The organism is Micromonospora sp. NPDC047620 (assembly GCF_043205005.1).
Classification (GTDB): domain Bacteria; phylum Actinomycetota; class Actinomycetes; order Mycobacteriales; family Micromonosporaceae; genus Micromonospora.
Window position 1 is genome coordinate 1 of sequence record NZ_JBIDDG010000033.1, and the last position, 57,671, is coordinate 57,671.

Annotated in this window: 41 protein-coding genes and 7 pseudogenes; 24 read left to right on the forward strand and 24 right to left on the reverse strand. The window is 70.9% G+C overall.

What is annotated here, in order from left to right; all coding sequences use genetic code 11:
* Positions 1-588: 588 nt before the first annotated feature.
* Positions 589-2,547, reverse strand: a complete 1,959-nt coding sequence (lanKC, locus tag ACGF5C_RS28885; RefSeq protein WP_393306645.1) for a class III lanthionine synthetase LanKC — start codon at positions 2,545-2,547, stop codon at positions 589-591.
* Positions 2,548-2,783: 236 nt separating this feature from the next.
* On the opposite strand from lanKC, the gene ACGF5C_RS28890 reads away from it, so the two are divergent.
* Entirely contained in the window at positions 2,784-3,716 is a 933-nt protein-coding gene (locus ACGF5C_RS28890; protein WP_393306727.1) for a diacylglycerol kinase family protein, read from the forward strand.
* A 43-nt stretch (positions 3,717-3,759) separates the two neighbouring features.
* On the opposite strand, the gene ACGF5C_RS28895 is transcribed toward ACGF5C_RS28890, so the two are convergent.
* Positions 3,760-4,476 (reverse strand): TetR/AcrR family transcriptional regulator, encoded by a 717-nt coding sequence (locus ACGF5C_RS28895; RefSeq protein WP_393306647.1) that lies wholly within the window; start codon positions 4,474-4,476, stop codon positions 3,760-3,762.
* Positions 4,477-4,536: 60 nt separating this feature from the next.
* Complete coding sequence (locus ACGF5C_RS28900) at positions 4,537-5,310, reverse strand: HAD family hydrolase (RefSeq protein WP_393306649.1); 774 nt, start codon at positions 5,308-5,310, stop codon at positions 4,537-4,539.
* A gap of 86 nt (positions 5,311-5,396) precedes the next feature.
* Between ACGF5C_RS28900 and ACGF5C_RS28905 the strand changes: the two genes are divergently transcribed.
* The gene (locus ACGF5C_RS28905; protein ID WP_393306651.1) at positions 5,397-8,246 is read left to right on the forward strand and encodes a DEAD/DEAH box helicase; all 2,850 of its coding nucleotides are present in this window, start codon (positions 5,397-5,399) and stop codon (positions 8,244-8,246) included.
* 230 nt (positions 8,247-8,476) lie between these two features.
* On the opposite strand, the gene ACGF5C_RS28910 is transcribed toward ACGF5C_RS28905, so the two are convergent.
* Both ACGF5C_RS28910 and ACGF5C_RS28915 read right to left on the reverse strand, forming a co-directional pair.
* Positions 8,477-8,677, reverse strand: coding sequence for an HAD hydrolase-like protein (locus ACGF5C_RS28910; RefSeq protein WP_393306653.1), 201 nt, complete (start codon positions 8,675-8,677; stop codon positions 8,477-8,479).
* Positions 8,678-8,698: 21 nt separating this feature from the next.
* On the reverse strand, positions 8,699-9,646 hold the full coding sequence (locus ACGF5C_RS28915; protein WP_393306655.1) for a DUF6528 family protein: 948 nt from the start codon (positions 9,644-9,646) through the stop codon (positions 8,699-8,701).
* 432 nt (positions 9,647-10,078) lie between these two features.
* Between ACGF5C_RS28915 and ACGF5C_RS28920 the strand changes: the two are divergent.
* Together ACGF5C_RS28920 and ACGF5C_RS28925 are read left to right on the forward strand one after the other, a co-directional pair.
* A pseudogene (locus ACGF5C_RS28920) lies at positions 10,079-10,642 on the forward strand (class I SAM-dependent methyltransferase); the annotation flags it as partial.
* A gap of 531 nt (positions 10,643-11,173) precedes the next feature.
* Positions 11,174-11,620 (forward strand): hypothetical protein, encoded by a 447-nt coding sequence (locus tag ACGF5C_RS28925; RefSeq protein ID WP_393306657.1) that lies wholly within the window; start codon positions 11,174-11,176, stop codon positions 11,618-11,620.
* A gap of 122 nt (positions 11,621-11,742) precedes the next feature.
* Here ACGF5C_RS28925 and ACGF5C_RS28930 read toward each other — a convergent pair whose 3' ends face one another.
* A complete protein-coding gene (locus ACGF5C_RS28930) occupies positions 11,743-12,345 on the reverse strand; it encodes a hypothetical protein (protein ID WP_393306659.1) in 603 nt (200 codons plus the stop codon).
* 68 nt (positions 12,346-12,413) lie between these two features.
* On the opposite strand from ACGF5C_RS28930, the gene ACGF5C_RS28935 reads away from it, so the two are divergent.
* A complete protein-coding gene (locus ACGF5C_RS28935) occupies positions 12,414-12,653 on the forward strand; it encodes a UPF0158 family protein (RefSeq protein WP_393306661.1) in 240 nt (79 codons plus the stop codon).
* Between the two features lie 335 nt (positions 12,654-12,988).
* Here the strand turns inward: ACGF5C_RS28935 and ACGF5C_RS28940 are convergent.
* Positions 12,989-13,228, reverse strand: a pseudogene (locus ACGF5C_RS28940) (hypothetical protein); the annotation flags it as partial.
* Between ACGF5C_RS28940 and ACGF5C_RS28945 the strand changes: the two are divergent.
* The 3 genes and pseudogenes from ACGF5C_RS28945 (at position 13,202) to ACGF5C_RS28955 (ending at position 15,614) form a co-directional block, all read left to right on the forward strand.
* On the forward strand, positions 13,202-13,267 hold the full coding sequence (locus ACGF5C_RS28945; RefSeq protein ID WP_393306729.1) for a multicopper oxidase domain-containing protein: 66 nt from the start codon (positions 13,202-13,204) through the stop codon (positions 13,265-13,267). The pseudogene ACGF5C_RS28940 and the gene ACGF5C_RS28945 sit on opposite strands and share 27 nt — an antisense overlap.
* A 415-nt stretch (positions 13,268-13,682) precedes the next feature.
* Positions 13,683-14,786, forward strand: a pseudogene (locus ACGF5C_RS28950) (MMPL family transporter).
* Positions 14,787-14,873: 87 nt separating this feature from the next.
* Entirely contained in the window at positions 14,874-15,614 is a 741-nt protein-coding gene (locus ACGF5C_RS28955) for a hypothetical protein (protein ID WP_393306663.1), read from the forward strand.
* Between the two features lie 191 nt (positions 15,615-15,805).
* Here ACGF5C_RS28955 and ACGF5C_RS28960 read toward each other — a convergent pair whose 3' ends face one another.
* The 5 genes and pseudogenes from ACGF5C_RS28960 to ACGF5C_RS28980 all read right to left on the reverse strand — a co-directional run bounded on the left by ACGF5C_RS28960 (position 15,806) and on the right by ACGF5C_RS28980 (position 20,729).
* Entirely contained in the window at positions 15,806-16,180 is a 375-nt protein-coding gene (locus ACGF5C_RS28960; protein WP_393306664.1) for a hypothetical protein, read from the reverse strand.
* Between the two features lie 94 nt (positions 16,181-16,274).
* The gene (locus tag ACGF5C_RS28965; RefSeq protein WP_393306666.1) at positions 16,275-17,615 is read right to left on the reverse strand and encodes a nicotinate phosphoribosyltransferase; all 1,341 of its coding nucleotides are present in this window, start codon (positions 17,613-17,615) and stop codon (positions 16,275-16,277) included.
* 63 nt (positions 17,616-17,678) lie between these two features.
* Positions 17,679-18,155 carry a DUF2231 domain-containing protein gene (locus ACGF5C_RS28970; protein ID WP_393306731.1) on the reverse strand — a complete coding sequence of 159 codons (477 nt, stop codon included), beginning with the start codon at positions 18,153-18,155 and terminating at the stop codon, positions 17,679-17,681.
* Between the two features lie 250 nt (positions 18,156-18,405).
* A pseudogene (locus ACGF5C_RS28975) lies at positions 18,406-19,680 on the reverse strand (sensor histidine kinase); the annotation flags it as partial.
* Between the two features lie 314 nt (positions 19,681-19,994).
* A complete protein-coding gene (locus ACGF5C_RS28980) occupies positions 19,995-20,729 on the reverse strand; it encodes a response regulator transcription factor (RefSeq protein ID WP_393306668.1) in 735 nt (244 codons plus the stop codon).
* Positions 20,730-21,111: 382 nt separating this feature from the next.
* Here ACGF5C_RS28980 and alr point away from each other — a divergent pair, with 382 nt between their 5' ends.
* The 3 genes and pseudogenes from alr to ACGF5C_RS28995 form a co-directional block, all read left to right on the forward strand.
* Positions 21,112-22,278 carry an alanine racemase gene (gene alr, locus ACGF5C_RS28985; RefSeq protein WP_393306670.1) on the forward strand — a complete coding sequence of 389 codons (1,167 nt, stop codon included), beginning with the start codon at positions 21,112-21,114 and terminating at the stop codon, positions 22,276-22,278.
* The gene (locus ACGF5C_RS28990) at positions 22,275-23,303 is read left to right on the forward strand and encodes a D-alanine--D-alanine ligase family protein (RefSeq protein ID WP_393306672.1); all 1,029 of its coding nucleotides are present in this window, start codon (positions 22,275-22,277) and stop codon (positions 23,301-23,303) included. The genes alr and ACGF5C_RS28990 overlap by 4 nt, the downstream gene beginning before the upstream one ends.
* Positions 23,303-23,623, forward strand: a pseudogene (locus ACGF5C_RS28995) (glycosyltransferase); the annotation flags it as partial. The gene ACGF5C_RS28990 and the pseudogene ACGF5C_RS28995, both read left to right, overlap by 1 nt.
* Positions 23,624-23,757: 134 nt before the next feature.
* Here the strand turns inward: ACGF5C_RS28995 and ACGF5C_RS29000 are convergent.
* The 3 genes from ACGF5C_RS29000 to ACGF5C_RS29010 are packed head-to-tail and all read right to left on the reverse strand — an operon-like array spanning position 23,758 to position 25,771.
* On the reverse strand, positions 23,758-25,002 hold the full coding sequence (locus ACGF5C_RS29000) for an RNA polymerase sigma factor (protein WP_393306673.1): 1,245 nt from the start codon (positions 25,000-25,002) through the stop codon (positions 23,758-23,760).
* The gene (locus ACGF5C_RS29005; RefSeq protein WP_393306675.1) at positions 24,999-25,385 is read right to left on the reverse strand and encodes a YciI family protein; all 387 of its coding nucleotides are present in this window, start codon (positions 25,383-25,385) and stop codon (positions 24,999-25,001) included. Before ACGF5C_RS29005 ends, ACGF5C_RS29000 begins: the two co-directional genes overlap by 4 nt.
* 5 nt (positions 25,386-25,390) lie before the next feature.
* Positions 25,391-25,771 carry a YciI family protein gene (locus ACGF5C_RS29010; RefSeq protein WP_393306677.1) on the reverse strand — a complete coding sequence of 127 codons (381 nt, stop codon included), beginning with the start codon at positions 25,769-25,771 and terminating at the stop codon, positions 25,391-25,393.
* Between the two features lie 331 nt (positions 25,772-26,102).
* Here ACGF5C_RS29010 and ACGF5C_RS29015 point away from each other — a divergent pair, with 331 nt between their 5' ends.
* Positions 26,103-26,531, forward strand: a complete 429-nt coding sequence (locus ACGF5C_RS29015) for an aminoglycoside adenylyltransferase domain-containing protein (protein ID WP_393306679.1) — start codon at positions 26,103-26,105, stop codon at positions 26,529-26,531.
* A 232-nt stretch (positions 26,532-26,763) separates the two neighbouring features.
* On the opposite strand, the gene ACGF5C_RS29020 is transcribed toward ACGF5C_RS29015, so the two are convergent.
* Positions 26,764-27,357 carry a hypothetical protein gene (locus ACGF5C_RS29020; protein WP_393306681.1) on the reverse strand — a complete coding sequence of 198 codons (594 nt, stop codon included), beginning with the start codon at positions 27,355-27,357 and terminating at the stop codon, positions 26,764-26,766.
* Between the two features lie 84 nt (positions 27,358-27,441).
* Between ACGF5C_RS29020 and ACGF5C_RS29025 the strand changes: the two genes are divergently transcribed.
* Positions 27,442-28,053 (forward strand): CGNR zinc finger domain-containing protein, encoded by a 612-nt coding sequence (locus ACGF5C_RS29025; RefSeq protein ID WP_393306682.1) that lies wholly within the window; start codon positions 27,442-27,444, stop codon positions 28,051-28,053.
* Between the two features lie 16 nt (positions 28,054-28,069).
* Here ACGF5C_RS29025 and ACGF5C_RS29030 read toward each other — a convergent pair.
* From ACGF5C_RS29030 to ACGF5C_RS29045, 4 genes and pseudogenes are all read right to left on the reverse strand, one after another.
* Positions 28,070-28,435 (reverse strand): annotated as a pseudogene (locus ACGF5C_RS29030) (transposase); the annotation flags it as partial.
* A 468-nt stretch (positions 28,436-28,903) separates the two neighbouring features.
* Entirely contained in the window at positions 28,904-31,366 is a 2,463-nt protein-coding gene (locus ACGF5C_RS29035) for a DUF4127 family protein (protein WP_393306684.1), read from the reverse strand.
* 52 nt (positions 31,367-31,418) lie between these two features.
* The gene (locus ACGF5C_RS29040) at positions 31,419-32,366 is read right to left on the reverse strand and encodes a hypothetical protein (protein WP_393306685.1); all 948 of its coding nucleotides are present in this window, start codon (positions 32,364-32,366) and stop codon (positions 31,419-31,421) included.
* Complete coding sequence (locus tag ACGF5C_RS29045) at positions 32,363-34,066, reverse strand: DUF4127 family protein (RefSeq protein ID WP_393306687.1); 1,704 nt, start codon at positions 34,064-34,066, stop codon at positions 32,363-32,365. Before ACGF5C_RS29045 ends, ACGF5C_RS29040 begins: the two co-directional genes overlap by 4 nt.
* A 188-nt stretch (positions 34,067-34,254) precedes the next feature.
* Between ACGF5C_RS29045 and ACGF5C_RS29050 the strand changes: the two genes are divergently transcribed.
* On the forward strand, positions 34,255-35,298 hold the full coding sequence (locus ACGF5C_RS29050; RefSeq protein ID WP_393306689.1) for a LacI family DNA-binding transcriptional regulator: 1,044 nt from the start codon (positions 34,255-34,257) through the stop codon (positions 35,296-35,298).
* A 389-nt stretch (positions 35,299-35,687) separates the two neighbouring features.
* Here ACGF5C_RS29050 and ACGF5C_RS29055 read toward each other — a convergent pair whose 3' ends face one another.
* The 3 genes from ACGF5C_RS29055 to ACGF5C_RS29065 form a co-directional block, all read right to left on the reverse strand.
* Positions 35,688-38,123 carry a hypothetical protein gene (locus ACGF5C_RS29055; protein ID WP_393306691.1) on the reverse strand — a complete coding sequence of 812 codons (2,436 nt, stop codon included), beginning with the start codon at positions 38,121-38,123 and terminating at the stop codon, positions 35,688-35,690.
* Between the two features lie 43 nt (positions 38,124-38,166).
* Positions 38,167-41,358: a S8 family serine peptidase gene (locus ACGF5C_RS29060; protein ID WP_393306693.1), complete on the reverse strand. Its 3,192-nt coding sequence runs from the start codon at positions 41,356-41,358 to the stop codon at positions 38,167-38,169.
* A 415-nt stretch (positions 41,359-41,773) separates the two neighbouring features.
* Positions 41,774-44,650 (reverse strand): ATP-binding protein, encoded by a 2,877-nt coding sequence (locus ACGF5C_RS29065; RefSeq protein WP_393306695.1) that lies wholly within the window; start codon positions 44,648-44,650, stop codon positions 41,774-41,776.
* A 632-nt stretch (positions 44,651-45,282) separates the two neighbouring features.
* On the opposite strand from ACGF5C_RS29065, the gene ACGF5C_RS29070 reads away from it, so the two are divergent.
* From ACGF5C_RS29070 to ACGF5C_RS29115, 10 genes and pseudogenes are all read left to right on the forward strand, one after another.
* On the forward strand, positions 45,283-47,172 hold the full coding sequence (locus ACGF5C_RS29070) for a glycerophosphodiester phosphodiesterase family protein (protein ID WP_393306697.1): 1,890 nt from the start codon (positions 45,283-45,285) through the stop codon (positions 47,170-47,172).
* Positions 47,173-47,456: 284 nt separating this feature from the next.
* Positions 47,457-48,995 carry a phenylacetate--CoA ligase family protein gene (locus ACGF5C_RS29075; RefSeq protein WP_393306733.1) on the forward strand — a complete coding sequence of 513 codons (1,539 nt, stop codon included), beginning with the start codon at positions 47,457-47,459 and terminating at the stop codon, positions 48,993-48,995.
* A complete protein-coding gene (locus ACGF5C_RS29080; protein ID WP_393306699.1) occupies positions 48,992-49,438 on the forward strand; it encodes a DUF4188 domain-containing protein in 447 nt (148 codons plus the stop codon). The genes ACGF5C_RS29075 and ACGF5C_RS29080 overlap by 4 nt, the downstream gene beginning before the upstream one ends.
* Entirely contained in the window at positions 49,435-50,553 is a 1,119-nt protein-coding gene (locus ACGF5C_RS29085; RefSeq protein ID WP_393306701.1) for a hypothetical protein, read from the forward strand. Before ACGF5C_RS29080 ends, ACGF5C_RS29085 begins: the two co-directional genes overlap by 4 nt.
* Positions 50,550-51,443: a hypothetical protein gene (locus tag ACGF5C_RS29090; protein WP_393306703.1), complete on the forward strand. Its 894-nt coding sequence runs from the start codon at positions 50,550-50,552 to the stop codon at positions 51,441-51,443. The genes ACGF5C_RS29085 and ACGF5C_RS29090 overlap by 4 nt, the downstream gene beginning before the upstream one ends.
* A gap of 5 nt (positions 51,444-51,448) precedes the next feature.
* Positions 51,449-51,529, forward strand: a pseudogene (locus ACGF5C_RS29095) (IS5/IS1182 family transposase); the annotation flags it as partial.
* 81 nt (positions 51,530-51,610) lie between these two features.
* The gene (locus ACGF5C_RS29100) at positions 51,611-52,612 is read left to right on the forward strand and encodes an RNA polymerase subunit sigma-70 (RefSeq protein ID WP_393306735.1); all 1,002 of its coding nucleotides are present in this window, start codon (positions 51,611-51,613) and stop codon (positions 52,610-52,612) included.
* A gap of 5 nt (positions 52,613-52,617) precedes the next feature.
* Positions 52,618-52,899, forward strand: a complete 282-nt coding sequence (locus ACGF5C_RS29105) for a hypothetical protein (RefSeq protein ID WP_393306705.1) — start codon at positions 52,618-52,620, stop codon at positions 52,897-52,899.
* A gap of 12 nt (positions 52,900-52,911) precedes the next feature.
* Positions 52,912-53,367 (forward strand): DUF6069 family protein, encoded by a 456-nt coding sequence (locus ACGF5C_RS29110; protein WP_393306707.1) that lies wholly within the window; start codon positions 52,912-52,914, stop codon positions 53,365-53,367.
* Positions 53,368-54,134: 767 nt separating this feature from the next.
* The gene (locus ACGF5C_RS29115; protein WP_393306709.1) at positions 54,135-55,703 is read left to right on the forward strand and encodes an ISL3 family transposase; all 1,569 of its coding nucleotides are present in this window, start codon (positions 54,135-54,137) and stop codon (positions 55,701-55,703) included.
* 277 nt (positions 55,704-55,980) lie between these two features.
* Here ACGF5C_RS29115 and ACGF5C_RS29120 read toward each other — a convergent pair whose 3' ends face one another.
* Positions 55,981-57,267, reverse strand: a complete 1,287-nt coding sequence (locus ACGF5C_RS29120; protein ID WP_393306711.1) for a low temperature requirement protein A — start codon at positions 57,265-57,267, stop codon at positions 55,981-55,983.
* Positions 57,268-57,671: the final 404 nt, after the last annotated feature.

The window sequence follows — 57,671 nt, forward strand, 5'->3', positions numbered from 1 at the left end:
TCGCTAACCGATCTACCGGAGACCTCCTCTCTTATCGATCACCGCCACGCCGGGCCTACCTCACCGCTCGGCAAGCCCTTACGAAACACGCGCTAGCGCACGCCACCCCCGTTGTGAGCGATCCAGTCGGCAATCCGTCACCAGGCGTTCACAAGCTGCGGTCGGGTGATCGCGTCTTTACGATGTGTCGACGTTCCCGACACGGGGAGGTCGCTGCCCAGTGCGTCGCCCGACTTTCCGTCCTCCGCCCGTCGCCGTGCCGGAGGCCGCCCCCTCGCCGGGGCGGCGCAGGCTGCCCGTCGCCCGCCCGACCGCCCTGGTGGGGGCCGCCGGGCGGGGCGCGCCGCCGTTCGCCCGTGCTGCTGTCGGCCCGGCGTGGCCGTCCCCGCAGAGCCAGCGGTGGCATCCGGCGACCGGCTCCACGCTATGAGCGCACGCCCCGGCTGAGTTCAGGTGGACCCGCCCGCGCGGTCGTCCGGCCCGTCCGGTCGTCCGGTGCGTGGTCAACGGTGCCCGTGAGCGTCGCCACGTCCGACGTCGCGGGCGGGACCCTCAGTCCGTCCACGCGGCCGGCCCGCACAGTCCCGTTCAGGGGACTCGGTGGCCACCGCGTACCCGAGATCGGAGCCACGGGTTGATCCGCGTCGTCGTTGCCGAGGAGATGGGGCTGCTGCGCACCGCGCTGTGCGCCGCGCTGTCGAGCCAGGAGGACATCGAGGTCACTGCCGAGGTGGCCGGGGTGGCGGAGTTGTCCGCCGTGGTGCGCCGGCACCGGCCCGACGTGGTGGTGGTGGACCTGGCGTCGGACGCGCGGCAGCCGGTCGAGGTGGTGGAGGTGCTGCGGGTGGCCGCCGAGGGCCTGCCGAGCCACTGCTCGTGGTCGGGCCAGCGCCCGGCGCCGCTGGCGTGCAGGGCGTACAGGACTCCGGCGGCGCCGTGGGCGAGGTTGAGCCCGCCGCTGCGGAACTGCTCGATGTCGCCGGGGAAGAGCCGGTCGTCCCGGTCGGGTGTCGCGCTGGCGAGGATCGCCCGGGCGAGCCGGTCGCGGCGGGCCGGCCCGACACCGACGGCGAAGTCGGCCGCCGCTCCGTCGGCCCGCTCGTCGGTCGTCGTGCCGGTCGTGTCGACCGTTGCGGCGGTGGGAGCGCCGGTGATCTCCTCGACGGCGGCGTCGAGGAGCCTCCTCGGCACCAGGAAGTGGGCGGCGACCATGTCGGCGAGGTGCGCGGCCTTGGCCGGCGCCAGCCGGACCAGCTGGGTCAGCGGCAGGAACAGCGCCAGCCGCAGGCAGGCCAGGGCGTACCGGTCGACGGCGGGACCGGTGCGGTCCCGGGGCGCGGCGAAGCCCTGGTTGCGCAGACCCGGCCGGCGGTGCCCGTCGATCGGGGCGGCGACCTCGAAGTCCACCAGCGCGATCCGGTCGTCGGGGCGGACCATGACGTTGAACAGGTGCAGGTCGCCGTAGACGAGGCCGCGCTCGTGGGTGGCCAGCACGACCTCCTCGACCTGCCGGTGGACGTCCAACGCCCACCGGGTGTAGTCGGTGCGGTCGGCGTCCGTGGCGTCGGCGTCGATCAGCGGGTACCGGTCGACCAGGACCTTGTTCAACGCGCGGCCCTCGACGAACTCCAGCGCGAGGAAGCGGTGCTCGCCGAGGGTGAACTCGTCGTGCACCCGGGGCACCTGCGGCAGGTCGGCGAGGCGGCGCAGAGCTTCGGCCTCCCGGCCCAGCCGGGCGACGGCGTCGGTGCCGTCAGCGTCCAGCCCGGCGTGCGGGCGGGCCTCCTTCAGCACCACCTGGGTGTCGCTGCGCAGGTCCCGGCCGACGTAGAGGCCGCCGCCGTTGGAGAAGTGGATGACCTTCTCGATCCGGTACGGCACCTCGTCGGTGCTGGTGGCGTTGCGGGCGGCCAGGTGCGGGCCGAGGAAGTCGGGCAGCGTCACCCAGGACGGCACGTGGAAGACGGGGTCGCGGCGGTCCGGCACGAGGGTGCCGGTGTCGTCCTCGATCGCCGGGACGACCTGGCCGTCGGGGGAGTGGCAGTAGCCGGCCGCGAAGCCGCCGTAGCGCACGTACACCGGCCCGGCGCCGTGGCGCAGGTCGCTGAGGATGTACGGGCCGGGTTCGCCGGCGAGCAGTTCGTCCAGCTCCTTGCAGACCAGCTCCAGCTCCGCGTCGTCACGGGGATAGACGGTGACGAACTTGCCGCTGGCCGCGCGGGAGGCGTATTTGGAGTTGCGCAGCAGCAGGGTGCGCGGGCCGCGGAGGAACTTGAACGACAGCCCCCGCGGGACGCAGTAGTCCCAGACGGTGTCCAGGACCCGCTCGGCGTTGCCCAGGGTCGCCGACACGTGGATCTTCCAGCCCTGCTGGGGGAGCGTGCCGCCCTCCGGGGCGTAGATGAGCCAGTCGTCGAGCGGCTCCGAGCGCCAGCCGTCGGGCACGGGCCGCCGGGCCGCCGCGAAGGTGGGCTGTTCGACCGCGCTGCCGGGCGAGTCGTAGAACAGCCGGTCGGCGGCGCAGTAACTGTCGTAGCGATCGTCCACCGTGACCACTCCCTCCGCTGTTCGGTCCATTCCGGGGTCCTGCTGGGAACTGAGTCTGTCCGTTCGGGCCATGGCGGATCCAGTGTGATCAGTCATGACGGTGAATGCGTGCCGCACGGCCGGCCGTGACAAATGTCAGGTGCGCCCGGGGTGCTCGTCGGTCGCGGCGGCGGGTGGCGGGCGGTGTCGCCGTCGCCGGGGCGGGCGGTGCGCCCGCCCCGGCGGGCGGCGGTACGGTGCTCGCCGTGACCGCAGACGATCACCCTTCCACCGCCGGCGGACCCGTCGCCGTGCTGGCCAACCCGACCGCCGGCCGTGGTCGGCACCGGGGGCTGCTGCCGCAGGTCCTGCACCGGCTCGCGGCCGCCGGCCGGCCGGTGCGCCTGCTGCACGCGCACACCGCCGACGAGGCCGAGGCGGCCTGCCACGCGGCGGTCGGCGACGGCGCGTCCGCCCTGGTCGCGGTGGGCGGCGACGGCACGGTGCACCGCGCGTTGCAGGCGGTCGCCGGCACGGCGGTGCCGTTCGGTCCGGTGCCGGCCGGCACCGGCAACGACTTCGCGGTCGACACCGGCTTCCCGGCCGACCCGCTCGCCGCCGTCGACGTGATCGCGGCGGCGCTGCGCGACGGCCGCACCCACCCGGTGGACCTGGCGCGGCTGACGGGAGCCGACGGCGTGCGCCGCTGGTACGGCGCGGTGCTCGCGGCCGGCTTCGACGCGATCGTCAACGAGCGCGCCAACCGGATGCGCCGGCCACGCGGGCCGCGCCGCTACGACCTGGCGATCCTGGTGGAGTTGGCCCGACTGCGCCCGCGCCGCTACACGCTGCGGCTCGACGGGGTGGCGCACGAGGCGGACGCCGTGCTGGTGGCGGTGGGCAACTGCGCCAGCTACGGCGGCGGCATGCGGATCTGCCCCGACGCGGATCCCGCCGACGGGCTGCTCGACGTGGTGGTGGGCGGCCGGTTCGACCGGCGCACCCTGATGCGGGTCAAGCCGCGCATCTACCGGGGCACCCACGTGGCGCACCCGCTGGTGCGCAGCTACCGCGCCCGCACGGTCGAGTTGAGCGCCGAGGGCATCACCACGTACGCCGACGGCGAGCGGGCACTGGACCTCCCGGTGACCGTGACCGCCGTCCCGGCCGCCGTCCACCTGCTCCGCTGACCCACCCCGCCACTCCGCCCGTTCCCGCCCCGCTCCCGCACTGTCAGGGGGTGGGCATGGTGCGGACGATGCGGTCCAGCCACTCCGCAAGCAGGGCCCGCTCGGCCGGGGAAAGGTCGGTGGTCAGCCCGTCGAGGGCGGCGCGCAGTGCCACCGCGTGCCGGACCGGGTTGCCGGCCCGGGAGGTCGCCCGGGCGGCGGGGGAGTCGGTGACCAGCGCGGCGAGCATCGCCTCCCGGGTCCGGGTCGACAGGTCGGGGTCGCGCCGCGGCGGCGGGGTGCGGATCAGGGCGAGGGTCACCCCGCAGGCGGCGGCGTGCAGCATCTCGGTGGCCTCGTCGACGCCCGCGCGCAGCCGGCCCGCCTCGGCCACCCGGTGCACGAGCTGGCGCAGGATGTCGGCCGCGACCCGGGCCGCGGTCGGGGTCTCGCCGGGGCGCGGGTCGCCGTACATCAGGGCGTGGCAGGCCGGGTTGGCCAGGCCGAAGCCGACGTGCAGCTCCCAGCCCCGGCGCAGGTCGTCGACCGGGTCGCCGGCGAGGTCCCGGGACGCCTCGGCGTGCAGGTACGCGGCGAACCCGTAGCTGGCAGCCGCGTCCAGCAGGCCGCGCATGTCGCCGAACTGCCGGTAGATGGTCGGCGCCTGCACGCCGGCCGCCCGGCTCACCGCGCGGGTCGAGACCGCCTCCCGGCCGCCGTCGGCGAGCAGGGCGGCTGCGGCCCGGACGATCCGGTCCCGGGGCGACGTATCAGTGATCATGGCAACGACGATAACGCCCTCGCGTTAGCGGCGATGGTTAACGCTGCTGTCGGCTCGTCGTTAGCGGTGCCGGTCGACGCCGGCCACGTCCAGCACGGTGCCCAGGCCGTTGGCGCGCCCCGCCTCGGCGGCCGGCAGGACCAGCACCCCGCAGCCGGCCGCGACGGCTCCCGCATCGGCCGGCGTGTCGCCCACCATCAGCGCGCGCTCCGGGTCGACGCCGAGCATCCCGCAGGCGCGCAGGAAGATCCCCGGGTCCGGCTTGCAGCGCCCGACCTCGTACGACAGGGCGAAGGCGTCGACCAGGTCGGCCAGCCCCCACGCCGCGAACATCGGCCGGATGTCGAAGCCGATGTTGCTGACCACGGCCACCGGGACGCCGGCGGCGCGCAGGGCGGCCAGGGTCGGCGCGGTGTCCGGATACGGCACCCAGCCGTCGGGGACCAGCACCCGCTCGTAGAGCGCCTCGGCGAAGCCCTCGATGCCCGCGTCGACCGTATCGGCGAGCCCCGTGTAGGCGCCGCGGTGGGCGTGCGGGTAGAGATCCCGGTCGGCCCACAGCTCGGCCAGCCGGGGCGGCACCCGGGCCGGCAGGGGGCCGCCCGCCCGGCCCGCCGTCAACAGCCGGTCGGCCAGCGCGGTGGCCCGCATCCGCTCCAGCGTCACGCCACAGGAGGCCGCGGCCGCGAGCACCCACTCGCGGGGCTCCTCCACCTGGGCCAGCGTGCCGTGGAAGTCGAACAGGACCGCCTCCACGGGGCGGCGGGACGGGCCCGGGACGACGGCGTCGTCGGCCCCGGGTGAGGCATGGGGCGGTTCGGCATGGTCCGGCACGCCGTGCACCCTACCGACCGCCCCCGACCACGCTGTCGGTTGGCCTTGTCACGTGGCCGCCGCCGGCACGCATTAATCTTGAGGACATGTCGAGCCCCGCCGAGCGGTACGCCGCGGCGCGCCGCCGGGCCGCGCAGGCCTCCCAGTTCCCGGCGCTGGACGAGTTCGCCCTCGATCTGGGGTTCGATCTCGACGACTTCCAGCGAGAGGCGTGCCAGGCGCTGGAGCGGGGCAGCGGCGTGCTCGTCTGCGCCCCCACCGGCGCCGGCAAGACGGTGGTCGGCGAGTTCGCCGTACACCTGGCGCTGCGCGGCGCGCCGGGACGCGAGGCCGGCGGTCCCGGCGGCGCGGGCGACGAGGTGGTGCCCGCGGCCGGCGGCGAGGCCGCTCCGGCCCCGGCCGCGCCCCGGCGACGCAAGTGCTTCTACACCACCCCGATCAAGGCGCTGTCGAACCAGAAGTACCACGACCTGGTCGACCGCTACGGCGCCGAGCAGGTCGGGCTGCTCACCGGCGACAACGCCATCAACGGCGACGCCTCGGTGGTGGTGATGACCACCGAGGTGCTGCGCAACATGCTCTACGCCGGCTCGGCCACCCTCGAGGGCCTGGCGTACGTGGTGATGGACGAGGTGCACTACCTCGCCGACCGGTTCCGCGGCGGGGTCTGGGAAGAGGTGATCATCCACCTGCCCGCCTCCGTCACCCTGGTCTCCCTCTCGGCCACCGTGTCCAACGCCGAGGAGTTCGCCGACTGGCTGGTCACCGTGCGCGGCGAGACCGCCGTGGTGGTCAGCGAGCACCGCCCGGTGCCGCTGTGGCAGCACATGCTGGTCGGCAAGCGGATGTTCGACCTGTTCCACGACGCCGACGCCGCCCGCAAGCACGACGTGCACCCGGAGCTGCTGCGCTACACCCGCGACACCATGCGCCGGCTGGAGCTGGGCGAGGGGCGCAGCGCCGGCCCGGGCGGCGGGCGGCGCGGGCCCCGCTGGCGCGGCCCGATGCGCCCCGACATCGTCGACCGGCTGGACCGGGAGGGGCTGCTGCCGGCGATCCTGTTCATCTTCAGCCGCGCCGGCTGCGCCGCCGCCGTGCAGCAGTGCCTCGCCGCCGGGCTGCGGCTCACCTCGCCCGAGGAGCGGGCGGAGATCCGCCGGGTCGTCGAGTCCCGGGTCACCGCGATCCCGGGCGAGGACCTGTCGGTGCTCGGCTACTGGGAGTGGCTCGACGGCCTCGAACGCGGTCTGGCCGCCCACCACGCCGGCATGCTGCCGGTGTTCAAGGAGGTCGTCGAGGAGCTGTTCGTACGAGGCCTGGTGAAGGCGGTCTTCGCCACCGAGACGCTCGCCCTGGGCATCAACATGCCGGCCCGCTGCGTGGTGCTGGAGCGCCTGGTCAAGTACAACGGCGAGGCGCACGTCGACCTGACGCCGGGGGAGTACACCCAGCTCACCGGCCGCGCCGGCCGGCGCGGCATCGACGTCGAGGGGCACGCCGTCGTCGTCTGGTCCCCGGAGACCGACCCCCGGCACGTCGCCGGCCTCGCCTCCACCCGCACCTACCCGCTGCGGTCCAGCTTCCGGCCGTCGTACAACATGGCGGTCAACCTGGTCGGCACGGTGGGCGCCGAGCCGGCCCGGGCGCTGCTGGAGTCCTCCTTCGCGCAGTTCCAGGCGGACCGCTCGGTGGTCGGCCTGGCCCGCCAGGTGCAGCGCAACACCGAGACCATCGAGGCGTACGGCGTGGAGGCGGCCTGCCATCACGGCGACTTCGACGAGTACTTCGCGCTGCGGGTCGCCATCGCCGACCGGGAACGGGCCATCGCCCGGCAGGGGCAGAGCCAGCGCAAGGCCGCCGCGGTGGCCTCGCTGGAGCGGCTGCGCGTCGGCGACGTGATCCGGGTGCCGTCGGGCCGGCGGGCCGGCCTGGCGGTCGTGCTCGACCCGGCCACCGGCGGCTTCGGTGAGCCCCGGCCGCTGGTGCTCACCCAGGACCGCTGGGCCGGCCGCGTCAGTCCCGGCGACTTCACCACCCCCGCGGAGGTGCTGGCGCGGATCCGGGTGCCGAAGCACTTCAACCACCGGTCGCCGGCCGCCCGGCGCGACCTGGCCGCCGAGGTCAGCGGCACCGGGCTGGACCGGCACGGCGGGCGCCGGGGCGGTCGTTCCCGCCAGGCCGTCGGCGAGGACCACCGGCTCAGCCAGCTCCGCGGCGAGCTGCGTCGCCACCCCTGTCACGCCTGCCCCGACCGGGAGGAGCACGCCCGCTGGGCGGAGCGGCGCCGCCGCCTGGAGAAGGACACGGAGGAACTGCGGCAGCGGGTGGCCGGCCGGACCGGTTCGCTGGCCCGTACGTTCGACCGGATCGTCGCGCTGCTCACCGCTCGCGGCTACCTCGCGCCCGACGGCACGGTGACCGACGCCGGCCGGATGCTCGGCCGGATCTGGACGGAGGCGGATCTGCTGGTCGCCGAGTGCCTGCGCCGGGGGGTCTGGGACGGGCTCTCCCCGGCCGAACTCGCCGCCGCCGTGTCGGTGGTGGTCTTCGAGGCCCGCCGCGACGTCGACGAGCGGGCGTCGCTGCCGCGCGGACCCGTAGCCGAGGCGGTCGACGAGACGCTCAAGCTGTGGAGCGAGATCGAGGCGGACGAGGCGGCCCGTGGCCTGGCGGTCACCCGCGAGCCGGATCTGGGCTTCGCCTGGCCGGTCTACCGCTGGGCGCGGGGCGAGGCCCTGGCGAAGGTGCTCGCGAGCGGCCACGAGATCGACGGCGAGATGCCGGCCGGCGACTTCGTCCGGTGGGCCCGGCAGGTGGTCGACCTGCTCGGTCAGCTCGCCGACTCCGGCGGCGCCTCGTCGGAGCTGAGGTCCACCGCCCGGCAGGCGATTGCCGCGGTCAACCGGGGCGTGCTGGCCTACCACGCCCCGGCCTGACCGTCACTCTCCGTGGCGACACCTCGGAATCCCGCGCGTCGAACTCGGGCGAGCCACTACTCTGGCCCCTGCTCGCGACCGGGGCGATAAGGAATCCCCACCCGCACCCGCCACCGGATGCCGTCGATGAGCTGCCGCTTGCTCCACTTCGGACCGCCCGACTGGCAGGGTGCGGTAATCGGACCGTCGCGTATTCGGCCGAGTTCGGTCTTGATCGTCACGCCCGGTGATCACCGGTGTGTGCCTGCGGTGTCAGGTGTGAGGCCATCGTGCGTCAGGAGTATCTGGACGGCGTCGGTCACGGTGGCCGTGGTGAAGTCTGGCGGTGGGCCCACGAACTCGTGGGGCGCATGGGTGGGGTGCAGCCAGATCGTGTGTAGGCCAGCGCCGTGACCGCCGGCGATGTCGAGTGTCAGGTCGTCGCCGATCATCCACCCGGCTCCGGGGCGTGGCTACCGGTAGCTCCAGACCACTGGCCGGGCCTTGTAGATCGCCGCCCCGGAGAGGTAGCGGTTGCCGACGTAGGAACCGTTCAGCCGGTACAGCCAGACGTTGCCGTTGCCGTAGGTGCCGTCGCCGTTCGCACCGCCGACCTTGGTGGTGAAGACCAGCCCGCCGGAGTGGTTACCGACACTCTTGATCTTGCTTGTGTCGATGTACCCGGGTGCCCGCTGGAATCGGTTGCGGTTGATGTCGTACCGGTAAACGTGGCTGGTGTTGCTCATCCACAGGTTGGCGGAGGTGCCGTAGACCGGTGACAGGTCGTGCACGTTTCCGGTGACCGTCCGGCAGGCGGCGTTGGTGAGTTTAGGAGCGATGGCCGTGCCGCTCACCTTGTAGCTGCACAGCCGGGTGCCGCCGGCGGCCCAGAGGCGCTTGATGGCGCTGTCCCAGTAGACGGCGTGCGCCTTGGCGAACGCCTTCGTGGCGGCCGGGCTGGTCCGGCCCTTGCCGTAGAGGGTGAGCTTGCCGGGATCGGAGGAGGCGACCACGACAGCGCCGTTGGGCAGCAGTTCGATGGCGTGCGGGTTGCCGCCTGGCGTGACCTGGTACCGCACCTTGCGGGTGGCGTAGTCGACGATCCCGGCCCGGCCGCCGGACGCGGCCACCAGGACCACGTACCGCGAACCCTGCTTGCGGAACTTGACGTCGGAGAGGTTCTTCCAGCCGCTGCCGGCGGGTCGCTTCCACGACCACTGGGCCGAACCAGCCGTCCACCGGCTGGCGCCGGCGCTGAAGATCCTGACCCCGTACCGCTGGTCGACCACCGCGACCCGGTCGCTGGCCGCCTGCGCGCCGGTCGGCGCGACCAGCACTCCCACCATGCCCACCGTCGCCGCGCCGAGGGTTGCGCCGATCGCGCGCCACCGCCGTCGCGCCCTGTCTGCCGATCGCATCATCGCCATGAACCTTCCCGTGTTACGAGCCCCGTCGGGGGGCGTTGACGGGTGCGGCCCACGGAATGTCGGCCTGCACCACGACTGATGGTGTTCGAGCGTATGCGGTTGGTAACCGGCTGCCAATGATGGCGTTGGATGGGCGACAGCGTGTCACGGTCGACCACGTTCAGGGTGTCGCGCGGCGTACCGGACAGCACCCGGGCTGCAGCTACGCTGCCCGCACGGCTGTTGCGCCAGCCGATCCAGGAGCCCGTCCCCCCACGCCGGGGCCGAGCGACGAGCGGAGAAGACGTCTCAGACTCAGCGCCTCACCAATTCTCACCGCTGTCGGGCATGACCTCGTGTCGGTGGGGTCGGGCGTGGGCGTACCCCGCCGAGGAACGAGCTGATGATGCCGAAGACGAACCGCAGGCTCACCCGCGCGGTGATCGAGCGCCGCGACGGGCGCAGCGTCCCCCGGGCGCGGCGCCACGTGTGGCCGCTGCTGCGGAGAGTTTGCCGTTCGAGGACCAGTCTTTTGACGCCGCGATGGCGGTCAGCACCGTCCATCACCGGCCGGACCCGGTCGCCGGGCTGCGTGAGATGCGGCGTGTGGCACGCCGCGTGGTGGTGTTCACGTACGACGCCGATGACACTGGCTGGCGTCAGCGGTTCTGGCTCACCCGCGACTACCTGCCTGAGTTCGCAGACCTCCTCGTCGGCTGGCCGTCCCTGGCCGACCTGACCCGCGCGATCGGAGGACGCGCGGAGCCGGTGCTCGTCCCGTGGGACTGCGCTGACGGTTTCTTCGAGGCATACTGGCGCCGGCCTGAGGCGTACCTGGACGAACATGTACGCCGCGCGGTTTCGGTATGGACCAGAGTCGGACCGCAGGCTGAGCAACGGGTAGTCAGCACACTCCGTGAAGACCTTTCCTCAGGTCGGTGGGCCGAGCGCAACCGCGACCTCGTCGCCCTCGACACAGCGGAGCTCGGTCTTCGCCTGCTCGTAGCCTGAACCACCGCGGGGGAACACCGCCACAAAGCTGACCTCCGGGATCATCAGTCACTGCCGCGGCGACGCTTGGCCTCCATGGCGCGCTCAACCTGGACGTCCTTGCTGTACGGGTCGAGCTTGGACCTGTCGGTCCAGCTCATGGATGCATGAGAAAGCGACGCGCAGATCCGGTGCATCATGCCGCGATCCGTGCGATTGTGGCAGTGGCTCGTGCCGAACAACCGCAAACTGCCGATGTCAGTGCGTTGAGTGAGATTCCCTCGACGTATTTCGCTTGACCGTCCTGACAGGATTTGTGAGAGTCGGCTGATGATTGTGGTCCAGCGGGTGCTGACGGCATGGACCAAGCGGTCCCGAGGCGCACCCGGGGCGGTACGACGTAACGCCCTGGCGGAGGTGTTCCGGCTGCCTCCCGGTGACCCAGCCGCCCCTGAGGAATGGGTGAAGCGGTCGCGAGGTGTGCGAAGGGTGGCGCGACGCAATGCGGACGCCAAGGCACTCCAGCTGCCACCACCCGGGGACCGAGCCGAGGTGCTTGTCCACCAGGTCGTTGCCCGTGAGGAAAACGACTTCGCGGTGCAACAGACGGCGACCAGGCTCACTCTGCCGGAAGCCGGGCCGTTCAGCTCCGCTGGCGTGCAGTTGGAGATGGTGGCTGGGCAGCTTGTGGTAACCGGCGACACCCATGTTTGGTGTCAGTGCTTCACTGTCTTCCCGCCGCGCCCGAATGACACGGTGTTCCGCCTGCTGGTCGGCCAATGGGGGCGCTGGCGCCTCAACTTCCGGCTCTGGGAGTACTGGGGCAGCTGCGAGTGGCAGTATCAGAAATGGGTGATCAACGTCGCCTATCTGGCCGGTCCGCCGCCGGTCGACCTGTTCCAGGTGACGGAGCCGGCCGACATTGTCGACGACATGGTCCAGCTCTCGCGCCCGACACGATCGGAGGACCGACGGATCCTTCGGCCCGGGCGCCGTTGAAGGTATCCGACCAGCGGCACCAAGAGGCGTCGGGGGACGGATGGAATCCGGATCTGCCGCGAAGCGCGCTCATGCCGATATGTATGCGGTCGGCGCGCTGAAGCATGCCAAATCCTCGCGAATTACGGTTCGAGAGCCGACCATGCCAGGTACTCCGCCCAGAACTCTGCGCTTGCCGACATCTCCCAGCCCTCGTATGAGTACCTTCTGCCGACACCGCCCTCGCCGAACTCCTGCAGTACATAGTCGACCAGGTCCGGTGCCCAGCAAATGATGTCGGCCCCGTACACGGACAACACCGGATGCCCGTAGGTCCCCCGACCGGCAGGCAAGTACCGACCGCCAAAGATCGGAACCAACCAGGGCGCCGCGGCGAGGTGGTGCGCCGCAGCGTCTTCGGCATCGGTCACGTCGTCCGGGCGAGCGCCCCAACTCGAAGCCCAGTAGCCCCTGAGCCTGACCGCCTCCAACACGCCCTTCCCCGGCAGCGTGAGCCATCGCCGCAAGCCGTCCGGATTGCCGTAGCGCCAGTCCGGCCAGCCGCCGCCCGCCGGCAGCCCCGCCGCAAGGAACGAGCGATGATCATCAGCGAACTCGAACCCGAACTGCTCCTCGACCCGGGCCAACTCCTCACCGGTCAGGCCCGGGCCGATCCGGACCGAACCCAGCCTCGCCAACCGCCGCGCGGCCTTCCCACCCCAACGCATCCCCGGCGTCTCGACCACGAACACAACCTATCGACAATATCGCCGCCCGGACCTCTGGCGGTAACGCACGCACATGCCGCCGATGTGTGCTACGTCTGGTACCCGACGGCCGCCGACTCGCGCGAGCTACCCAGGTCAGGGGCGCCTTCCGCCGGTTCAAGAACGAGTTGTACGAGGAGTATCCGTACCTGCTGCCGGCATGGCACGCCTTCCGCGACGTACGCGCAAGGCGGCGGGCGGTTGAATGGCTGGTCGACAACTCACTGGCCGACGAGGAAGCGGGCGAGCGTTTCGTGGCCGAGCGTCGAGATCCCGACCTTCCCTGAACTGACGCCCGCGCCTCACGACTTCCTGTATGACGAACGCACGCATCTGCCGCTGACATGGCGCGCCAGTCGTCCGGACACCCTCACCGTCAGTACGGCGTTCAGATCGCCCGCCGCGTCATCAGACGATGATCGTGGATGCATATCTCGCCGTCAGCACCATGCTCCGCGTGACTCACCGTGATTGCGGACAAGCCATGAACGCGAATACAAGACAGTTGGATTACGCGACCCTGCCAGTCGGCTGGGCCCACCCCAGGCAACATGTCCGGGCGTTGCCGCGTCCGGCCTGCTGGCGAACTGCGGCCGTCATCGGCTGGCACGGCACGGCACGGGGCGACCTGCCGATCAAGGTCGGCGCGCTGGTCGGCGGACGAGACCCGGGCGTACACCACCACCCGCTCGGCGCCAGCCGAGGCAGCAGGTAGCGGCTCGCCCACCATGATGAGTCGGCCCAGACGGTAAGTAGGAACGGGCAGCTTCCAGCCGCGTACTGCCGCCGCGCGGTCGAGATCGCCGTCCGGTTCACCGACTACGCCGGGGCCTTCATGCTGCACTGCCACAACCTCGAACACGAAGACATGGCCATGATGGCCGACTTCACCACCACCTGACCACGCCCGTTGCCGCCCCGTACACGGCTGCCTGAGTCAAGACCGCACCGGCGGTGCACCGGGCCCATCAGGTTCGTGACCGTTTCCGTGACGGGCAGATGGATGTGGATATCCGGGGTTTTCGATCCGAGCACGCGCCCGCGACGACCCCGGGCGGGCCGCCAGGCCCGCGAGAACGGGCCCGCCGCACAGAATGCACCCGTGGTGAACGCACCGACCGACTCCCCTTGCTGATCCGACCCTGAAAGAGATCATGATCCTCACCGAAGAGACCGCAGAGACCGCCCTGGAATCACCGCACTCACGCGGCCGGCCGGGCGTGTTCGCGCGCGTCGCCAGCTTCTACCACCGCCGCCGCTGGCTCGCCCTGCTGCTCTGGCTCGCCGTGATGATCGGCGTCTGGACCTCGGCCGGCATGGCCGGCAACGACTACCGCGAGGACTTCTCCGTACCCGGCACCGAGTCCCAGGCCGCCGCCGACCTGTTGGCGGCCAGCGGCGCGGCCCGCGCCGGGGACACCATGGAGATCGTCCTGCACGCCAAGGACGGACTGCGCGACCCCGCCGTCCGGCAGCGCGTCGAGACGATGCTGGCCGAGGTCGCCGAGCAGCCCAACGTCACACAGGTACGCAGCCTCTACGACGATGCCGCCGCGATCGCGCCCGACGGCACCATCGGTTACACCACGGTGATGCTCAACGTGCCCGCCAAGGACATGAAGAAGGAGGACACCAAGCGTGTCTACGACGTGACCCAGGAGGCGGCCGGCGACGGCCTCCAGGTCGAACTGGGCGGCGCGCCGGCCCGGCTGCTCGGGCAAAGCTCGGGCGGCGCGGCCGAAGGCGCGGGACTGCTCGCGGCGCTGGTGATCCTGGTCTTCATGTTCGGCACCGTCATCGCCGCCTTGGCGGCGCGGGCGGTGAACTGACGGGCGAAGCGCGCGCCGAAGATGCCCAGCAGCGCGGGCATCATCACGTACGGGGCGTAGGCGGCGATGGTGAACAGGTGCGAGGCGAGGACGGTCCTGATCCCACTCAAGGCGGCGCTGCTCAACCTGCTCAGCATCGGCGCGGCGCTCGGCGCGATCACCCTGGTCTTCCAGGAGGGCTGGTTCGGCATCGAGCCCGGCCCGATCGAGGCGTACCTGCCGGTGATGATCTTCGCGGTCGTCTTCGGTCTCTCCATGGACTACGAGATCTTCCTGGTCTCCCGGATCCACGAGGAGTGGGTGCACACCAAGGACCACGCACTCGCCGTCCGTCAGGGCCTCGGCCACACCGGCTCGGTCATCAGCGCCGCCGGCGCCATCATGATCGTTGTCTTCGGCGCCTTCATGCTCAGCCCGGAGCGGCTGCTCCAGCAGACCGGCTTCGGCATGGCGGTAGCCATCTTCGTGGACGCGGTCATCATCCGCTGCCTGATCGTGCCCGCCGCGATGCAGCTGATGGGCCGGCGCGCCTGGTGGATGCCCGAGCCGCTGGCGAGGCTGCTGCCGAAGGTGGAGTTGGAGAAGCACTGACGTCCCGCGTGAACGGCCCGTCGGCCTGGTGGCGGCGCCGTGGGCTTGAGCTGGGTCCTGCTCTGTCTGGTGCGGCAGAATGCTGGTGTGAGCGCGGAGGAAGACGATGAGTTCGAGGAGGTTGCGAATATCCTCCGAGGACGGACGGCCGTTGACGCGGAACTTCGCCCGGCGATCGAGGCGCTCGAGGCTCGGCTCGGTCAGCCCGTTGTTGCCCTCACATGCGGGTCCATGAACTCCGTGGCCGGCCACGGAGTCCCGGGCGTGGAGGTTCCGACCATAGCCGCCTGGGTACGTGGCGCGGCACCCGACCATGAACGCCGCCTGCAGGCGGACGCGGTCTTTGATCAGATCGTTGCCGAGTTTGGTCCGTGGCGGTGGCGGCAGTTCACGGCACGGGCGTTGCGGGTTGGGAACCTTCCAAGTTCGCGGGCCCGGCGCATCGCAGCACTTGCCGGCATCGAGTACACAACTGATCCGATTCTGGGCGGGCTGGGGTACTTCGATGAGGAGGCCACGACACGCGTCATGGCAGCGATACCGCAGGAGCGGTGGGACCAGTTCCGCGATGACTGGGGAGCCAGCGTCTGGACCGTCGCGGTGAACGCGGATCTTCACAGCGTCTCCGTGTTCGTCCACACTGCGACTCAGGTCGCGCAACTGCGGCAGACACCGCGATGGTACGAGTGGGAACGACAACTCCGCGCCCTCATCGCCGAAGAGGACGAGTTCGGGTCAACCAGCATCACCCCGGTCAATATCGCTCTCAAGAGCCGGGAATCATTCGAGTCCGACTACCAAGGAAACTGGAGCTACTACTGGTACTGAGGTTTCGCGCCGCGCTTGCGCGCGAGCACAACCGACGGCCGCTGGTCGGGGAGGCAACATCCGACCCTTCGACCACATGCATCGATAGTCACGATGGCTATGTGAACCCACAAGACTCCAGCCATCCGCGCCCGGCTCGCCCGGCACCCGCGGTTACGTGCGAGTCGGCGCGGGCCCGGTCGAACAGGCCGTCAGACCCGCTCGGCGGCGGTGGCGATCCGCTCGACCCGGGCCCGCAACGCCCGCTGAAGCAGGACCGGGTACACGTGCAGCAACACGGTGAGGACCGCGAGCCACCCCGCCGCGCCCCGGGCCCCCAGCAGCAGGGCGGCCCCGGCCATGCCCACGCCGACCAAGGCGAGCACCAGGTGGGCGAATTCGGAGCGCCGGGTGTCGCGCGCCAGCGCCGCAAGACCGGACCGGCTGCCGTCGAAGGAGCGCTGGTTGCGGATGGACCGTTCCCAGCCCAGCAGGCGCAGCAGGCGCGCGTACCACCAGACGCCGAGCCGTCGGTGGAGAGCAGGCTCCCAGGGCCGAGCCAGGGCAGGCGACTCCGAGACTGGCAAGGTGCTCTGCTGGGAGTTCGACTCCGAGGACGAAGCCCGGCAGATGGTTGGCTCTTCACCGCCGAGGAACAGCGCTACTCAGGTTGAGATCAGCTCAGTAGGTCGCGCCCCGCGCCACCTGCGCCGCCACCCGGTCGTGCAGCGCGGTGAGGGCCGGGCTGACGGTGGCGGTGAGCGGCGTCGGGTCCGCCAGCCGACGCGCCGTTTCCGGTAGCCAGGTGAGGTCCGCGTCGAATCGGCGACGCGCGGCGCGTACCTCGCCGGCCGGGTCGGCGGCGTCGAGGCGACGACCGCCGCGCATGACCGGCACGAGCAGCGGCTCGCGGTTGCCCGGTGGCGGTTCGTCGCGCAGCCCCACCACGTCGCCGCTGGCACCGGTGGGATCACGGAAGACCTGCTTGGGGCCGGGCAGGGTGGCCTTGCCGGGCGACAGCTTGAGCACCGGCCGGTCGCCGACGGCCACCAGCTTGTAGGCGCTGTCCAGGGACGGCGCGTCGAAGGAGACGCCCATGCGGGTGCCGACGCCGTAGGCGTCGATCGGTGCGCCCTTGGCGACGAGTGCTCCGATGACGTCCTCGTCGAGGCTGCCGCTGGCCACGATCTGGGCCCGGGTCAGCCCGGCGTCGTCGAGGATCGCGCGGGTCTGCACGGCCAGCGCGGCGAGATCCCCGGAGTCGAGCCGCACGGCCACCGGGCCGGTCAGGCCCAGCTCGGCGACGACCTCGACGGCGGCCCGCACTCCGGCGGGCGTGTCGTAGGTGTCGACGAGGAACACCGGGTTGGTGGGAAAGTCCGTGGCGAACGCGCGGAACGCGGCACGCTCGTCGGGGAACGCCTCGACGTACGAGTGGGCCATCGTCCCGGACGGCGGCAGCCCGTAGCGTCGCGCGGCCTCGACGTCGCTGGTCGCGGCGAAGCCAGCGATCGCGGACGCCCGCGCCACGGCCGCCCCGGCCTCGATCCCGTGCGTCCGGCGGAACGCGAAGTCGACCAACTGCGCGTCGCCGGCCGCGAGGCGGCATCGGGCCGCTTTGCTGGCCACGGTGGTGTGGAAGGTGATCAGGTTCAGGACGCCGGTCTCCACCAGCTGCGCCTCCGCGATCGGCGCGGTGACCTCCAACAGCGGTTCGTCGGCGAACACCATGCGACCCTCCGGTACGGCCCAGACGTCACCGGTGAACCGCAGCCCGGCCAGCGCCGCCAGGGTCGGCTGGTCGAGCCCGACGGTGTCGCGTAGATAGCCGATGTCGTCCTCGTCGAACGCGAAGCTCTCCAGGAAGGCCAGCGCCTCGGCCAGCCCGGCGGCCACCAGGAAGCCGCGCTGCGGCGGCAGGCGGCGGACGAACAGGCTGAACGTGGCGCGCTCCACCATGCCCCGGCGCAGGTAGCTGGCCGCCATCCGCAGCTCGTACAGGTCGGTACGCAACCCGGTCATGGTTCCTCCATCGGCACGTGGTCGACGGGCCGGTGGCGTCGTGGTGATGCCGCCCCGGTCCGGTCAGGCGCGGGAGCGGCGCGCGGGGCGGCGGGACAGGGAACTCGGCGCGTTGACGCCGGCGCCGTCGCTGACGCTGATGCCGAGCCGTTCGACCAGTTCGCCGCCGAGCCAGGCCGTCATCCCGGACAGGACGATGCCCGCGAAGCCGCAGATCAGGGCCAGGGCATTCGGCTCCCAGTTCGCCGCGGTGGCCCGCGCCAGCCAGCTCACCGCGAACAACAGCACGACGACGACGTTGCCGATGCCGTGGATCGCGCCGATCCGCTTGGCGCGGGTGCCGGACGGGATGGCCCGCCAGTCGGTGAACCCGAAGACCGCGGCGACGAGACCGCCGATGATGCCGGCGCCGATGATGTACCCGGCGGAGATCTGGAATCCGGCCCGATCCGTGATCAGATACAGGATGTCGAAGATCACCGCCGTGGCGAGCAGCCCCAGCGGGAAAACGATCAGCATGGGGTGGATCCCGTGACCCATCGCCTTGGCTCGGCTTTCCAACGCGGCCTCCCTCCCTGGCGGGATGTTGGGCGCGGGTACCCCTTCGGGCCGCTGGTACACCTACCGGCGGTGAACGCGCGCGGCTGCAGGCGTGCGATGGGAACTGCCTCGCGGACCCACCCGGGACAGGTCAGCGGCCTGGATCGTCTGCACCACCACCGACCGCCAGGCGGGGAAGCGTGATGGTGAATGTCGTCCCGACGCCGGCCTCACTCGCGACCGTGATGGTGCCCCGGTGATCGGTGACGATCTGCCGGGCGATGGCGAGGCCGAGACCACTGCCCCCGGTACGGCGGCCCCGTGCGGCGTCGGCCCGCCAGAACCGGTCGAACACATGCGGCAGCGCGTCCGCTGCGATTCCCGAGCCGGTGTCGACGACCCGGACGACCGCCTGCGTGTCGGTGCGGCTCGCGACCAGCCGGACGCTGCCGCCCGCAGCGGTCGCGCGTAGCGCGTTGGTGACGAGATTGCCCACGACCTGGCGCAGCCGGTCGGGATCGGCGCGTACCGCAACCGGTTCGGCCGTCACGTGCAACGACACCCCGGCTGACTCCGCCCGGGCGTGGTGGGCGGTGCCGCAGGTCTCCAGGAGTTCGGCCAGATCCACCGTGACCCGGTGGTACGCCAGGTTGCCGGCCTCAGCCAGGGCCAGGTCCTGCAGGTCGTCGACGATGCGCTGTTGCAGCACCGCCTCTTCGAGCAGCGAGGCGTAGAGCTCCTGGTCCGGCGTGACCACGCCGTCGGAGAGCGCCTCGAGATAGCCGCGCAGGTTGGCCAGCGGGGTGCGTAGTTCGTGTGCGACGTCGGCGACCAGCCGGCGTTGCCGCTCCTCCCCGCGCTGCAGGGAGTCGGCCATCCGGTTGAACGACCGGGCCAACTCCGCCAGTTCGTCGTTGCCCCGCACCGGAACCCGTCCGGTGAGGTCGCCCCGGCCGAGCCGCTGAGCGGCCGCGGTGAGCGTGTCGATGGGGCGCAGCACCCGCCGGCTCAGCAGCACGGTGCCGATGATCGCGACCGTCGCAACGCCCGCTGCCGCGGCGAGCAGCGGACCGGCCGCCAGCGCGGACGCCGGATCGCCACGAGCGCCGAGGTAGACCCGGGCGGGTACCGGCGCGACATCACTGATCTGGTTGGTGAAGACCTGGGCCAGGCAGGAATCCAGTGGTTCCACGGCCGTCAGGGCGCCACAGCCCTGCACCCGGTCGGCGCCGGCCGCCCGGTCCCGGCCCGGCCGGGCCGCGATGTCGCGACAGCCGCGGACGATCTCGTCGACGCCCTGGCGATCGCGCCCGTCGGCCGTGCTCAGGTCCGCGTCGAACTGCGGAACTCCCGTGCTGGTGGGTGAGGCGACGACAGGGACGGATTCCCGGGTCAGGCAGGCCGCGAACAGCACGCCCGTGCGGTAGGCGGCGATCGCACCGACCACGCCTTTCTCCCGGCCCGCCGGCTCCGCCGGCAATGCGGCCAGATTCAGTACCGGCCGCGGGTCGACGAACCCGACCATCGTGCCGAGCGGCCGGGCGGTGCGATTTTCCTGGGTGTCCGTGTCCACGATCACCTGGCCCGTATCGGCGACCAGGTGGATCCGCTGACCGGTTTCGGCGCGCAGGTCCTGCACCAGGCCGGGCACGCCCTCCCAGGTGCCGTGCCGGCTGCCGTACGCCTCGAGTCGGGCGACGACCTGGTCGAGCTGCGCTCGGTCGACGGTGGCCGACTCGTTGATCTGTTGCGAGGCCTGCCGCAGGGTCAGCCACGCGGTCGCCGCGGTCGCGCTCACCGCGACGAGGATGACCAGCCAGAGCACCCGTAGCCGAAAACTCACCGGCTGGCTCCGGGCGTCCCCTCGGGCGTCGCCGCCGGTTCCGGCTCCGGTTCGGCGAGCCGGTAGCCGCGGCCGTAGACGGTCCGCACGTACCGCGGCTCGGCGACGTCGGCCTCGATCTTGCGGCGGAGGTTCATCACGTGCGCGTCGACGGTGCGTTCGAGCACGAAATGATCGAAGCCGAAGGCACGGTCGATGATCTGCGCCCGGGTGAACACCCGCCCGGGCTCGCCGGCGAGCACCTCGAGGATGCCGAACTCCTTGGCCGTCAGAGCGACCGGCCGGCCGCCGACGCGTACCTCGAACCGGCCGGCGTCCACCTCGAGCTCGCCGACGCGCAGCACCGCCCGGTTGTCGGCGCTCACCACCCGGGCCCGGCGTAGCAGCGCCCGTACCCGGGCGGCCAGCTCCCGCGGGCTGTACGGCTTGGTGAGATAGTCGTCGGCACCGAGATCGAGGCCCAGCAGGACGTCGTCCTCGGTGGTGCGGGCGGTCAGCAGCAGGATCGGAATCTCCGACTCGGCGCGCAGGATCCGGCACACGTCGAGGCCGTCGACGACCGGCATCATCACGTCGAGGACCACCAGGTCCGGCCGGCGGGTCCGGCACTGGTCCAGCGCGGCCCGCCCGTCGCCGACCAGCAGCACGCTGTGCCCCTCGCGTTCGAGATAGACCCGTACCAGGTTGGCCTGCTTCGGGTCGTCCTCGGCGACCAGGATCCGCGCGCTCATGTTTTTCCCGTTCTGGCTAGTGGTGGCGGGGTCAAGTAAAACCGAAACCTGTGAAGAACTGATGTGGGCGGGCCCGGAGAGCGGCGAGCGGGATATCCGCACAGCTGGCCCACGGCTTCTTCAAGGGTTCTTCACCACAGGCTGCCTACGGTTCCGGTCATGTCAGTCAGGAGCCGGACATGATCCTGGAACCAGCACACCCAGGCCGCCGCGGGGAGCAACAGCGGCGGGCGGTCCGGCGGCGGATCCGGGAGACGCTCGCGGTGCGCCGGGCCGCCGCTGTCGGCGGGCACGGGGCCGCCGAACCGCCGGACGAACCGCCCGTCGAACCCGGGGCTGCCGGGTGACGCCGGGTACGCGCGGTCGACGCGCGGGGACCGGTGTGATCAGTGAGAGTGCCGAGCTGGCCGAGGCCGTGATAGATCTCGCGGCGATCGCGCAGAATATTCGGACGATCGCAGCGATCGCGCGTACCGGGTTGATGGCCGTGGTGAAGGCCGACGCGTTCGGGCACGGCGCGGTGCCGGTGGCGCGGGCCGCGTTGGGGGCCGGCGCCGACTGGCTGGGCGTGACCTCGGCGACGGAGGCGGTGGCACTGCGATCGGCGGGCATCGACGCGCCCGTCCTGAGCTGGCTGCACCGGCCGGACGAGGACTTCACCCGCCTGATCGCCGCGGACGTCGACATCGCGGTGTCGACCCTGACCCATCTGCGCGCGATCGCCAACGCGGCCACGGGTCTCGGTGTGCCCGCCGCGGTCCAGCTCAAGGCGGACGTCGGTCTGTCCCGCAACGGTGCCAGCGACGACGAATGGCCCGAGCTGGTCGCCTGGGCTCGCAAGCACGAGGCGGAGGGCAGCGTCCGGGTGCACGGGGTGTGGTCCCACCTGACCAACGCCGACGTGCCTGGATGCCCGAGCATCGCGCGGCAGCTGTCGACGTTCCGGGAGGCACTGCGGATCGCCCAAGATGCCGGGCTTTGTCCGAAACTAGTGCATTTGGCCAGTTCGGCGGCGGCACTGGCCGCCCCGGAGACCCAGTTCGATCTCTGTCGGATCGGCCTGGCCATGTATGGCATCGACCCCTTTGGCGCGGCCGGTCCCCGCCGTTTCGGCCTGCGACCCGCCATGACCCTGCGGTCAAGGGTGGTCAACCTGAAACGCGTGCCCGCCGGGACCGGCGTCTCGTACGGGCCCGACCACGTGACCAACCGGCCGACCACGCTCGCTCTGCTGCCGCTCGGGTACGCCGATGGCCTGTCGCGCACCGCCGAGGGCCGCGCGTGGGTCTGGCTCGCTGGTCGACGATGCCCGATCGTCGGCCGCATCGCCATGGACCAGTGCGTCGTCGATGTCGGCGATCTACCGGTGGCGCTCGGCGATCCCGTGGTCGTCTTCGGCCCCGGCGCCGAGCCCGGCTCGCCCGACCCGGCCGAGCCGACGGCCGCCGAGTGGGCTCAGTGGGCCGGCACCAACCCGCACGAAGTCCTGACCGGAATCGGCGCGCGAGTGGCGCGCGTACACCTACACGGGGAAGCGGCAGCATCATGACTGTTCGTTTGGCGGTGCTGTTCGGTGGGCGCAGCGGGGAGCACGACGTCTCCCGGCGCTCGGCGGACAGCATCCTGGCCCATCTCGACCGCGACACGTACGACGTGACCGAGGTGATGATCGAGCGGGACGGCCAGTGGCGGGTGAACGGCGACCGGGCCACGTTCGCGCAGGCGCTGCGGACCCTCGGCGACCAGGACGTGGTGTTCCCGGCTCTGCACGGCCCGTACGGTGAGGACGGCACCGTCCAGTCGATGCTGGAGTGGCTCGGCGTCGCGTTCGTCGGAAACGGTGTCTTCGCCAGCGCCGCGGGGATGGACAAGCCGGTCACGAAGAAACTCCTCGCCGCCGACGGCCTGCGCGTGGCCGCCGGGGTGACGCTGCGCCCCGACGAGGAGCTGTCGTCGCGGGATCAGGAGCGACTGGGACTGCCCGTCTTCGTCAAACCCGCCCGGGCCGGCTCCAGCCTGGGCGTCTCCAGGGTCGAACAATGGGCGCAACTGCCCGCCGCCCTGCGGCGGGCGCGGGAGAGCGACGCGAAGGTTGTCGTCGAACGCGCCGTGCGCGGGCGCGAGATCGACGTCGGCGTCCTTCAACACCCCGACGGTCGCGTCGAGGCTGGGCCGCCGCTGGAGATACGGGTGACGGACGCCTCCTTCTTCGACTACGACGCCAAGTACGACGGCGGTGCCGTCTTCCAGATTCCGGCCCAGCTCGACCCCGGCACCACCCGACTACTGCAGGACCGGGCCGTACAGGCGTTCCACGCGCTCGGATGCCGTGGGCTGCTCCGCGTCGACTTCTTCCTCCCGGATCCGGACGCCGACCACGGCACAGGGTGGACCGGAGACTGCCGGGAGCCGGTGATCAACGAGGTAAACACCTTCCCCGGATTCACCGCCGCCTCCCAGTACCCGCAGATCTGGCAGCGGGCCGGCGTCGGCTACTCGGCACTGCTCGACATCCTCATCCAGGGCGCACCGCACCGACGCGACACCGTCTCCCCCCGCCCGGGCCCCTGCTGATGGCCGTCTACACCGCGGAACACCTCCGTGGGCTCCGCATGATCGTCGCGGGCGGGGGATCGGGCGGGCACACCTACCCGGCGCTGACCACGATCCGTACGCTCCGCGGCCGGCTGGCGGCAGCCGGCACCGGACCGGACGTCCGCTGGGTGGGCGTAGCCCACGGACTGGCGGCCAGAATCGCCCAGCGGGAGGCAATTCCCTCCACGGCGATCACCACCGGCAACCCGCGCCGCTCGCCGGACCTGCACGAGTGGGGCCGCAACGTCGCCGACGCCTTCCGCGTGCCGCTCGGCATCTTCCAGGCCGGCGCAATCATCGACGCCGCCGGGCGCGGCGCGTGCTTCGGTGTGATCTTCGGCTGTGAACTGTGCGAGCTGGACGTCATCCGCGTTTGTCCAGCCGATGCGGATCTGCCCGAACAGCGCTGGAATGCGCTGGCTCCACGTGTCGATCAGCCGGCGAGCTGGTCGCGGCGGCGGGTGAGGTAGGCCCGCTCCGCGGGGTTGCCGGCGAGACCGATGGCCCGGTCGTACGCCGCCCGCGACTCGCCGCCGCGCCCGAGTCGCCGCAGCAGGTCGGCGCGCGTGGCGTGGAAGGCGTGGTAGCCGTCAAGGACCTCGGCGAGCCGGTCGATCTCGGCGAGCCCGACCCCGGGGCCGTCGACTTCGGCGACCGCGACCGCCCGGTTGAGCCGCACGATCGGCGAGGGATCGAGCAGCACCATGCGGCCGTAGAGGGCGACGATGGTGGACCAGTCGGTGTCTCGGGCGGATGGGGCATGCGTGTGGACCGCGTTGATCGCGGCCTGCAGCTGGTAGCGCCCGGGTGGGTCACCGCCGGTCGCCACCGCCTCGATCCGCTCGCGAACCAAGGCGTTGCCCTCGGCGATGAGGGTGCGGTCCCATGCGCCGCGGTCCTGCTCGTCGAGGGTCACCAGCTCCCCGGTGCGGGACACGCGCGCCGGCCGTCGGGCGTCAGTGAGGAGCATCAGGGCAAGCAGGCCGGCTACCTCGCCGTCGTCGGGGAGGAGGGTTCGGAGCAGGCGGCCGAGGCGGATCGCCTCGTCGGTGAGGTCGACGCGCACCGGGTCGTCGCCCTCGCTGGCGAGGTAGCCCTCGTTGAAGACGAGGTAGACGACCGCGAGCACGCCGGCGAGCCGCTCACGGATGTCGTCGGCCGAGGGCACCCGGTAGGGAATGTGTGCCGCCTTGATCTTTGCCTTGGCGCGGGTGATCCGTCGCGCCATCGTGGTCTCCTGCACCAGGAAGGCGCGGGCGATCTCAGGGACGGTGAGGCCGCCGAGCAGGCGGAGGGTGAGCGCCACCCGGGCCTCCAACGCGAGCGCAGGGTGGCAGCAGGTGAAGATCAGTCTGAGCCGGTCGTCCTCGACCGGGCCGGTCGGCTCAGGAGGGGTGTCGTCGTAGGCGATCCGGGCCGCCTGGTGTTTGGCGTCGCGCTGCGACTCGCGACGGAGCCGGTCGATCGCCTTGCGGGTCGCGGTGGTGGCGAGCCAACCGCCGGGATTGGGCGGCAGGCCCTCGCGCGGCCACCGCTCTGCAGCCGCCAGGAACGCCTCGGCGGTCGCTTCCTCGGCGACGTCGAGGTCGCCGAAACGGCGCGCGAGGCCGGCGACCACCTGTGCCCACTCCTCCTGGTGGGCACGGGTGATCGCCTGCTCGACGGTGGGACCAGTCACGGCTCCAGCAGCGCTCGGACGGATTTCGCGGTTCGGAAGGGACGCACCTCGACCGTGCCGCGGCACGCTTTCGACCCCTCGGCGGCAAGCGCCAGGGCCACGTCCAGGTCGGCGGCCTCGATGACCCAGAAGCCGCCGAGATACTCCTTCGTCTCCAGGTAGGGCCCGTCGGTGAAGGCCGGCTTCCCGCCCTGCCCGTCGACGGTGGTGGCGGTCGTCGCGGGCTCCAGGCCGTCGGAGAAGACGAGGTGACCGTCCCTCTGGAGCCTCTCGTTGAAGGCGCCGGTGTCGGCGAACGCCTGCAGCATGGCCTCCTGGGAGGGGTAGGTGCCGGACTCGGTGTGCTCGGCCGGTCCGTAGACGGACAGCAGGTACCTGGGCACCGCGCTCACTTCTCCCCAGGGCCGTGACGCCGGGCCTCCCCGGGACCTCGAAACCGGTGCACCTCCTGCGGCCAGTCGAGCACGGTCGCGAGCCTGCCGGCCCAGTATCGCGCCGCCGCGTCGTCGGGCACGTCCACGACGGCGAAGCCGCCGAGGTGCTCCTTGGTCTCGACGTACGGGCCGTCGGTGAAGACGGGCTTGCCGTCAACCAACTCGACACTGCACACCGCGGTGGACCGGTCGAGCCCGCCGTTGCTGAAGATCAGGACACCCTCGGTCTGCATCTCCTCGATCACGGCCCGGGCGGCCGTGCCCTTCTCGCGCACTTCCTCCGCCGTGTGGTCGGGCACCCACTCATCGTTGAAGGTGATCAGGTACTCCGTCATGGTCGTCTCCTCTCAGTTCCCGGACGAGGGCCTCTCCCGACTCCTCGTGTGCGGCGGTCCGGCCGGCCGCCGCACTAGTTCCACGAGCGGCTGCGCCCTGATACGACACCATCCCGGAAACTCCTTTTCAAGGCAGCCCCACGTGGTGACTGAGGAAACCAGTGCGAGCAGTCAGCGGCCGTCGGCCCTGGTCCCTCCACAAGCCCCGTCCTGCCCGGAGCGTCGCGGATCCGGCGGCAGCCGCGGCCACGACCGCTACCGTTTCACACGAGGCCGAAGTCACCCGCTGGCGCCGAGCGGCGGGCTGGTCAGTGTTGAAGAACTGCCCGCCTTGACCGCTGCGGAGCTGCTCGCCGACTCCATGGCCGACATCGTCGGTGGTGCTGCCTTCATGGTTCTCACTGCCTGCCGCATATGGCGATTCGCGGTTGAGAACGTGCACTGCTCCAATGCGCAGGCCGCAGAGTGGGCACTCGACCGGGATCCTTCGCTGACGGCCATTCGTCAGGCGGTCCACCAGTACGAGCAAGATCCGGCGAGCATGGTTGACGAGCAGGGCATAGCCGACCTGCTCGACAGCGTGCTGCATGAACCCGCACGGACGCGACAACCAATGCGCGACCAGCGCGGTGAACCGTTCCGCGTCGACCTGCTCAGCCGGCACCCGGACGGCGTACCCGGGGCCTTCCCGGGCAGCACCGTACTCGGTGAGCGCGGTGGTCGGTCCGGTTCGAGCGCCCGCCGCAGTCCGGCCACGTAACCGTGCAGGGTCGGCGGGCCGGCCGTACGCCCACCGTCGCTCCAGACCAGGTCCCGCAGCCGCTCGGCGGGCAGCATCCGACCCCGGGCCGCCAGCAACGTGGCGAGTACCATGCGCTGTCGCCGGCCACCGAGCGCCACTTCCGCCCCGTCGCGGTGTGCGGTCAGTGGCCCGAGTACGGCAAGCCGCACGTCGGCCATCCCCACCCACCACCTTCACCGGGTCGCCGTGGTCAGGCGGTCGGGTCACCGAGAGCTACGCAGACGTTGTCCTGTCGGCCGATCCCCAACGTCAGCCGACGGGTGCCGGCCGGATCGATCGAGACGACGTGCAGCCCGTCGAGGATGTAGTAGCCACGTGGGTAGCGGTCGCCCAACCGGAAGCCGAACCCCGCCGGCCCGACGATGGTGTAGCGCAGCCACCCGCCGTCCGGGCGGTATTCGAGCAGCCCGGAGCCGCCCGCGTCCCGACGTACGGCTTTCCCGGTGTCGGTGTTGACGAAGTCCACGGTCAGCGGGCCGGCGTACTCCTCACGTCGGACGGCCCCGGTGACATACCGGGCGAGCACCCGGACCCGTACGTCCTGGGAGACGACGCGGACGTGGAGCGGGAACGAGCAGTAGCGGCCGGCCGGCCCGGTCCATTCCTCCTGGATCGACGGACGCCAGGGCTCGGGGCGGTTGCCGGCCCAGCCTCGCCAACCGGACACGGTCACCTGGGATCCGTTGTCCTGAGCGACCACCGGGCCGGCGGGAGTGGTCACGAGGGCCGTGGACACCATCAGCATTCCGAGCAGAGACCGACTGACGATCTTTCCCAGGCGCATGTCATCACCTAACCAGTAAATTTCAGTTAACCGGTGTCATCGACAGTACTGGTTAACTGCGCTGAGTCAAGGCACACTGTCGACATGCACTGGGTGAACGTCGAGGGCTATCCGATGCCCGTCCCGGTCGGCGGGCATCCCGCCCTGGAGCTCTGCAACACCTGGGCCGGCTGGGCGGCACCACCCGGTCCGGAACGGGAGTGGCTTCGCGACTTCGACCGCCTGGCGGTGTGGACCGGGCACGTCCAGCTACTCACCCCGACCACCGTCGGTCGACTCCGGGAACACGGCCGCCGCCACCCGGCCGCCGCGCACGACGTGCTGGTGGCGACCCGGCTGCTGCGCACCGCGCTGCGCGATGTCCTGCTCGACCCGGGCGACACAACGGCCTTCCGGCATGTCGCCGAGCAGGCACACCGAGCCGCCGCCGTGGCGGTGCTGGAGTCGGACCAGGACGGACTCGCCCACTGGACGCTGCCCGACGACGTCGGTCTGCTGCTGCCGCTGCTGGCCGGTGCCCGGGCCGCCGCCGACCTGCTCAGCACCCCGGCCCGCACCGAGGTACGCGCCTGCCCGGCCGTCGACTGCGGATGGCTCTTCCTCGACCGGCGGGGCCGGCGTCGCTGGTGCAGCATGGCCAGTTGCGGTAACCGGGCCAAGGTACGGGCCTATGCCGCCCGCCAGCAGCCGGGCTGACCAACCGTCACTCGAATCCGATGGCGTTGTCGCCGGCGCTGGCGGCGGTGACGACGACCGCGAGGAGTAGGCCGAGGGTATCGGTGACGATGCCGCGCTCGCGTCCGACGATCTTCTTGCCGGCATCGATGCCTTGCGTGGCCAGTGGCGCGTTGGTGGAGGTCTTCACGCTCTGGGTGTCGATGACGCAGGCCGACGGCTGGGTGGCGCGTCCGGCCCTGGCGCGGGCGAGGCCGGTGAGGTCGTAGTTGAGCTGGGCGAAGATGCCGTCGGCGGTCCAGGCGGCGAAGTAGCCGTAGACGGTCTGCCAGGGCGGGAAGTCGTGGGGCAGGTAGCGCCGGGCGTCCGGGAGTTGCGCGAGGGCGGCGTCGAGGACGGTGATGTGATCCGCGGTGGTGTTCGACCCGGCCCGACCCGGCGCAACATTCGGACAGCGGCTTTCGGGGTGTTGTCCAGGAAGCAGAACAACGGGTGGTAGCCGTAAGGCCGGTCCGGGGCGCCCTGCAGCGTTGCCGCTGTGGGTTTCCCCGGACCGCCTTTCGGCTGAAGCGTCGCTGGCACCTCGATCGCGGGCCTGCTCGTCGGAGATGTCGAGGAGCGGGGTTCGCCGGCGAGTCCGCCTACGGGGCGATGCTCCACGACGCCCGCAGACCGCAGAACGTCCACGTCGGGCAACTCATCATCCCCGGTGCCATCGGCATCACTGCGACCATCCGAGCTCGGGTGGGGTGGTGCGCACGCCGGTTCCGGCGTGAGCTCGCCAGCGAGGCAGCGGTGTAGGGATGTCTTGGGATGCCGGTCTCGCTGGCGATCCTGCCACGCTGGTCCGCGGGTTCAGCGGGGTTGACGGTCAGCCGCAGGAGGCGTCCCGGCAGGTCACCTCGATCTCGTAGAGCCTGGCCTGCCTGTCCCGGCTGCCGAGCACGTCGAGGCGGATTGCAGTTGCGCGGACCGGAGTGAAGGTGTGCGTGGTGACCTTGGTCGTGTTTCCGGTGACTTCGCTGAGCGACTGCCAGGCACCGTCGACGAACCCAGAGATCCGGTAGGCGGTCAGCTCGTACCCGCCGTACTGGTGCAGCCGCACGGTGTCGATCAGCTCCGGATCGGCGAACTCGACCCGTAACCAGTGGCTGTCGCCCGGATCGGTGATCCAGCGACTACCGGCGCTGACCACGTTGCCGTCGATCACGTGCGACGGCACGTACTGCCGCCACCAGCCCGACGCGGTGGCCGTGGCGCCCTCGGATGCCAGCGCCACGTTGTGCCACACCGCACCGAAGATCGTGGTGGCGCTCGCGGCGAACTGTCGGGGTCCGTCCGGCAGCACGCCGTGCGGGGCGTCGACCGTGACGGTGGCGCTCTGCTCGGCCGCGAGTTGTCGGACTCCCACGGTCAACGGAACCTCCACCACCGCGAACGGCGCGAGCCGCACCTCCGCCGGGGCCGGGGCGACCCACCCGTCAGGGACAACGGCGCTGAGCTGTGCGGTCACGGGTGCGCCGACGTCGTTACGGAGCACCGTGGTGACCCGGGCCTCCACGTCCGACTCCGGCCGGACCGTGGTCCGCAGGGGCAGGGCCGAGACGGTGAGCAGCGAACCGCGGTCGGTGAGGGCCGTGCTCAGTGCGAGGGTGGGGAAGGCTTCCAGCTCCTGGTAGCGCGACCAGGCCAGCGTCATCTCCCAGGACTCCAGCCGGTGCACGGCCGCGGTGACCTCGTAGCGGCCGTCGTTGCCGGCTCGGACCGGGGTGCCGGCGAACTCGTCGGCGAAGAGCTGATTGGCCAGCTGCCTGGTCTGCTGCACCGCGAGCTGGTTGGCGCCCTCGAACACCTTCGTCATGTACTGCGGATCGTCGCCGTTGTTCCGAGCGTACGCCTGGACCTGGCTGAGCACCTGGTTGCGGTAGACATCGGTGTGGGTCAGCTCCTGCAGCGTCAGCTCGACGTGCGCGGTGGCGGCACCCAGGAGGATGGCCTGGCGCGCCTGCTGGAAGGGAATTCCCTTCGACTTGCCCGGGAAACCCGGCAGGCGTCCGGTCCGGCTCGCCTGCAACAGCGCTGCGCGGACCACCGACTGGGAGACGGACAGGCCGATGTTCCAGCCGGACCAACCGGCCAGTTCCCCGAACCGGATCCGGGGGGCGAGCAGCGAACGTAGCTCGCTGTCCACCTTGCCGGCCAGCGCGTCGTCGCCGACTGCGACGAGCCGGCCCCGGGCCACCGCGTCGTGGATCCGGTCGGCAAAGGGTTCCAGGTTTCCGCCTCCGGCCGTGTTCGCCATCAGCAGGATGTCGGCGTCGGAGCTGTCCGAGGGGCGGGCGCCGAGGGTACGCACGTATTCGTCGACCAGGGTGGCGTAGGGGACGTCCTGATAGGGGGCCACCCACTGGTCACCGGGGGTCCGGGACCACTCGACGTCGACCGTCGGGGAGGCGCCGAGCCGTTCGGTGATGTGCTTGGCCACCAGCAGCGCGCCGAGGATGTCCGCGCCCGGGTAGATCCTAACCCGGTCCTGGACCCCGAGCTTCGCCGTGAGCGCGGCCAGGGCAGCTTTCTCCAGGCGGTGCGGGCCGTGCTCGGTGGCGTCGTCCTGGCCGAGGATCAGGTAGTCGATGGTGCCGTTCGCGACCCGTTCGATCATGTCGCGGTTGATCTGGTGGTCCCGAGCCCGGGCACAGAGGAAGTCCGCCTTGATCTCCTCGGGGATCTCGTTGGCGACCTGCTCGTACTCGGCCCGGCGTTCCTCTTGTCCGAGGTTCTCCACCTGATCCATGAGGATCGCCCAGCGCCGGATCGGGCCGGAGTGGATGCCCGGGTAGCTGCTGGTCGGCTCGATGGTGAGGCGCATGATCACGTCGAAGGCGTACAGCGGCTTGTCGGGGTTCGTCCGCTTCACCTCGTCCAGCACGGCGAGCCGCCGCCGGGCGTCGGCCAGGCTGGTCTGGCAGGTCCGGGAGGCGACCAGGCCGCCGTAGGCGAGCATCGGGGCCGCGACCACCGAGCCGTCCGCGTCGGCGGCGGCCTCGCGCCACCAGGTGCCGACCGCGTCGGCCTGACCGTAGGTGAAGTACTCGCCGAGCAGGTCCTTCGGGGGTGTCAGCGCCTGGTGTCCGCCGGCCTCGGCGACCGCGACCGGCGTGTACGCGGTGAACGGCCGGTCGTCCAGCGGTACGACGGCGAGCTGGCCCAGGTTGGCCGGCGGCCTGGCGGCCGTGGCCGGAGTGCCCGGGAGGGTGAGCGCGAGGGTGAGGGTGACCGCGGTGGTGGTGATCACGCTGAGGGTGCGGGGTATCAGTCGTCTGTTGCGACGCATCGGTTCACTTTCGTCGGGTGGTGGACGAGGTCATCGGAGTTCGGTGGCACGGTCACCGGGTGCCTGGGTGTCCGACCGCCTTGAGGATGCCGAGCCCGTTGTGGGCGACCGGGAGAGTGCCCCGGGTGCCCTTGCACAGGTATTCGGTGGTGTCGCTGTCACCGTCGAGGTCGTTGGTGTCCTGGGCGGGCAGGAACATCGCGGCCAGTGAGCGGTCGAGCGGGGCGTAGAGCGCGTCCTGCCGGTTCGCCTGCTGCAACCGTTGGTAACCTGCGGTGAGATTCCAGGTGGAGATCGTCGAGTAGAGGTTGCTCCAACTGGAGATCTGGTCCACGTAGCCGCCCGGCGGGGTGGTGGGCTGGCCGATTCCGTCGACGAACGGATGCACGCCGTAGGTCAGGTAGTAGGCGCGTGGGTCCTGCATACGCAGCAGGAACTCGCCGATGCCGGTGGCCGCGTCGAGGTATCCGGAGGCGCCGGTCGCCTGGTGGGCGGCCAGCAGCGCCTCTCCGCACGCCGCGTTGCCGAACGAGGTGAAGTAGCGGATCTGGCCGTCCGGGGTGCTGGCCACCGCATCGTCGAAGATCTTCGGCGCGTCCGGGTTCTTGGTGAGCCGGTGGGCGAGTACCGCGCTGGCGAACTCGTCGATGAGCCCGGTCTCCACGCTCGACAGCGACCGCTGCTCGTACGCTACCCGCTGGTCGAGGTAGACCGAGATGAACTGGAGCGCGGTGCAGGCAGCGGTGCTCTGCTGCGGCCCGCCGATGGTGCACGGACTCGCCGCCGTGCACGTATGGCCGGCTACCACGAGCTGGTTGCCGTAGACGTGTTCGACGTCCCGGCGCAACCCGTTCCGTACCCCGTCGTACGACGCCACGAGCCAGTCGAAGTAGCTGTCGACGAGAGGGACCGGGGTGGCGGCGACGGCCGGGGCGGTCGGGACCGGCGCCGCGACGCCGACGATGAGGGCGGCCAGCAGCGCCGCCGCCCGCGCCCTCACTGTTGCCCCCGGTCCGGGGTCAGGACGATCCGAGGCTCGGCGGCGATCTCGCCGGTGCGGTTCCAGGGCAGGTGGATGTGCCAGGCGTCGAGCCGGTCCACGCGGGCCGCCACCGGCGCTCGTCCATCACTGCCGAGGGCGAGCGTGGCCCCGGCGAACTCGTCGGCGAACAGTTTCTCGGCGTACGGGACGGTGTTGTCGACCGCGTACGCGTTGATCTCGGGGAAGTAGGTCCTGATGTTCTGCGGGTCCGGCTCGCCCAGCGAGATCGCGTAGGCGGTGGTGGCGGTGCGGACGTTGTTGCGGTACGAATCGGTCTGCACCAGCTCCGAGATGGACAGTTCGATGCTGGCTCGCGCCGCGTCGTGCAGGAGTGCCCGCCGTGCGGCCAGGATCGGCTCACCGACGGTGGCCGGCGCGCCGGGTGGCAGGTCACCGCGGGCCGATCGTTGCCGCAGCGCCAAGCGGGACATTGCCTGGGCGAGGCTGATCCCGACGTTCCAGCCCGAGTAGCCGGCCAGCTCGACGTACCGGATCCGGCCGTTGAGCAGGGACAGCAGCCGCCGGTCGGAGTGCCCGGCGATCGCGTCGTCGCCGAGGGCTACGAGGCGGCCGGCCCGGAGGTGGGCCACGAGGCGGTCGGCGAACGGTGCCACTGATGCCGAACTGCCACCCGTGTTGGCCATCAGGACGAGGTCGGACTGTTCCGGCTGGTCCACGACCGTCCCGCCGAGGATGTCGACGTAGCCCCGAATGAGCTGGGCGTAAGGGATGTTCTGGTAGGGCGCTGTCCAGGCCTCTCCCGGCACCCGGGAGTACTCCACGCTCACCCGGGGCTGCACGTCGGCGTCCCTGATAGCGATCTTGGCTATGAGCAGGGCGGCTACCACGTCGGCACCTGGGTAGATCACCACCCGATCGCCGACGCCGAGCTCGGCGATGCGGGCGGCGAGTGCCTGGGACTCCGGTCGGTGTAGGCCGTGGCCGGTGGCGTCGTCCTGGCCCACCACGAGGAAGTCGAAGGTTCCTTCGGCCGCCCATTCGATCATTGTCAGGTTGACCCGGTGGTTGCGTGCCCGGGTGGCCAGATAGTCGCTCCGCACGTCGGCCGGGATCTGGGACTCCAGCGCGTCGAGGTGAGGGCGCTTTTCCGCCATTCCGAGGTTGTCGACCTCGTCCTTCACCGTCGCCCAGGCCCGTAGCTCGTTGCGCCACGGCCCCTCAGGGGTTAGCCGCATGATGGTGTCGAAGGCGAAGAGCCGCCGGTGTGGGCGGCTCCGTCGGACGGCCCGCACCGCCGCCAGCCGGGCGAACACCTCGGTCTCGGGTACGGAGCTGTTGCGGGAGTTGAGCAGTCCACCGTAGGCGAGCATCGGTAGGGCGACGACCAGCGCGTCCGCCCGCGTCGTTGACGAGGTGAGCCACTGGCCGACGGCGCGTCCATCGCCAGGGGTGAAATGCCGCCCCAGAGCTTCCCGTGGCGGCAACAGGGTGTCGTAGCCAGCGCCGGCGGCGATCTGTTGCGGGGCGTACCAGGTGTAGGGCCGGTCGTCGAGCGGCACCAGGGCGATCCGGCCGAGCCGTGGGGTCTGTGCCCGGGCATGGGCCGGGCGGCCGAGGGCGGCGAGGCCGGCGCCGGCAAGACCGGCGAGGCCGGCTGCCCGGAGAAGGCCACGGCGGGAGAGGGCGTGATCAGGCATGTCGGCTCCTTGCGTTGCCGGGGGATGCGCTGAGTCTTGGATCGACAAGAACTCCGGGTCAAGACCGCCGGAGCCCGTAATACGTATTACTTGCTCCGGCGGCCCTTGACACCGGTTCTGCGGGCCGGGCAGCATCCTCCGCAACAATCCCCGCCGATACGCGACGCTTCAGAAGGTGGCCGATAACCGTGTCCGCAGTACGGGGCAGGCTGACGCAGCACGAGATCGCGCGGATGGCCGGAGTGAGCCAGACGACGGTGTCACTCGTGCTCAACGACCGTTGTGAGGCGGCCTGGCGGATCGCCCCGGAGACCCGGGAACGGGTGCTGCGCGTCATCCGCGAGACGGGATACGTCGCCGACCCGCTCGCCCGACGGCTGCTCCAACAGCACAACGAGATCCTGGGCGTGTTCACCTACGAGTCGGTGTTCCCGAGCACCAGCGCGAACTTCTACCACCCGTTCCTGTCCGGCATCGAGGCGTGTGCGGAGAACATCGGGTGCGACCTGTTGCTTTTCACCAGCGCCCCCGTCAACGGCGGCAGCCGGCGGATCTTCCACGACAACAACCGCATCCGACTCGCCGACGGTTGTGTGCTGCTCGGTCGGGAGATTCCCCGCGACGAGCTGGCCCGGATGGTCGCCGGGAACATGCCCTTCGTGTCCGTCGGTCGACGTGACGACGCCTATCTACCCTCCGGTGAGGGCGGTCCGGTGCCCTGTGTCGGCGCGGACTACGCCCAGGCCACCGCCGCTCTCGTCCACCGCGCCGTCGACCTCGGGCACCGGGTGGTGGCGTACGTCGGCGATGGTGCCGGCGCCGAGTCCGCGGTCGACCGACTGGCCGGCTTCACCGCCGCGGTCGTGGAGACCGGAGTCGACGGTCTCCACGAACCGGTCGACGGACGAACCCCGGCGGAACTGCTCGACGCACTGCGCTCGACCCGGGTCACCGCCGTCTTCTGCGAGGAGCTGGTCGAGGCCGTCGCGATGACCGAGGCGGCGCGGACCCGAGGCCTGTCCGTGCCCGGTGACCTGTCCCTGGTGGCACTCGGCGATCCCACCCGACCGGCCGAGACCGACCTTGAATTCACCGGCTTCCGCATCCCCAGGAAGAAGATGGGCTGGCAGGCGATCGAGGTGCTCAGCGACATCCTGCACGACCGGAGCAGCGACCACCAACGGCTGCTTCCGTGCGAACTGGTCGAGGGCGAGACCCTCGCTTCCCCCTGACCCGGCAACCGACCGGAACTGACCAGCGGAACACGAAACTGGAAATGGGCTTCCCCCGCAGTGTGGGCACCCTGACACGCGGTGCCCGTCCCGACCGTCGTCCTGCCAGGTCTGGCCGGTGTTCTTCACGGTGGGCAGCCTGCTCACCGTGCTCGACGCGGCACCGCACGCGCCTCGGTCCGCGCCACCCGACAACGCCCGGGCAGCAATACAGGCCGCGCCGCGTCGCGTCGCCAGGAGACCCTCGCCGTGTGCGCGACTGGGATGCCGCTGCTCGTCCTGATCATGATTGCGCCGCGGCACGAACACTCCCTGGTACGTCATGGCCGCCCCGCGTGGTGACGGCCCGGGCGGGCCATCACCACGCGGTTGTTCGCGACCCGGCCGGCTCAGGCCGGTTGCCCGCCGTACACCACCGTCGTCCTGGCTGAGCAGATCGAACTGTCCGCCCGGCACACCTGGTAGGTAGCGGTGCCGCGGCCTTGGACGTCGATGGGATCGGTGTGGGCGCCATCGTTGGGCACCGTGCCGACCAGCGTGCCGTCGCGGTAGATGTCGACGTCGACGGAGGTTGCCCCCTGCCAGGTCAGATCCACCAGGAGTTGGCCCCTGTCCCGGCGTACCGAGGTGCCGACGGTGATGGTGTCGCGGTCGAGGTTGGTCGCGTAGCTTCCCTTCGCGGTCGCCAGCAGCAGGCGGGACGGACCGGCGAAGGTCAGCGTCCGAGGTTGCCGTACCCCTTCGATGCCGCTGCCGAACGGGGAGAACGTGGTGCCGGCGTCCGCGGAGCGGACGACCCGGGGGTCGGTGTTCAGCGACATGTACAGCGTCCGCCCGTCGACCGGGTCACAGGCCAGGTCGGCAACACTGGCGTTGCTCGTCCAGCCGGTGGATTCCCACGTGACGCCGCCGTCCAGGCTGCGGTACACGCCAGTGGAATTGGGGGTCAACCAGGCCGCCAGGTAGACGACGTGCGGGTCGTGGGACGACGTGCACAGGTATGGATTCATGGACCTTCCGGACAGGCCGATCATCGACGTGAACCACGAGGTGCCGCCGTCTTCCGAGCGCAGGACGCTGCTGGCGTAGGCGCCGCTCCGGTCGTTGATCGACGCGATCATTTCCTGGTCGGTGCCGTTCTCCACGATCTCGATGTCGAGTGTCGCTTGGCCGGACGGTCCCTCGTGGACCTTGGCCCAGGTCTGGCCTCGGTCCAGCGTGCGCCAGATCGTGGCTTCGGTGCCGGCGTACCCGAAGTCGGCGCCGGTGAGGAGGATCAGGTCCGGGTTGGTGCGGCTGAACCGGATCGTCGTGAGGTCAGACTCGTAGAAGGCCCCCTGGTCGGGGCCGAGTACGGTCCAGCTCCCGTCACCTCCGCGCCGGTAGAGCCCCTCCTGGGCCACCGTCGTGGGGCCGTTGGAGAGGGCGTAGAGCGTGCCGTCCGGGGCGAATCGGACGGTGCTGTACCGGGTCGGCGGCACCGGCTCCCGCTTCCAGGTGGTGCCGCCGTCGGCGGTGGAGTAGACGCCGCCGGTGTTCTGTCCCTGGAAGGCGATCGCCATCTCGTTCGGGTCACGCGGGTTGACGTGGATGGAGCGGAGGTCGATCTCGGCGATGCCGTTCGACGACTGGGCGAACGACGTGCCGCCGTCGGTGGAGCGGAAGACGGCCTGCGTGTCGGTGCCGAGGATGACCTGCCGCGAGTTGCCGGGCGCGAAGCGGATCGACCGCCCGGTCAGAGTGTTGGTACCGCCGACGCTGATCTCCCAGGTCGCGCCGCCGTCGGTGGTGCGGTGGACACCGGTACCGGCCGTGGTCACCAGGATCGTGTCCCGGTCGTGCGGATCCACGGCGATGCCTTGGACCACCAGAATCGGCCAGCTGCTGTTGTGCAGTGGGGTCCAGGTCACACCGAGGTCGGTCGACTGGTAGAGGCCGAGGTACTGGTTCGAGAAGAGCTGGCCGCCACCGACAAGCAGCCGCGTTCCGTCGTACCCGATGTCGAACAACGGGCTGGTGGGAAGGCCGGCGGAGCGTTTCGTCCAGGTGACCCCGCTGTCCCGGGTGACCCACACCTGGCCGGCGTCGAACGCGACGATCACCGTGTTCGGGTCGTTCGGGTCGATCGCGATCGCCCTGCCGGACAGCGCGGCACCCATCGCCGGTGTCCGGTTGGTCCAGGTCACGCCGCCGTCGGCCGACCGCATCAGGTTGACCTTCTGGGAGCCCAGGGCATTGGCGATCCCGGCCCACAGCACCGACGGGTTGACCGGGTCGACCGCGACGCTCAGGACCTGGTCGTTGAGGCCGATGTTGAGGTTGCTGGCGACCCAGGTCAGGCCACCGTCGTTGCTGCGCCACACGCCGTCCTGGGTGCCGACGTAGGCGGTTCCGCCAGCGGTGAACTCGATGGCGAAGACGCTCCTGCCGTGCAGCGCCGGCACCTCGGACCAGGTGGTGCCGCCGTCGCCGGAGCGGTACAGACCTCCGTTGTATCCACCGCCCGGTGCGTAGCCGGCCAGCACGATGTTGGGATCGGCAGTGGACACGGCGGTGTCGTAGATGTCGCCACCGGGCGGCCCGAGCAGCGACCAGGCCGCCGCCGTGGACGTCACCGCGGAAGCGGTCTCGCCCGCCGTGGGCGTCACGGCAACGCCGTCCGGGTGGTGTCCGTGCGCGTCCGCGGTCAGACCCGAACTGTCCGTCCACTGGCTGTCGCTGGCTGCCGTCTCGGCGGCGGCCGTGCTGGCTGCCAGCACCGTGCCGCCGGTGAGGCCGAGCGCCAGCAGGGCACCCAGAGCACGTCGCAGTCGACTCGTACTCATGACTCGTTGTCTCCTTCTTTGGGGTGGGCGCCGACGTGACCGGTCATCCCTGCTGGCCTGCGAACCGCACGGTGATCTTGTTCGAGCACTTCAGCGTGCCGGCGTGGCACACCCGGTAGGTGTACGTGACGGCGCCTGAGCCGTCGACGGCGTCGGCGTATGTGCCGTTGTTGGGCACCGTGGCGACGCGCGTGCCGTCACGGAAAACGTCGACATCGGTCGAGGTGGCGCCGTCCCAGGCCAGATTCACGACGGCGTTCCCCCGCACCCGGTGCGCCGCGGCGCTGAGCTGGATCGCCGTGTCGACCTTCACCTTCACCACCCGACCCGGCGAGCTCAACGTGCCGAGATAGACGAAGCCACCCTGCGGGTCGATCACTGCGGACAGCAGCGAGTTCTCGCCGCCGGCCAGCGTGGCCGCGCCGACCCGCTGGAAGCCGGCGAGCTCGATCTTCACGACCCCGCCGGGTGCGGTGCCGGTGCCGAAGTAGGCGTACCGACCGGCCGGGTCGATCGCCGCCGTCAGCAGCGAGTTCTCGCCGGTTGCGAGTTCGATCGCCTCGACCCGCTGGAAGCCGGCCAGGTCGATCTTCACGATGCGCCCCGGTGACGTGCCGGTGCCGAAGTAGGCGTACCTGCCCACCGGGTCGATCACCGCCGAGTAGAAGAGACTCTCGCTCACCATCGCGATCACCCCGACCTCCGCGAACGTCGTCAGGTCGAGCTTCACCACGAGCCCGGGCGCGGTGCCGGTGCCGAAGTAGGCGTACCCACCCGCCGGATCGATCACGGCGGAGCGCAGGTTGTCCACGCCGCTGCTCAGCGTGGCCGCGTCCACCCGCTGGAAGGTGTTCAGGTCGATCTTGACCACCCGTCCCGGTGCGGTGCCGGTGCCGAAGTAGGCGTATGCCCCCGCCGGGTCGATCACCGCCGACCGCAGGTAGTTCTCGCCGCTGTCGAGCGTGATCGTGCCGACCCGCTGGAAGGTGGCCAGGTCGATCTTCACGATGCGGCCGGGTGCGGTGCCGGTGCCGAGGTAGGCGTACCTGCCGGCCGGGTCGATCACCGCCGAGTTGAGGTTGTTCTCGCCCTCGGCCAGGGTGATGGCACCCACCCGCTGGAAGGTGCTCAGGTCGACCTTCACGACCCGACCCGGGGACGTCTGCGTACCGAAGTACGCGTACCGGCCGGCGGGATCGACCAACCCGGAGAAGAGTACGTTCTCACCGGCCGCCAGCGTCACGGCGTCGACCCGCAGCGGGACCCGGATGGCGATGCCTTCCAGCGTGATCGCGTGCGGGCCGTCGACCGCGTCGCTGGTCACGGTCACCGGCGCCGTCGCCGGCTCTTCGACGGTGGGCGTGAACGTGTACGCCACGGTGCAGCTTTCCAGGTGCGAGAGCGTGACCGGTAGGGCGCCACAGGTGCCGCCGGACTGCGCGAACCCGACGCCCGACTCGGTGATCGCGCTAACCGTCACCGGTTCGGCACCGGTGCCGGTCAGCGTCGCCGTCAACGGTCCGGCCGTGTCGCCGATCTTCGTCACGCCGAAGTCGAGCGAGCGGGGTGCCACGCTCAGTTGTCGTCCGTCCGGTGGTGCCAGGGCGAAGTCCCGGGCGGCGGTGCCACCCTCGACGACGGTCGCCGCGCCGCTCGTCGCCTGGTATCCGAACGCCGAGGCGGTCACGGTGTAGCTGCCGGCGGGCAGGGTGATCGCGTACCGGCCGTCCGGCCCCGTGGTTCGGGTCCGGTTCACCGATCCGGCGATGGTGATGGTGGCACCGGCGATCGGCGTGTTGGTGGGGGCGGCGAGCACCGTGCCGGTCAGTTGTCCCTTCGCCGGACGCGGCGCCTGGGTGACGGCGGCGAGGGCGTCCAGCTTGCCCTGGCCCCACACGTTGTTGTTGCCGCTGGTACCGCCGCAGGTGAGATCCGCGGTGTCCATGGCGGAGCCGTCCAGGATGGACCGGGTGGCGGCGATGTCGCGCTCCAGCGCGGGCGCGGCCGACCAGAGCAGCGCGACCACGCCCGCCACGTGCGGGGAAGCCATCGACGTGCCGGTGAGCGCGCCGTAGCTGCCATTGGCGAATGACGAGCGTACCGCGACACCCGGGGCGGCGATGTTCGGTTTCACCTGGTCAGCACCCCAAGCCGAGGGGCCGCGGCCGGAGTTGACGTACAGGGCGCCGTTGACGTCGAACGCACCGGCCGAGTACGCCTCGGGCAGGTTGCCGGGGTTGCCCGCCTGTCCACACGTCGACCCCGGGTTGCCGCTGGAGAACTGGGGGAAGATCCCGGCCGCCACCCAGGCCTGGACGGTGGGCTGGTACCAGGGGGAGGTGGTGGCGCCGCCACCCCAGGAGTTGTTGATGATGTGCGGGCGGAGCGCCGGGTTCGGGTTCTTTCCACGCAGGTCGGTGGGGGCGAGCATGAACTGCCCGCTGGACAGCAGCGCGGAGGACGTGCAGGAGTTGGACTCGCAGCCCTTCGCGGCCATCCACTTCGCCCCGGGCGCCACCCCGATCTGATTGGCCCCGCCATCGTTGCCGACCATGGTGCCCACGGTGTGGGTGCCGTGGTTGTTGTTGTCGCACGGCACCAACGACGGGGCGCCGCACACGCTCGACGGGTCCCACCAGTTGTAGTTGTGGTCGAACGTGCCGTTGCCCAGGTTGCCCCGGTACTGCTTGACCAGCGCCGGGTGGTTGTACCGCACCCCGGTGTCGATGCTGCCGATCACGATGTCCTCACCGGTCACCGCGTGCTGCTGCCACACCTGCGGGGCATTGACCCGGCTGATGTTCCACTCGACGGCCGTGATCTGCGATTCCTCGTCGGCTGCTTCCGGCGTGGGAATCTGGTAGATCTGGTCGGTGGCGATCTGGGTGACCTCTGGGCGGGCGGCGATCCGCTTCAGCAGCGCCGCGTCGCCGGTCACCCGGACGGTGTTGGCGATCCAGTACGGCTGGTGGCTCGCTCCCGCGGCCTTCAGCATCGCCACCAGACCAGCCTGGCTGGCCCTGGCGGTGCCGGTCAGCCTCTCGTACACGAACCGGCCCTGCGCGGCCCGATCAGTGATCCTGGCCGCTCCGGAAAGGTCGGCCCGGTCCCGCAGATACACCCAGAAGGTGGCGGTACCGTCCGCGGCAAGTGTGGTGTGCAGCGCCGGCTCGACCGATGCCGTCCGGGTGGGTGCGGCTACCACCGTTCCTGGTATCCCCAGGACGAGCAGCATGGCCGTGACCAGGACGGCACCCAGTCGGAGCCTTCGCCACCGAGGGGCGCTCACGAGCGTCGGGGAACCCGTCGCCAATCCATTCAAGGAACTCTCCTCTGTCCTCGCGGTGCGGTCTCGCCCGCTGTCCCTTGTCGGGCCTGAGTCCGTAGCGGCGGAAGGGCTCATACCGACCGCCATCCGCCCTCGTGCCGGGTCCCCTCAGCCGTCTCGCCCGCCGGTGCGTTCTCGTCCTCGATCGGGCTCGGCGGTGCGCCCGCGGCCGGCCGTACCGCACCGGCAGGTGGCGCTGGTTCGCTGGGAGACCCGGGCGGTCCGGGAGTCTCGTCGGGCTCAGGATGATGCATGGCAGCAGCCTGGCCGCGAGGCACCGCGGGGAACAATCCCGGAAACCCGGCAACTAACGGCTTGCCACTCAGCTCAACCGGCTCGCGATGGCCGCTCGGGAACGGATGTGCAGCTTCCGCAGTACGGACGTGATGTGCTGCTCGACGGTGTATACGGAGAGGAACAGCTCTGCGGCGATCTCCTTGTTCGTGCGACCCGCGGCGGCCAGCTCGGCCACCTCCCGTTCCCGCGGTGACAGCTCGTTGCCGTAGCTGGGCCGCCCGGTCCGGCGGCGACCGGGCAGCGACAGGCCCCGTTGCCGGGCCGCGCCGATCGCGCGGGCGTAGTCCCAGGTGGCGCCCAGGCGTTGATACGTGTCCAGGGCGGTCGACAGCTCGGCGGCACCGGCCTCGTGGTCACCCGCACCGAGCAGCGCCAACGCCGCCTGCTCCCGTGCCTGGGCCGCCTGGTAGGGATAGGGAAGCCGGTCGTAGTGGTGAGCCGCCTCGACGAGGTGGCGGGCCGCCCGCGTGTCGCCGGCAGCCGTATCCAGCAGACCCCTGGCGTGTTGGAGAACTGCCGGGGCGATGGAGACGTCCAAGTCTCCCAGCCGGTGTTCGTAGTCGGTCAGCAGGACGTCGGCGTCGGTCAGCTGGCCCGCGGCGACCAGTGCCTCGGTGGCGGCCGGTAGCACCGGTGCCGCAGCCGCCCACGCCTCCTTGCCGGTCAACACGGTGAGACATCGTTGCGTCGCGGCCAACGCGGCGTCGACGTCCCCCCGGGCGAGCGCGATGCGGGCCAAACCACTCGCCGGGAACGCCAGCGACTCCACCAGGCCCAGATCCTCGGCCAGTTGCCGGGCACTGGCGAGTCGGTGTTGGGCGTCGTCGAGGTGGCCGTGACCGAGGGCCAGGCCACCCAGCGCCAGCTCGGCTTCGATCCGGCCGAGCGGGTAGTCGGACAGGGCGTCGAGCAGGGCGTCGGTGCCGTCGGTCAGCGCGTCCCAGGTGCCCCGGAGATAGTGCAGCAGGACCAGCGCCGACCGGGTGAGCAGCTCCAGCCGGCGGCTGCCGTACCTGACCGCTCCCGTCAGGGCAGTCGACAGCAGCCGCTGCCCGACCTCGTGGTGCCCGAAATAGCAACACTGGGTGCCGACTGAAAAGTACGCGTTGACCTCGGCCAGCGACTGGGGTGAACTTCCGGTGGCCGCTTCGATGCGGTCGAGCACCTGTCGCCAGCGGGGGTCGCCGAGGGTCACCAGCCCCATCCCGACCTTGCCCAGCACGAACACGCCGACCATCGGGTCGTGGACCTCCGCGAGGAGCTCCAGCGCGCGGTAGAGCCAGTCTCGACCTCGGGTGACCGTGCCGATGGACGCGGTCAGCAACCCGACCGCGACTGTCGCTCGCACTCGCAGGTCCGGCCGGCGCGGCAGCTGCTCGATGGCGGTGGCGAACAACGTGCGCTGCACCGATGGATCCTCGCCAGCCACGTTGAGCGCCGAGGCCAGCAGGAACCGCAGCTCCCCCTGCATCGCTGGCGCCCCGTTCTCCTTGAGCACCGCCCAGAGCAGGTCGACGACCTCGTGCGTACGCACTATCTCAAGGGCGGCCCAGCCCAGCTTCACCGCCAGCCGCGCGCGCTCCTGTGAGGACAGCGGTCCATGGCGGACGACGTCTTCGAGCAGCCGGACCGCCTCCGCGTCGTGCCGCAGCGCCGCCGCCTGATCCGCGGCCTGCTCAGCCGCGCGTACCCACTCGTCCAGCAGGCGGGCGTGGCGAAGGTGGTGTGCCCGCTGCCCCAGCGGTATCGGAACGAGCGTGCCGAGCGCGGCCGCCGCCCGGCCGTGCAGCTGCTGCCGGCGCGGGCCGGGCAACGCCTCCTCCACCGCCTGCGCGGCCAGCACGTGCCGGAACCCCACCAACTCGCCATGCTCGACGAGCAGGCCCGACTCCAGCGCCTCCTCCAAGCCCGGCAACGCCCGCGCCGCCGGTATCCGGCAGGTCGCCACCACCACCGACATCGGTACGGACGTGTGCAACACGGCCGCCGCCTCGACAACCGCCCTGGCCTCGTCGGACAGGTGCGCCACGCGTTCGAGCACCTGGTCACGGACTCCGGTGGGCACGTTGAGCTCACCCAGCTCCCGGCGTGCCCAGCCGCCGTTCCGGCGGACCAGTTGGCCGTTCGCCTGCAACAACGCGAGTAGCTCCTCGATCGCGAACGGCAGCCCGGAGGCCCACTCGCACAGGTAGTCGGCGAACTCCTCGGAAACCCGGGCCAGCCCGAGGATGGCCGCAGCCAGCGCACCGGTCTGCCCCGCGTCCAGCGGGGCCAGCACCACCTGCGCGTGCCTCGTCGACGCCGGTAGCCGTGCGGTCATCGCCCGTACGCCCGGAGCCGCCTCCTCGCTGCGGAACGTCAGCAGCACCGACAGCTGTGCTGGCAGATCACCCAGCAGGTAGCTCGTGAAGTCGAGGGTCTGTTCGTCGGCCCAGTGCAGATCCTCCAGGACCAGCACCAACGGACCCACCGACCCCAGCACCTCCGCCAGCGCACGGAACACCCGATGGCGCTCGGCAGCCGGGTCGTCCAGTGGCGCGGGCGCCGGTGGCAGTGCCTCGGCGAGCTCGGGCAGCAACGGCCGGAGCGCGCCGGCCAGCGGCGACAGCCGGGTTTCCGCCAGCTCCGTGCCGAGCCCGCGGACCGCGTCGATGATGGGGCCCAGTGGGAACGGCTCGCGAATCCGCCGGCTCGCCCCGAGCACGAACCTCAGCCCCGCAAGCTCAGGCCGGGCTCGTGCCTCGGTGATCAGCCGGGTCTTGCCGGCTCCCGCTTCTCCCTGCAACACGACCGTGGCGGGCGGCGTCGCCAGGGTCGACACCAGCAGATCGAGCTCCCGGATGCGCCCGATGAGCCTGGGGGAGGAGATCCGCCCCTGGACCGGGGCCGGCCCACGCCGCACGACCGAATTCCCCGTCACCAACCGGATCACGCTCACCCGTCAGCGCCTGGCGTACCGGAGCTAGGCGCGCGGCCGTCGGGCCGCCCGGGACGGGGAACCTGAGCTCCCGGCGACCTGCCGGCGGGCGGAGTGGCGATGGTGCGGCATGGTCGTCCTCCCGGAGGGATCGGGCGGCTGAGGGCGGCCGGAACTGTCCGCCCGGCCTGCGCCGCAAGGGCCGCCTGCCCGGCATTCTGCCGCAGCCGGCCGGCGATCGGTACGGCGTATTCCGCGGACGGGGCGGGCACGTGTCGCGTCGGGCTGCCGTAGGTGTCATGGTCAGAGCAGGGCGAGCGGCCGGGGCCGACGGGTGGGGGAGATGCTGGGGTTCGCACTGCGGCATTTCCTCGTGACAGCCTGGTCAGAGTGGGCGCGGGGGATGTTGTGTCGACATTGGACGAGGCTCCCGGTAAAACAGCGGTCGAGCAAGGTCCGATGCCCCAACCGGGAGCCCCGCTGTGCGTCCGCGCCGTCGCCACCCTCAAGGGCTGGAAGATCGTGGCCAAGTTCGTCGCAGGTTGGAGGGGTGACGTTGGCGCTGCCGCCACGCCGGGTTGGCCGGGCGTTCCGGTGGCGTTCCTACGGTCCGGGTCATGACACCTCGCCCTGCCCGCCTCCCGCGCGGGAACCCGAGCCGTACGCTCGCCGCGCTCGCCGTCCTGGCGCTGTCGACCGGCGTGCTCGCCGTGCTGCCCCCGTCGCCACCAGCCGCCGCCGAACCCGGCGCGGTGGCCGTCGCGGAGGACTTCTCCGCCGGCCGGCTGCCCGTCGGCTGGCGGGCCGTCGACGGCACCTGGAAGGTGGAAAACGGCCGGCTGTACGGCACGTCCGCCAGCTCCAGCCAGAACAACAAGATCACCTTCGGGCGGCACCTGAACGACTTCCGGTTCGAGGCGACCGTCCGGTTCGAGTCCGTCGCGTCCGCCACCCGCTGGACGGCGCTGGGGCTCGACGTGCCCGCCGACGGCGCGAACCCATGGTGGATCGCCACGATGCGCAGCGGCACCACCGCGAGCAACGGGCTCGAGTTCGCCCAGCGCACCACCGCCGACACCTGGAACGTCACCAACACCGGCGCCGGCCCGTACGCCGCCGGCACCGGCCGGGACGTGCGGGTCGCCGTGGAGGTGCACGGCAGCCAGGCGCGCTGGTTCGTCGACGGGCGGGAGGCGCTGAAGACCAGCAGCCTGCAACGCTCCGCCGACGGCGGGCAGGCACTGCTGGTCAACGGCGCCACCGTCTCCTTCGACGACGTGCGAGTCACCGAGCTGGCCCCCAACGGCTACCTCCGCCCGGACGGCAGCCCGCTCACCGTGATCGCCCACCGCGGCGCCTCGTCGGCCGCCCCGGAGAACACCCTGGTCGCGCAGGAGGCCGCGCGGCGGGCCAACGCCGACTGGATCGAGAACGACGTGCAGCCGTCCCGCGACGGCGTGCCGTTCGTGCTGCACGACGCCACCGTGGACCGGACCACCGACGGCGCCGGCCGGATCCGCGACCTCACCGCCGCCCAGCTCAAGGCGCTCGACGCCGGCTCCTGGTTCGCGCCGTCGTACGCGGGGGAGAGGCTGCCCACGCTCGCCGAGCAGCTCGCCGACCTGCGCGTCCGGGGCGGCAACCTGCTGCTGGAGATCAAGGGGGCGCACACCCGCGACGAGGTCGCCCGGATCGTCGAGGTGATCCGCGCGGAGCGGATGACCGGCCGGGTGTTCGTCCAGAGCTTCGAGACGGAGGCGCTGCGCCACACCCGCGAGCTGGCCCCGGAGCTGCCCCTCGGGCTGCTACGCGGCAGCCTCGACGCCGACCCGGTGGCGGTCGCCCGCGAGCTGGGCCTGACCGCGTACAACCCGAGCGGGACGGCGCTGCTGACCCGACCCGGCGTGGTGCGCGAGCTGCACGACGCGGGCGTGGCCGTCCTGGTGTGGACCATCGACTCGGCGGGCCAGTGGCAGGCTCTGGAGCAGGCCGACGTCGACGGGATCATCACCAACCGCCCGGCCGAGCTGGCTGGCTGGAACGCCGCGTACTCGCAGCGTCCGCCCGCCACGCCGACCGTCGCGATCGGCGCGCCGGCCGACGGAGCCACCCTGGACCGGGCGCAGGCGCCGACCGTCACCGTCACCACCACGCACGCCGAGACGGTCACGGTCACCCTCGACGGCGAGCGGGTCGAGCCCGGCGTGGCGCTGGACCTGACCACCCTGCCCGCCGGCCGGCACACGCTGCGCGCCGAGGCCGTCGGACCGGCCGGCCGGGCGACGGCGACCAGCACCTTCACCGTCGCGGCCACCCCGGCCGGGCTCGGGTACGTGATCCTGACCTCCGACGTCGAGCACGGCGCCCGCACCGCGCTGAGCACGCTGCTCGTCCAGGGCCGCTACGCCGAGCTGGCCCGCTACGCCGACCAGCAGGCCGGCCAGCGGCTCCCGGTGGAGCTGGCGCGCGTCGTCGCGGCCGACGCGCGGGCCCTCGCCGCAGACTGACCGTACGACGACGGCGGCGGGCGGGGACGTTCCCCGCTCGCCGCCGTGAGCGGGCGTGCCGCCCGCTTCGCTCCGTCCCCGTCGGCAGGCCGAGCTAGTCGACGCCTTCGGCTACCTGGCCCGCCGCTTCGCCAGGAGTGTGAAGTGACCCTCTGAGACCGGAGTCGCGGTGTGACGACGCCGAGGCTGAAGGCGGAAGGTCGTTGAGTTGGGGTGCCCAGGGCGGTTGAGTATCCGTGACCAGGTGAGGGACTTGCGAAGACTCCTATCGTTGACGCGTGGTGATGACCTTCCTGCGCCAGTGGACGCTGCGGTTCACGAGCTTCGCACTGACTTGGCTCTATACGCTGCACCAGATTCATCCGGCGGTGTGGCGGCTGATGGCGCGGAACTACCGTCCGTACATGGGTCGCTTCGCGCGACTACACGCGTGGATGACCTGTCAGTTCGCCGCGATCGACGTGCCCGCGTACGGCGACTTCCTGCGGCGCAACGGATGGCGGTTCCGCTGGTTCGACCTGTCGTCGTACCCGGCGACGGACAAGCAGTCGTACGTGAAGGCATACCCGGAGGCCCAGCGCTGCTGGCACGGTGAGATCGAGATCGCGGGCAGCGTCGTCGACGAGTCCTCGGGATCGTCAGGTCAGCCGTTCAACTGGATTCGCAGCCGCCGCGAACTGCGCTCGGTCCACAAGAACCTGGCCGGCTACGCGACCATGGTGTTTCCGTCGAAACGGCGGTTCGTCATCAACGCGTACTCCATGGGTGCCTGGGCCACGGGCACCAACACCGGCATCGCCATGTCCAAGATCGCGATGGTGAAGAACACGGGCCCGGATCTGCAGAAGATTGCGGACACGCTGCGGTACTTCGGGCCCGGGTTCGAGTACATCGTCACCGCGTACCCGCCGTTCCTCAAGCATCTGCGTGACAAGCTCGACGCCGAGGGCTTCCCGTGGGTCGAGTACCGCGTCAGCGGTCTGGTCGGCGGGGAGGGGATGACCGAGGCGCTGCGTGACTATCTGGAGGAGCGCTTCGTCAAGGTACGTTCCGGCTACGGCGCCAGCGACCTCACCATCGGTATCGCCGGGGAGACCGACTTCACCGTCTGGGTCCGCCGCCGGCTGCGCACCGACGTCGCCCTGCGGACCGCCCTGCTCGGCCCCGACGAGCACCGGCTGCCAATGATCTTCCAGTACAACCCGCTCGAGACGTATCTGGAGACCAACGCCGACCACGAGGTGCTCTGCACGATCAACTCGACGGCGGTGCTCAACCCGAAGGTCCGCTACAACGTCGGCGACGAGGGCCGGCTGATCGCGTACCCGGATGTGCTGGCCGCGATCGGGGACCCGGCCGCGCGGTCGGACGCCGAACGCGCGGGACGGTTCGACCGGATGCGGCTGCCGCTGCTGTTCCTGTTCGGCCGCAAGGACAGCACGATCTCGTACATGGGTGCCAACATCTACCCGCAGGACGTCGAGTACGGGCTCTACGCCGGGAATCCCCTCGCGCACCTGCTGCACAGCTTCTGCCTGGAGTTGGAGGAGCATACGGACCTGGAGAGCCGGCCGGTCATCAACCTGCAGCTGCGCGAGGATCTCGCGCTCGGCCCCGACGAGCGGCTGGCCCTCGCCGAAACCTGCCGCGGTGGGGTGCTGCGCTACCTCGCCGACGTCAGCCGGGACTTCGCCGAGTCCCTCGTCGAGGACCCGTCCGCAGCTGACCTGCGGGTGAGAGTTCATGACTACGGCGCCGGCCCGTTCGCCGGCGCTACATCCAAGATCAAAAATGTGTACCTGGTGAAGGGTGCGACGACGTGAGGACCTCCGACTTTTCCGCCGCGCCGCCGGTTGGCCAAGCGACCGCCATGTTCGTCGGCGCCACCCGATACCGAGGGCCACGCTCGATCCTCACCCTCACCCGCACCTGGTTCAAGATGGTCAAGCAGATGAAACGGATGGACGGATACCGGTGGCACACCGTGTACTACCAGTTCCCGTTCACGCTCGGCACCATCGCCTTCTTCAGCGACCGCGACGCGCTGCTGAAGTTCGCCCGCAGCCGCCACCACCGCGACCTCATGTGCTGGGTAACCGACCACGGCACGCGGAACGCGACCGGCGGCTACATCCGGCTGTACAACGCCGAACCCGAGGGCTACACCAACGGCGTCTGGCGTGCCGAGGCTGACGGCATGGCGCACATCCAGACCTTCACCCCGCTGTCCACCGAGACGGCCGGCCCGCCGGTGCACCGCGCATGAGAGTGTCCGCCGTGAAGTCGCGGGCCGACCTGCGAGCGTTTGTCGACTTCCCACTTCGGCTGCACCCGACCAACCGGTACGTGCCCCTGCTGTCGTCGGTGATCGCCGCCCACCGCCGTACCGCCGAACTGTTCCTGATCCGCGACGGACGCGGCGCGGTGGTCGGGCGGACCAGCGTGCACCGCAGCACCGCCTTCGACGCAAAGGTCGGTCCGCGGCAACTGTTCGGGCACACCGAGTTCGTCGACGACGACGCCGTTTTCGCCGCCATCATGGACACGGTCGAGGCCAGGGCCGACGGCAGGCCGCTGTTCGGGCCGGTCGCGCTGCTGCCCAACCAGACCGGCGGGGTGATCACCTCCGGCTTCGCCGAGCGTGGCTTCGTGGACTCAGCCTGGAACCCCGCCTACTACCCGGTGATGTACGAGCGGCACGGCTTCCAGCGCCGCTTCGAGGCCGACACCTGGCTGGTCGACCTCGACCGCCGGGACTCCGGGGCCGGCTCGACCCCCGCCGGCGCTCCAGTCAGCACCGACCGTGACCACGGGTTCACCTTTGACGACACCCGAATCCCCGCGGAGCGGCTCATCGTCCGGCACGGCTCGCGGCGGCGATTCCGCGAGCAGCTGCCGATCCTGCGGCAGCTACTCAACGCCAGCTTCGCGCAGCTCGGCTACTACACCGAGATCTCCACCGAGCAGCTCGCCGAGCAGACCGACGGCCTCGCTTACCTGCTCGACGAGGCGTTGCTGCTCTGGCTGGAGAAGGCCGGCCGGCCGATCGCGTTCGTGGTGACCGTGCCGGACATCTCCGAGTTCCTCATGAGGGTCGGTGGCCGGCTCGGCGTACTCAACCAGCTTCGCCTGCTGGCGACCCGCGCCCGGTACCGGCGCGACGCGGTGCTCATCATCAAGGGAACCGTGCCCGAGGAACAGGGCAAGGGGTACCTGACGCTGCTGTCCCGGGAGTTGCACCGCAACCTCGCTGCCGGCGGGTACCGGACACTGCGCAGCACCTTCGTCGAGCGGGAGAACGCCGCCTCGGCCGCCCAGTACCGGCGGGCCAGCGGGCGGCCGCTGCACGGGTACACGTTCTACGAGAAGCGGTCAGCATGACGTGGGTCGAGCAGTTACGGGCGCACGAGGCGACCTGCCGCAGGGCGCCGAGCGCACACAACACACAGCCATGGCTGCCCGAATACCACGCCGACGAGATCGTCATCAACGTCGACCAGTCACGCTCCCTGCCTGTCTCTGACCCGACCGGACGGGACCTCGGCCTCGGAATCGGCGCGTTCGTCGAGACGTGCCTCATCGTCGCCGCCGATCTCGGCCTCAACGTCACCGCGGCGCCCGGCCCCCGCCTGGTCGCCGCGCCGCACAGGTACCCGACCCCGTTCACGATCGTGGACATCGAATCCCGCCGGGTCGCCCGTGGCCGGTACGCGACCGGGCCCGTCAACCCGGCCGTGCTCGCCGACCTCGAACCCGGCCTCGTCCACCTTCCCGCCCAGGATCTCGCGCACGAATTGGTGGTCGCCGACCGCTGGCTGTTCGGCACCCCGGCTGTCGCGGCCGAGCTACGCGACTGGCTGCGCCTCGACCCACGCCATCCGCGCTACCACCTCGACGGACTCACCGACCGGGCTCTCGTCCTGTCCCGGATCGAAGCGCGGTTCCTGGCCGCCTCGCTGCGCGCGTACCCCGTCACCCGCCGGTTGGGCCTCGCGACGCTGCTGGCCGTCAGCGGCCGGAGCCTGCTGCGGTACGACGGCAGCATCCTGGTCATGCTGGCGGACGGCGACGATCACATCGCTGCGGGACGACGTCTCCTGCGCACGTGGCTGGCCCTCGCCAGGCACGGCCTGGCGGTCCATCCGCTCAGCCAGCTCATCGACTGCCCGGTGACCGCCGCCCGGCTCGCGGAACGGGTGGGTGGCCAGCCGCTCGCGTTGTTCCGGGTCGGTCGGCCCCTCGCCGAGCCGACCCGCTCGGCCCGGCTCTAACGGCCCGGCCGAAGCTGTCGCGCCGGCAGAAGGCCGTGAACAAGGCCCACGCCCGGATCCGTTGTTGCGGCGAACGCGCCGTCGCCGTGCCGACTGACCCGAGTGATGAGTTGTCGCGCCCGCACCCGTCACACCTACGACGGGACACGACGAGACGGAAGGATGACGTGATGAGTGCGGACACGCGGCTGGAGGAGCTGGGCGTGGGCGGTCTGGGCGAGGTCGACGAGCCGGCGTTCTCGGGGCTGGCGGAGCGGCACCGGCGGGAGCTGCACGTGCACTGCTACCGGATGCTCGGGTCGTTCGAGGACGCCGAGGACACCGTGCAGGAGACGTTCCTCCGTGCCTGGCGGTGGCGGGAGACCTTCGAGGGGCGCTCGACGTTCCGGGCCTGGCTGTACCGGATCGCCACCAACGCCTGCCTGGACCTGCTCGCCAAGTGCCGCCCGGAGCCTGCGACCGGCGGCGAGGTGCGGTGGCTACAGCCCTATCCGGACCGGTTGCTCGACGAGCTGCCCGCGGACGACGCGGACGAGCCGGAGACCGTCGCCGTCGCCCGGGAGACGATCGAGCTGGCGTACCTGGTGGCGGTCCAGCACCTCGCGCCGCGCCCGCGGGCCGTGCTGATCCTGCGGGACGTGCTCGGCTGGCCGGCGAAGGACGTCGCGGAGCTGCTCGGGGACTCCGTCAATTCGGTGAACAGCGCGCTGCAGCGGGCCCGCGCCGGCATGCGGGAGCACCTGCCCGCCGAGCGGCAGGACTGGACCGGCGGCGAGCAGGACGCCGGCACGCGAGAGCTGCTGCGCCGCTTCACCGACGCCAGCGTGGCCAAGGACGTTGACCGGCTCGCCGCACTGCTGCGCGACGACGTCCGCTGCTCGATGCCGCCCACGCCGGGCCTGTACGTCGGCCGCGACGCCGTCGTGAACGACTGGGTCGAGGACGGGTTCGAGGACCTGGGGCGCCTGCGCGCCGTCCCCACCTCCGTGAACCGGCAGCCCGCCGTCGCCTTCTACCTGTGGCGGGAGCGGGAGGGTGCCTACCTGCCGCTGACGATCGACGTCCTGCGCGTCACCGGCGGGGCGATCACCGAGATCGTCATCTTCCACGACGACCAGTTCCCGCGGCTCGGGCTGCCGGAGCGCCTGCCGGCGGACGGCACGGAGTAGTCCCGGTGTGGACGCTCACGCTACGCGGCGGCGCGCGTGTCGCGGTGGTCGCCGCGCAGTGGCGCGACGCGTTCGGCGTCGTCACCCGCGGGCGGGTGCAGTTGGAGCTGCGCGACGGCGAGCCCGGGCCGGTCCTCGGACGCGACGCCGGGTTCTGGCTCCGCGGCACCGGCGTCCGGGCCCTGCGGAACCCCGGCCGTCGCACGGCGAGGGTGCGCATCGTCACCCCCACGGCCAGGACCGTCACATGCCAGTCAACACACCCCGTACGCCCAGTCACCGAATGACGGAGGAACGACATGGACAGCATGAACGACGCCGGGGTCGTCGCAGGCCCGGCATCGGGCCGGACCAGCCGCACCCACCGACTCCGCGGGCTCGCCGTCACCGGCTTCATTGCCACGCTCGCAGCGATGGTGGCCACCACCCTCGCCGCTGCGCTTGCCCAGGCCGTTGGCGTCGACTTCGAGGTCCCCGATGGTGGCGAGACGATCCCGTTGCCCGGGTTCGCCGTGGTGACCGGCTTCTTCTCGGTCGTGGGCATCGTCATCGCCGTTGCTCTTCTTCGTTGGAGCGCTCGCCCCGCCGGGCGATTCGTGTGGACGGCAGTGTCGCTGACCGCGATCTCGTTGGTCCCGCCCCTCCTGGCGGGGGCAAACACCGCCACCACCGCCGCCCTTCTCGGGCTACACCTCGTCCCTGCGGCGGTGATGATCCCCACCCTGGCGCGGAGCCTCCGCACCCGGACCGATTGACGATCCCGCAACGGGACAACGCGCGGCGCAAGGGCGTGCGCGAGCGCACTGACATGGCCCCCGGTGCAGCCCTGCATTCCAGGTTTCCTTCTTGGGTCAATGCGAAAGCTGAGTCGCGTGCGCGAAGGAGCACAGGGCACCTTGCGGGATGAAGACCGAACGCCATCCGCTTCGGTCGGGGCGCACCGGGTACCCCGGTCGCGTTCACCCCGACCGACCCCGCCGTCGCGCGCCTCCCAGGTGGATTCGGCTCCTGCGCGGCGGCTTGGGCCGGGATCTGACCCTCTCTCGGGTCGACGCCAGGCTCAGGCCGCGCCAGGACGCGCTCGCAGCCGAGCCCCGACACCCACGCCTACGGGCGGCTGCCCCGCCGTAGCCGGCGGGGCAGGGAACGCTGTTTGCGACGTGGGAGGTTGGAGAAGGCTCAACGTCATCGGGCGCACCCCCGGACGTTGGCGATCTGCTCGACAGTCACTCCCGCATCGCGGTTACGGGCGACACGCACGACGTCATCGCGGAACTCTCGGGGTAAGGCTCGGGCCCAGCGGCATCCTTCCAGCCCACCCACAGAGCAAGCCATCTCAGATGTCACCTTCCGGTGCAGCAGAGCCGACTCTTAATCCGCGGGTTCGGGGTTCGAGTCCCTGGCGGCGCACCAGCAGTAACACAGTCAGGGCCGGTCGTTCAGATGTCGGCTCCGCCTGAAAACTGGCTCTGGCGCACATTTTGTGAGTCGCGTTCGTCGGTAGTTCGGGTTGGGTGCCCGGGTGGAGATCATCGTGGCGTTGCTGCCGCATCTGATGGGCCTGCGGTTGGAAGCGGTGGTGGTCCGGGCCGTCGGGGTCAGGATCGACGCGGCGACACAGACGGTGCGGGCGCTGTGTGGCGCTTGCGGCACCTCCTCGACCACTGTGCATGGTCGCTATACGCGGCGGTTGGCCGATGTCAGGTTGGGTGGCCATGAGGTGCTGCTCGCGTTGATGGTCCGCCGATTTGCCTGCGTCAACGTCGGGTGCCGGCAGCGGACGTTCGTCGAGCAGGTGCCCGGGCTGACCCGACGGCACGCCCGTCAGACGGTTCTGGCAGCGGGTGACCTGGAAGCGGTCGCGGTGGCGTTGGGCGGTCGACCGGGCAGCCGGTTGGCGCATCGGTTGGCGGTGTCGGTGTCGCGGATGACGTTGATCCGGATGATCCGGCGGATGCCCGAACCGCCGCCGGTGACGCCGACGGTGCTGGGCGTGGACGACTTCGCCCGCCGCCGTGGGCACCGATACGCCACCGTGCTGCTCGACATGCAGACTCGCCGGCCGATCGACGTCCTGCCCGACCGCACTGCCGACACCCTCGCCGCGTGGCTGCGCGAGCATCCTGGCGTCGAGATCATCTGCCGGGATCGCGGTGGCAGCTACGCCGACGGTGCTCGCAAGGGCGCACCTGACGCGATTCAGGTCGCCGACCGGTGGCACCTGCTCAAGAACCTCAGCGACGCGGTCGAGAAGGTCGTCCGTGGGCACCGCCGGTGCCTACGAGAGCACACCGATCCGATACCTGCCCTGGCTGCACAGGTCACGGCCGAGCCGGTCACGACGGGACGCCGCGCGGCGAACACCCGCCAACGCCACGCGGCCGCGCACGCACTGCGAGCCGAAGGACTGTCGATCAGCGCAACGGCCCGCAGGCTCGACATGAACGTCAGAACCGCCTGCAAGTACGCCCACGCCGCCACCGCCGAGGAGTTGATCGGCCCGAACGCCAGCAGCCGCCCCAGCGTCCTCACCCCGTTCCACCCCTACCTGCGACAACGACTCACCGACGGCGTCGACCAGACCGCCGACCTGCACGCCGAGATCCTGGCCCGCGGCTACCAAGGCAGCCAGCGCGTGCTGCGGGACTGGCTCAGCACGAACCGCACCCGACCAACCCCCGTGACCGTCCGGGTGCCGTCCGCCCGGCGGATCACCGCCTGGATCATGCGACCCGGACACAAACTCACTGACGACGACCGCACCAGCCTTGCCGACGCCCGCAGCCGTTGCCCAGACCTTGACACCCTCGCCGACCTCGCCCGCAGGTTCACCGCGCTGGTCCGCCACCAGGGCACCGGCCAGCACCTCGACGCCTGGATCGACCGTGCCCGGCACACCGGATATCCCGAAGTCCGGGGCTTCGCCGCCGGCTTGATCAGCGACCGCGACGCCGTCGTCGCTGGCCTCATCCAACCCTGGAGCTCAGGCCCGGTCGAAGGCCACGTCAACCGCATCAAGACCATCAAGCGACAGATGTACGGTCGCGCGAGCCTCGACCTTCGACGCAAACGCGTCCTCGCCACCCCATGAGCCCTCGCCAAGATCAATCACAGAATCTGTGCCGGAGCCCCGTTTGAGGCGGCGTTGACATTCAGACCGGCCCTGACTGCTTTGATGACCCCTACGTCAGGCATCGAACAGATAACCGAGCTTGTCTGTGGTCGACCGCTGGGACTCCCGGGTCACCTCTACGTGGACGTAGATCATGGAGGCGCATTCAAGCCAGGCCGCGTCGAGGTCTGTCAAGCATCTTCGATGCTTCGGCTGATGGTCAGCGACGCGTTTCGGTGGCGGCAGCCGTCAGCTCCTACGGGATAGCCCCTCCGCCCGAGTCGCTGTTGCCTCTGGCTGTGGGTTCGCCCTCCGCCTCCTCGAAGAGCGTCTGGCGCAGTCGCCACCGGTGCCGGCGACTGAGTAGGAACTCGGTGACAGCCGTCACCAGGCAGACCCCGGCGAGGCAGGCCAGGGCCTGCAGAGCGGGCAGCCAGGCGGTGACCGGCAGTAGGACCAGCAGGAGTGCGGCGGCGGCGAGTCGAGGCCAGATGACGATAAGGATGCCGTGACCGAGCCGCCAGTGGAACCCGGCGTGGGCGAGCAGGAACAGGGCGACGCCGCCGTACATCGCGTACCGGCCGGTCCGGTCGAGCGGATCGCCGCGGTTGTATGAGTTGGCGGTCTCGATGAGGCCGGGCGTGTGTTTCAGTCCGAGGGAGAGCAGGATGATCCCTGCGATCATGGGTAGGTGCAGGTAGGTGTAGGCGTCCCGGGCGAGTCGTACCCGGCGGCGCGGGTCGGCGGTGCGCAGTGCGTGCTCTCCGACGAGCGCGGAGAGGTCGAAGTAGATCCATTCGAGGGAGCAGGCGATGACGGCGGCGAGCGCCGAGGCGATGAGGAAGCTCGCTGTGGCGTGCAGGTAGCTGCCGGTGACGCCGATCGACACCAGCACCTCGCCCAAGGCCAGGATGATGATCAGGTTGTGTCGCTCGGCCCAGTGCCCGGCGGAGAAGACCTGCCGACGCACGGGCAGCGCCATCCCGGCGCCGTAGTCGATGCTGATGGCCAGTACCCACAGGGCTATCTGGCCGGCCAGCGTTGTCGTGCTGCCGAGCCCGCCCAGCGGCAGCAACGCGGCGCTGAGCAGTAGGCCGATGGCGGCGAGCGCCGGCACGGTGAGCGACACGATCTCGTGGCCCCGCAGGCTCGGCGTGGCGTACCAGCGTAGTCCCAGGTACAGAAGCCGGACTGTGGCGTAGCAGCCAACGAACCCGACAGGGGCCGCCACGCCGCCGGGAACATCCCTGAACGCGTCCAGCGTGATAGCCGCCAGCACGAACAACACAGGCGTTGTCGCCAGCAGGGTGAGCCTGGCCAGGCCGAAGTTTCCCCGTACCCGGTTGCTCAGCCAGGCGAAGAGCGACCACAACCACCAGAGCAGGGCCAGGACGAGCAGCCCGTGCACGACACCGAGCCCACCCTTGTCGGCGGTCATCAGCGTGGTGACCTGAATGAACGCGAAGACGAACACCACGTCGAAGAAGAGCTCTGCGGTGGAGACGCGAGAATGTTCGGAGATCCGCCAAATGCCTGGGCGCAACCTCTGGACCATGGAAGAGGCCTCCCGTGATCAGGCTGAGCTGGACCGCCGGCCACCCGCGTTGCATCCACGTCTCCTCGTCACGGCAACCCGCTGTCCGGGGCTACCCTGGCCGACCCGCCGCAAACCGGTGGATCACTGCTCTGGATGTGGTTGGGCGACTCGGCATGGCCTTGCCGGTCCGTACTCGCCTACCTGATGGTCTGGTCTCCGCCCCCTGTTCCTGCGAAGGATCGGTGAGGAGGCTTGTGTGCGGAGCCGGCGTTGCCCGGCCGTGGTTGCGGGTATCCGGCACGGATGGCGGAGGTGCTTGAAGACGGGGACATCTACTTCCTCTACCGGCCACGCGTGGAGGAGGAGCACGTCGACTCGCTGGAGGAGGTGCAGCGGCTGCTGGTCGTGAT

Coding starts and splice junctions, on each gene's coding strand:
- ACGF5C_RS29090 (WP_393306703.1), top strand. CDS start 50,550: ATGACGTGGGTCGAGCAGTTACGGGCGCACGAGGCGACCTGCCGCAGG.
- ACGF5C_RS28965 (WP_393306666.1), bottom strand. CDS start 17,615: ATGACCGGGTTGCGTACCGACCTGTACGAGCTGCGGATGGCGGCCAGC.
- ACGF5C_RS29060 (WP_393306693.1), bottom strand. CDS start 41,358: ATGCTGCTCGTCCTGGGGATACCAGGAACGGTGGTAGCCGCACCCACC.
- ACGF5C_RS29085 (WP_393306701.1), top strand. CDS start 49,435: ATGAGAGTGTCCGCCGTGAAGTCGCGGGCCGACCTGCGAGCGTTTGTC.
- ACGF5C_RS29070 (WP_393306697.1), top strand. CDS start 45,283: ATGACACCTCGCCCTGCCCGCCTCCCGCGCGGGAACCCGAGCCGTACG.
- ACGF5C_RS29110 (WP_393306707.1), top strand. CDS start 52,912: ATGGACAGCATGAACGACGCCGGGGTCGTCGCAGGCCCGGCATCGGGC.
- ACGF5C_RS28915 (WP_393306655.1), bottom strand. CDS start 9,646: ATGATGCGATCGGCAGACAGGGCGCGACGGCGGTGGCGCGCGATCGGC.
- ACGF5C_RS29055 (WP_393306691.1), bottom strand. CDS start 38,123: ATGAGTACGAGTCGACTGCGACGTGCTCTGGGTGCCCTGCTGGCGCTC.
- ACGF5C_RS29075 (WP_393306733.1), top strand. CDS start 47,457: ATGACCTTCCTGCGCCAGTGGACGCTGCGGTTCACGAGCTTCGCACTG.
- ACGF5C_RS28895 (WP_393306647.1), bottom strand. CDS start 4,476: ATGATCACTGATACGTCGCCCCGGGACCGGATCGTCCGGGCCGCAGCC.
- ACGF5C_RS28970 (WP_393306731.1), bottom strand. CDS start 18,155: ATGGGTCACGGGATCCACCCCATGCTGATCGTTTTCCCGCTGGGGCTG.
- ACGF5C_RS28910 (WP_393306653.1), bottom strand. CDS start 8,677: ATGATCGGCGACGACCTGACACTCGACATCGCCGGCGGTCACGGCGCT.
- ACGF5C_RS29010 (WP_393306677.1), bottom strand. CDS start 25,771: ATGACGGAGTACCTGATCACCTTCAACGATGAGTGGGTGCCCGACCAC.
- ACGF5C_RS28905 (WP_393306651.1), top strand. CDS start 5,397: ATGTCGAGCCCCGCCGAGCGGTACGCCGCGGCGCGCCGCCGGGCCGCG.
- ACGF5C_RS29020 (WP_393306681.1), bottom strand. CDS start 27,357: ATGCGCCTGGGAAAGATCGTCAGTCGGTCTCTGCTCGGAATGCTGATG.
- ACGF5C_RS28980 (WP_393306668.1), bottom strand. CDS start 20,729: ATGAGCGCGCGGATCCTGGTCGCCGAGGACGACCCGAAGCAGGCCAAC.
- ACGF5C_RS29035 (WP_393306684.1), bottom strand. CDS start 31,366: ATGCGTCGCAACAGACGACTGATACCCCGCACCCTCAGCGTGATCACC.
- ACGF5C_RS28990 (WP_393306672.1), top strand. CDS start 22,275: ATGACTGTTCGTTTGGCGGTGCTGTTCGGTGGGCGCAGCGGGGAGCAC.
- ACGF5C_RS29025 (WP_393306682.1), top strand. CDS start 27,442: ATGCACTGGGTGAACGTCGAGGGCTATCCGATGCCCGTCCCGGTCGGC.
- ACGF5C_RS29045 (WP_393306687.1), bottom strand. CDS start 34,066: ATGCCTGATCACGCCCTCTCCCGCCGTGGCCTTCTCCGGGCAGCCGGC.